Below are 55629 nucleotides of genomic sequence, written 5' to 3'. Positions count from 1 at the left end.
GAGCGATGCACGGGAGTCAGTCACTAAGGCTTGCTCCCGTCACCCTAGGCGCCGAAGACCGCCTGGTATGCGCTCTGCCCTGCTCCGACCAGCATGGTCAGACCAGGGGTAGCGGTACCGATTGCTGTGAGGGTCGCGTTCAGCCGGTCGAATGCGGCCTGTACGCGCCCCGGTTCAGGCGCTTCGGTGGCGGCTGCTTCTTCCAGCACCTCTGCGTCCAGGACCAGTTGGCTTTGCTCGTCTGCGGAGACCCCCAGGCTTGGCGCGAACTGCCGTACCTGCTGGGCGAACTCGGCGAGTTTGGATGCGTCCAGGCCGAAGGTGTTGTTCTGGACGACATGCTGCTGGGAGCCAGCAACGAAGCCGTGTGAACCAGTGATGTTGTAGGTGTCGCCGCCGGTTGGCTGGCGGCTCAAGAAGTCGTTCACGGTTCCTCCAGCGAGTACGCAGCGGGTGCCTTGGGCTGTGATCAGGACTGCCACTCCGGCATCGGTGACCACTCGTTCCACGAGAGCGTGCTCGCGCAGGTAGTCGAGCGCGCTGAGAACCTCAGCCTCGGTCAGGGGATCGCCGGCGAAGCTGCACAGCGGATCTTCCAGGAACGCCAGCGCCGGAACAGCGGCTTGTCTTCCGCCCACGCGCAGGACCCAGCGCAACAACACATCGCAGGCGTTCCCGAAGCGTTCGACTGTGTCGGTGCGCAAGGCGATCAGCCGACGCGCTTCCAGTAGCCCGTCGTCGGTGGGGTAGACCTCGGAGAGTCCGCCAGCGAGGCTACGCGCGATCCTGACGAGTCCAAGTTTTTCCAACTGCAACGCCATGTTGTCGCTGTCGTCTTCTGGCAGTCCCTCGTTCTGCGCGAAGATCTTCACGTCTACGTAGGGGCCTGGATTCTGCTGGACGGACTCATACAGCCACAGCAGCAAGCGGGACAACTGCGGGTCGCCTTCGAGGCCACTGGCACTCGCGAGGGTGAGCACCCCCATGGACGGAGGCTCAACCTCGACGGGGATGCGTACGGGGTGCTTGCGGTTCGCCCGCTCGAACTCCTTGACGATCTCTTTCTGCATCTTCTCGATCGCGCGCTTGTCGATCTTGAACCCGGCCAATCCGGTCTCCTATGGGGCGGTGGTGGTTCAAGGCTAGACGCCGCCACTGACAACGGGCCTGTGCCTCGGGGCGGACTGCTCGTCTCCTGGGTGCGGTCGGATCGGCCGACGGCGTGGGAGCCAGATCCCGAAGTCGGCTCCCAAATGGCTCCCAGATTGGCCCCCGGACGCACATCAGGCCCGGCACTGATCTCTCAGTACCGGGCCTGACCTGGTATTTCTCTGTCGGGGTGGCGGGATTTGAACCCACGACCTCTTCGTCCCGAACGAAGCGCGCTGCCAAGCTGCGCCACACCCCGTCTTGCGGGGACCACTCTAGCCGACCCGGCCGTGTGGGGGAAATCAGGTATCGCGGGGGGTCAGGGTCAGGAGGGTTGCCTCGGGGGGGCAGGCGAAGCGGACGGGGGTGTAGCGGTTCGTGCCGCAGCCCGCGGAGACGTGGAGGTAGGCGCGGTGGCCCTCGGACTCGTGGGTCGAGAGGCCCTTCACGCGGGCCGGGTTGAGGTCGCAGTTGGTGACGAGGGCCCCGTAGAAGGGTATGCAGAGCTGGCCGCCGTGGGTGTGGCCGGCGAGGATCAGGGGGTAGCCGTCGGCGGCGAAGGCGTCGAGGACGCGCAGGTACGGGGCGTGGACGACGGCGAGGGAGACGTCGGCCTCCGGGTCGGGGCCGCCGGCGACCTCGTCGTAGCGGTCGCGCTTGATGTGGGGGTCGTCCAGGCCGGTGAGGGCAAGGTCGAGGCCGGCGGCGGTGAGGCGGCCGCGGGTGTTGGTCAGGTTGAGCCAGCCCGCGGCGTCGAAGGCGTCGCGCAGTTCCCACCAGGGGTTGCGGGGGACGTCGCGCGCGGGGCTGTTGCCGTTGAGGCCGTGGCGGCCGGAGGCGCGCTCGGCGAGGTAGCGGGCGGGGTTGCGCAGGGCCGGGGCGTAGTAGTCGTTGGAGCCGAAGACGTACGCGCCGGGGAACTCCAGCAGCGGGCCGAGGGCGTCGAGCGCCTCGGGGACGCCGGCGGGGTCGGAGAGGTTGTCGCCGGTGTTGATCACGAGGTCGGGGCGCAGCCCCGCGAGCGCGCGCAGCCAGCGCTGTTTCTTGCGCTGGCCGGAGACCATGTGGATGTCCGAGACCTGGAGGACGCGCAGCGGCCTGGCGCCTGGCGGCAGGACGGGGACGCTGATCCGGCGGAGGCGGAAGGAGCGGACCTCGAAGCCCGCCGCGTAGCCGACCGCCGCGGCGCCGAGACCGGCCACGGTGAGACCTGCGGTGAGGGGGATGCGGTATCGCGCGCGCATGGGGCAATGGTGTCACGGCTGTCACAATGGTGGGCATGACCTCCCTCAAGTCCCGACTCCAGGACGACCTGACCGCCGCGATCAAGCAGCGGGACGAGCTGCGTTCCGCCACCCTCAGGATGACGCTGACCGCGATCACCAACGAGGAGGTCGCCGGGAAGCAGGCGCGGCAGCTCTCGGACGACGAGGTGCAGAAGGTCATCGCGCGCGAGGCGAAGAAGCGGCGCGAGGCGGCGGAGGCGTTCGCCCAGGGGGACCGGCAGGCGCAGGCGGAACGGGAGCGGGCCGAGGGCGAGGTGCTGGCCGGTTACCTGCCGGCGCAGCTCGGCGACGAGGAGCTGGGCGCGCTCGTCGCGGACGCCGTGGCGGAGGCGCGTGCCGGTGGCGCCGAGGGGCCGCGGGCGATGGGCGCGGTGATGAAGATCGTGAACCCGAAGGTCGCCGGGCGGGCCGAGGGCGGCCGGGTCGCCGCGGCCGTCAAGCGGGCGCTGGCCGGCTGAGGGCGGGCGGGAGAACGGCGGAAGGCCCGCCCGGCGCGTCGTGCGCCGGGCGGGCCTTCCTCATGCCGGGCCGCGGTCAGTCGCGGTTGGGCGGGAACTCGATGTCGGGCAGGTCGCCGAAGTCGAAGCCGCCGTCGTTGTCGTCACGGCCGCCGCCACCGGGGCGGTTGTCGTTGTTGCCGCCGTTGCCGCCGTTGCCGCCGCCGGGGCGGTTGTCGCGGTCGCGGTCCCGGTCCCGGTCGTCGTCATCGTCGCCGTCGGTGTCGCCGCGCGGTACGTTGACGTCGGTGAACGTGCCCGGCGTCGTCCCTTCGAGCGCGCCCTGCATCGCCTGCCGCCAGATCGGGCCGGCGACCCCGGCGCCGCTGGCGCGCTCGAAGAACGTGCCGCCGATGCTCACGTTCTCCATCGGGAACAGTTCGCCGTCGCCGCCGACGCGGACGGCGGTGGACAGTTCGGGGGTGTAGCCGACGAACCAGACGTTCTTGCGCTCGTCGGTCGTACCGGTCTTGCCCGCGTTGTCGCGGTCCTGGAGGCCGACCCTGGCGCCGGTGCCGTCCTCCACGACGCCCGCCAGCATCTGGGTCACGGTGTCGGCGGTGTGCGCGGACATGACCTGGTCGCACTCGCTCGCGGGAACGGGCATCTCCTCGCCGTCCGCGTCGACCACCGAGGTGATGGCGATCGGGGTGCAGTACGTGCCGTGGTTGGCGAAGGTCGCGTAGGCGTTGGCCATGGCCAGGGGGGGGATCGTCTGAGAGCCGAGGGTGAAGGAGGGGACGACCTCAAGCGGCTCGCCGTCGCCCCGCTCGACGCCCATCTCACGTGCGAGCGTGACCGTCTCGCACAGGCCGGCGTCGCGTTCGAGCTGGACGAAGTACGTGTTGATGGACTCGCCGAGGGCGCTCGTCATGTCCCAGGTGCCGACCTCGTCCTCGCGCTCGTTGCCGACCTCCCAGGGGTCCGTCCTGGAGTCGCCGAGGCGGTTGTTGTCGCAGTCGGTGAAGTCCGCCATGTCCACCTCGATCTCCGCCTCGGTCTCGTAGGTCAGCGAGGGGCTGATGCCGGATTCCAGAGCCGCGGCGGCTGTGATCGGCTTGAGGGTCGAGCCCGGCTGGAAGCCGAAGTCCCCGCCGCCCATGGCATGGGAGACGTTGAGGTTGATCTGCGTCTCGTTCTGCTCGGCGTCGACGCCGTACGGGCGGCTCTGCGCCATCGAGAGGATGCGGCCGGTGCCCGGCTGGACCTGGACGACGGAGGCGACGGCCTCGTCGTCCGGGTTCGCGCCGTCGGCGGCGGCCTGGGCGGCGGCGGCCTGGGCCTGCGGGTCGAGGGTCGTCGTGATCGTCATGCCGCCGAGCAGCCAGCGGGCGCTGCGGTCCTCCTCGGTCTCGCCGAAGACCGGGTCGCTGAGGAAGACCTCGCGGACGTAGTCGCAGAAGAACCCGGCGTCGTTCACGGCCGTGATGCAGCCGACGCGGGGTTCGCTGACGTTGAGCCCCAGGTCGGACGCCTGCGCCTCCTCGGCCTCGGCCTGCGTGATGTCGCCGGACTCCACCATCTTGTCGAGGACGGTGTTGCGCCGCGCGAGGGCCGCGTCGGGGTTGCCGATCGGGTCGTACGCGGTCGGCGACTGGACGAGGCCCGCGAGCATCGCGGACTCGCGCAGGTCGAGGTCGGCCGCGTGCTTGGAGAAGTAGAGCTGGGAGGCGGCCTCGATGCCGTACGCCTGGCGGCCGAAGTACGTGATGTTGAGGTAGTTCTCCAGGATCTGGTCCTTGGACAGTTCCTGTTCCAGCTGTATCGCGTACTTCATCTCGCGGATCTTGCGGCCGAGGCCCTCGGGGCCGCTCTGCGACATGGCCTCGGCGACGGCCTCCTCGTTCTCGCCGGCGGCCTCGACGAAGACGTTCTTCACGTACTGCTGGGTGAGCGTGGAGGCGCCCTGCTCGACGCTGCCCGACTCGACGTTGCGGGTGAGTGCGCGGACGATGCCCTGAAGGTCGACGGCGCCGTGCTCGTAGAACCGCGCGTCCTCGATGGCGACGATGGCCTGCCGCACCGTCTCGGCCATCTCGTCCGTCTCGACGACCGTGCGGTTGCGGCTGAAGACGTCGGCGATCTTGTTGCCCTCGGCGTCCAGGATCGTCGTCTTCTGGCTGAGCGGTGGCCGCTCCATCATCTCCGGGATGTCGTCGAAGCCCTCCATGGTGCCGGCGGCGGCGAGTCCGATGACTCCCGCGGCCGGCAGCGCGAGACCTGCGAGCACCGCGCCGGACACGACGCTGACCCCGAGAAACTTGGCGATGTGCTGCGTCGCGCTCAGCCCGCCACCCGGACGCTTCCTACCCATGACGGCAAGCCTACGTTCTCAAAGCCCGGACAGGGGTCCATCTGTTCGCCTAGGCTGCTCACGGTTCAGACAAAATGACGGCCGTCAAGTTGAAGATCACCCGTTGGGGTGAGTTTGCTGAGACGCGGCACGTCGCGGATGCCGCCCCATCGACCGGCCCGCATTCCGTTCACTCGTACGAGTGATCCCGTATAGCGCATAGTCCGAATGGGCCATGGGAGATTAGGCCCCTTGGGGGTGTTGTGCTCCGGCTCCCGCCCGTAACGTCCTCAACCGGCGAGGCGAATATGCCAATCGCCGCCGTGGGGGAGCCTGGTTTCGGGGAAGGACGGCACCGGCACATGAGCTGGCTTACGGACTGGACCGCGCAGGCGGCCTGTCGCACGACCGATCCGGACGATCTGTTCGTACAGGGAGCGGCGCAGAATCACGCGAAGGCGGTCTGCACCGGTTGTCCGGTGAGGACGGAATGCCTGGCCGACGCGCTGGACAACCGCGTGGAGTTCGGCGTCTGGGGCGGGATGACGGAGCGGGAGCGGCGCGCGCTGCTGCGCAGGCGCCCGACCGTCACGTCGTGGCGCAGGCTGCTGGAGACGGCGCGGTCGGAGTACGAGCGGGGTGTGCGGCCGGTCGGCGGGGCGGCCGGGCCCGAATTCGACGGCCCCGGCCTGGAGGCGTACGCGAACGCGGGATAGCGGTCAGCCGCGCGGCCGTCGGCCCGCGAGCAGGCCGCCGATCCTGCGCAGGCCGGCCAGGTCGTGCACGTCGCCCGGCAGGGCGGCCACCTCCGCCACGGGCACCTCGGGGTGCACGGCGGTGAAGCGGGCCCGTACGCGCTGCTCGCGCGCCAACTGCCCGCTGCGCTCGGCGTGGACGCGCAGCAGACCGGCGGCGAGCGCGTCCGCCGGGTCGGCGGGGTCCGGGGTGGGAGTCGGGGGATCGTCCTCGGAGTGAGCATCCCCGGTGCGATGATCGTCCATGCCGGACGGCGCCATGTTCTCTGCAAGATTCTTTGCGCCGAGCGCTTCGGCCGCCGCCAGCGCACGCTCGGCGCTCAGTCCGGGGACGGCCGCGCCGTGCACGCGGTTGAGGACGAGACCGGCCAGCGGCATGCCGTCGGCGGCCAGCCGCTCCACGAAGTACGCCGCCTCCCGCAGCGCGTCGCGCTCCGGCGCGGCCACGACGAGGAACGCCGTGCCGGGCGCCTGGAGCAGCCGGTACGTGGCGTCCGCGCGCGCCCGGAAGCCGCCGAACATGGTGTCCATCGCCGCGACGAACGTCTGCACGTCCCGCAGCAGCCCGGCCCCCAGCACCTTGCCGAGCGTCCCGGTGACCATGCCGAGCCCGGCCGCGCCCAGGCTCATCACCTTCCGCCCCGCCCGGCCCCCCGCCTTGGCCGGCGCCATCAGCACGCGGATGAAGCGGCCGTCGAGGAACGAGCCCATCCGCTGCGGCGCGTCGAGGAAGTCGAGGGCGGAACGGCTCGGCGGCGTGTCCACGACGATGAGGTCCCAGCTGCCGCGTGCGGCGAGCTGCCCCAGCTTCTCCATCGCCATGTACTCCTGCGTCCCGGCGAACCCGGCGGACAGCGACTGGTAGAACGGGTTCGCGAGGATCGCCGCGGCACGGTCCCGGTCGGTGTGCGCCTCGACGATCTCGTCGAACGTCCGCTTCATGTCCAGCATCATGGCGAACAGTTCGCCGCCCGCCGCCGAAGCCGTGCCCGGCACGGGACGCGGCACGTTGTCCAGCTCCGTCAGGCCCATCGCCTGCGCGAGGCGGCGCGCCGGGTCGATGGTGAGGACGACGACGCGGCGCCCCCGTTCCGCCGCGCGCAGGGCGAGGGCGGCGGCGGTCGTGGTCTTCCCGACGCCGCCGGAGCCGCAGCAGACGACGATCCGGGTCGCGGGGTCGTCGAGCAGCGGGTCGACGGCGAGGGCGGGTACGGCGGCGTCGTCCACGGTCACCACTCCTGGTCGCGCAGCAGTCGGGCGAGCCGGTAGAGGCCCGCGATGTCGATGCCGTCCGCGAGCAGCGGCAGTTCGTGGACGGGGAGGCCGAGGGCGGCCAGTTCGGCGCGGCGGTCGGCCTCCAGGGCGAGCCGGTGGGCGTACGCGCGGCCCTGGGCGAGCAGGGGGGCGGCCGTACGCGCGGGTTCTGGCAGTCCCGCGCGTGCGAGGGCGGCGGTGAGCGCGGCGAGGCGGGCGGGCTCGTCGCCGTCTGCCGGGCCGGGCACCCCGGCCACCACGGGCGGCCGGACCATGTTGACGACCGTCGCGCCCACCGGCAGCCCGGCCGACCGCAGCTCGGCGATGCCGTCCGCGGTCTCCTGGACCGGCATCTCCTCCAGCAGCGTGACGAGGTGCACGGCGGTCTCGGGCGAGCGCAGCACGCGCATGACGGCCTGCGCCTGGTGGTGGATCGGCCCGACCCGGGCCAGCCCCGCGACCTCGCTGTTGACCCCGAGGAAGCGGGTGATGCGGCCGGTGGGCGGCGCGTCCATGACGACGGCGTCGTACGTGAACCGGCCGTCGGGCCCGCGGCGTCTGACCGCCTCGCACGCCTTGCCGGTCAGCAGGACGTCGCGCAGCCCCGGCGCGATGGTGGTGGCGAAGTCGACGGCGCCGAGCCGCCGCAGTGCCCGGCCCGCGCCGCCGAGCCGGTAGAACATCTGGAGGTAGTCGAGCAGGGCGCGTTCCGGGTCGATGGCCAGGGCGTGGACCTCGCCGCCGCCGGGGCCGATGGCGATGCGGCGCTCCTCGTACGGGAGGGCCTGGGCCTCGAAGAGCTGGGCGATACCCTGCCGCCCCTCGACCTCGACGAGCAGCGTGCGGCGGCCCTTGTCGGCGAGGGCGAGCGCCAGGGCGGCGGCGACGGTGGTCTTGCCGGTGCCGCCCTTGCCGCTGATCACATGGAGCCTGCGCACCACGCCGTCCCTCCGACACGTCGCGTCCGGTCCCGCGGACGCCGTGGCCCGGGGCTCACAGCGGCGAGCCTACGGGGCACCGCCGGAGCGCGGGCGGGCGCACCCGGCCCGGCGGGGGCGGGGGTGGTCAGGGCCTAGAGTGAGGCCCATGACCAAGTGGGAATACGTGACCGTTCCGCTGCTGGTGCACACGACCAAGCAGATCCTGGACAACTGGGGCGAGGACGGCTGGGAGTTGGTGCAGGTCATCCCGGGGCCGAACCCGGAGCAGCTGGTGGCGTACTTCAAGCGCCCCAAGGGCGGGCAGGCATGAGCGTCGTCGAGGACCGGCTGGCGGCCGTCGGGCTCGCGGTGCCGCCCGTCGCGCCGCCCGCCGGGGTGTACGTGCCGGCCGTGCTGAGCGGCTCGTACGTGTACACGTCGGGGCAGGTGCCGCTGGTGGACGGGGCGCTGCCGTACGCCGGGAAGGTCGGCGCCGCTGTCACGGCCGAGCAGGCGTACGAGATGGCGCGGCTGTGCGCGCTGAACGCGCTGGCGGCCGTCAAGTCGGTCGTGGGCGATCTCGACCGGGTCGTGCGGGTCGTGAAGGTGCTCGGCTTCGTCGCGTCGGCGCCGGACTTCACGGGGCAGCCGCAGGTGGTGAACGGCGCGAGCGAGCTGCTCGGCGAGGTCTTCGGCGAGGCGGGGCGGCACGCGCGCAGCGCGGTCGGGGTGGCGTCGCTGCCGCTGGACGCGCCGGTGGAGGTCGAGATCGTGGTGGAGGTCAGGACGGACACCGCCGCCGAGGGGCCCGCGGCCTCCTGACGCCGCGGTCCTGACACCGTCCGAACGCGCGCCCCGAAGTCGCGCCGGACCCCGGTGCCGGGCTCAAGCTCCGTGCCACAATGGCGCGTTGGCCCGGTGGGGCCGGTGCGGCCCCGGGTGTGCGGAGGGTGGCGTGAGCAGAGGCGATCACCGGTGAGCGCGCCGTTCGCGTACGAGCGGCACCTCACCGACCGGCCCGAGCGGGCGGACGCGCTGGTGGACCTGTCCGACGTGGTGCGCGACGCCCGCCTCGGGCCCCCGGGGGCGCGGTCCCTCGACCGGCTGCGGCTTGTCGTCCAGGCGCTCGGCGACCGGCTGCGGGACCGGTGGGTGACGGTGCACGCCATCGCCGGGCAGGGGCTGCGGGCGGCCCGCACCGAGTACCCCGACCGGCTGGACATCGACCGGCTCGAACGGCTCGCCAAGTCGGGTCTCGTCACCGAACTCCCGGACGCGGACGGCCCGCTCCTCGACATCGCCGGGATGACGGGCCTGCCCGTCATCGGCCGCGGCGCCTACGCCGCCCACCGCGCCGGCCGCCCCTGGCTCCAGGGCAACACCACGCAGTTCCTCGCCCCGCGCCCCGCCCCCGGCCGCACCGCGCACCTGGTGGAGCGCGACCTGGGCGTCGTCCGGGGCCACGCGCGCCCGGCCGGCCCGCCGCGTACGCCGCTCCCGGACATCGTGGCCCGGCACTGGCGCTGTCCCGAGCGGACCTGCTCCCTCTACGACCGCAGGCGCGGCGAGGCCGTCCTGCTGCCCCGCCTCCACGACGGAGTACCGGAGTGCGAGTGGCACCACGTCCCGCTGGCCGACGACGGGCCGCGCGTCCCGGTCGCCCAGCTCAAGCTGCTCCACGGCCACGGGACCGTTCACCGCTTCCACCTCGAAGCGGGCACGCGCGCCCTCCTCGGCCGGGCGGCGGGCGCCGCCGGGGGAACGGGCCGCGTGCTCGCCGTCGACGGGCTGCTGCCCCCGGCGGAGGCGGCGCGGCTCGCCGACCGCCACCTGGAGATCCAGGTGGCGCCGGACGCCGTTCGGCTGCTCGATCTGAGCGGCGGACGTACGCGGTTGTGGCGCCCGGGTCCTGACGGTGGCGGTTGGTCGCGGCTGAGCGGGGAGCGGCCCACCGTCCTGCGGGTGACCGATGTCGTCGAACCCGCGCCCGGCGTCACGCTCGCGCGCGGCGGGCGGCGGCTGCCCGCCGAGATCGCCGAGGAGTGGCGGCAGGCCGCCGCGCGGGCCGACGGCCATGACGGTGAGTGAGGAGCGAGCCACGCATTGTTTCACGTGAAACGCTGCGTAATGACCCCCGTGGCCCCCGGCGGCCCGACGCCGCCCCCGCCCATCGGGTAGAACAGACGGATGACTGACGCCACGTCCGACGACTCCCGGCAGCAGCCCGATTGGGAGAAGCGGTTCCGCGCGCCGCGCGTGAGCCTCCCGCGCTGGGCCGAGGACGCCCCCGACCGTTCCCTCTTCGTCTCGAACGCCACCGGCACGTTCGAGCTGTACGCCTGGGACCGCGCCACCGGCGAGCGGCGCCAGGCCACCGACCGTCCCAACGGCACGGTGCACGGCGCGCTCAGCCCGGACGGCGCGTGGATCTGGTGGTTCAAGGACAGCGACGGCGACGAGTTCGGCAGCTGGGTGCGCCAGCCGTTCCACGGCGGCCCGGACGAGCCGGCCACGCCGGGTCTTGAGCCCGCCTGGTCCGCCGGGCTCGCGCTCGGCAGGGACGGCACGGTCGTCGTGGGGCGGATGACCGAGGAGGAGGGCACCACCGTGCACCTCCTGCCCGCCGACGGCGGCGCCCCCGTGGAGGTCTACCGGCACCGCCAGTCCGGCGGCGTGGGCGACCTCAGCCACGACGGGACGCTCCTCGCCATCGAGCACACCGAGCACGGCGACGCGATGCACTCGGCGATCCGCGTCGTACGCCCGGACGGCACCCCGGCCGCCGAGCTGGACGACACGGCGGGCGGCACGAAGGAACTCGGCCTGTCCGTCCTCGGCTTCGCACCGCTGGACGGCGACCCGCGGCTGCTCGTCGGCCACCAGCGGCGCGGCCGGTGGGAACCGATGATCTGGAACCCGCTGACCGGCGAGGAGACCGAGCTGCACCTCGGCCTGCCGGGCGACACCGACGCCGAGTGGTACCCGGACGGCAGCGGCCTGCTCGTCTCGCACAGCCACCACGCGCGCGACGAGCTGTGGCGCCACGACGGCGCCACCGGCCGCCCCGAGCGGATCGAGACCCCGCCCGGCACGATCCTGGGCGCCTCGCCGCGCCCCGACGGCGCCGTCGAGTACCTGTGGTCGTCGGCCGCCGAGCCGCCCGTCGTACGGTCCACGACCGGCCGCACGGTACTGGAGCCGCCGGGGCCGCGCGCGCCGCGCTCGGTGCCGGTGACGGACGCCTGGGTGGAGGGGCCCGGCGGGACGGTGCACGCGCTCGTGCAGCGCCCGGCGGAGGGCGAGGGCCCGTTCCCCACCGTCTTCGACATCCACGGCGGCCCGACCGCGCACGACAGCGACGAGTTCGCCGCCGGGCCCGCCGCCTGGGTGGACCACGGCTTCGCCGTCGTCCGCGTCAACTACCGCGGCTCGACCGGCTACGGCCGCGCCTGGACCGACGCGCTCAAGCACCGCGTCGGCCTGATCGAGCTGGAGGACGTCGCGGCGGTCCGCGACTGGGCGGTGGCCGAGGGGCTGGCCGACCCGGAGCGGCTCGTCCTCACCGGCGGCTCGTGGGGCGGCTACCTGACGCTCCTCGGCATCGGCGCCCAGCCGGACGCCTGGGCGGTCGGCGTGGCGGCCGTGCCGGTGGCGGACTACGTCGCCGCGTACGACGACGAGATGGAGGCGCTGAAGGCGCTGGACCGCACGCTCTTCGGCGGCGCCCCGGAGGAGGTGCCGGACCGGTGGACCGCGTCGTCACCGCTGACGTACGTGGACGACGTCCGCGCGCCCGTCTACATCTCGGCCGGGCTGAACGACCCGCGCTGCCCGATCCGGCAGATCGAGAACTACGTGGACCGCCTGAAGGCCAGGGGCGCGGCGCACGAGGTGTACCGCTACGACGCCGGGCACGGCTCGCTCGTCGTGGCGGAGCGGATCAAGCAGGTGGCGCAGGAGATCCGCTTCGCGCTGGCACATCTTCCCGAGGCCGCGACCGGGACATAGGAGGGGCCTGCTGCGGCGGCGCGATGCCCAGCTCGGCGTCCCGCCGCTGCTCCACCTCGCGCCGCACCAGGCGGAACCACATGAAGACCGTGAAGGCCGCGAAGACGAACCACTCGGCGGTGTAGCCCAGGTTCTGGAACGCGTCCATGTCGAGGCCGGTGCCGGACGGCGCCGTCACGGGCACCGCCCGCATCGGCTCCTCGGCGTCCCGCACGGTCAGCCAGCCGTCGGTGACGGGGTACGGGAGGATGTTGATCAGCGACGCCGCGCCGATCACCCCGAGCTGACCCGACGGCAGCCCGTCGGTGGGCCCCTCGACCTCGCTGGGTGACTCGGGGGCCTGCACGGCGCCGGTGACGGTGACCTCGCCCGCGGGCGGCTCCGGTACGCGCCCGGCGTCGGCGGTACCGGGCAGCCAGCCGCGTACGACGGGCAGCGCGGGCGAGCCGTCCGCCGGGCGCAGCATCGCCAGCGCGTAGAAGCCGGTCTCCCCCTCCAGGCCGCGGCCGGGGACGAGGAGCTGGTGCCCGGCGTCGAACGTGCCGGTGACCTCCGCCTGTTCGCCGACCGTCTCGGTGGTCAGCGGGAGCAGTTCCTCCAGCGGGCGCGGCTCGCCGGTCGCCTCGGCCTGCTCCTCCGCCTGCCGGTGGTTGTCCACCTGCTGCTCGAACCGTCCCAGCTGCCACATGCCCGCGATCAGGCAGACCGGGATCGCGAGGACGGCGAAGACGTTGATCGCCCACCAGCGCGGCGTGAGGAGGAACCGGTACACAGCCCCCACCGTACTGGGGCGGGCCGGGCTCAGACCGCCGGGGCCTCCAGAACACCCGTGCGGTAGACCGTCCCGGAACAGCTGCCCTCCAGGCGGATCTGCGCCGCCTCGGGCCCGCCGGCCGCCGGGGTGTAGCGCAGGAGCACCCCTTCGGACGACTCGGCGCCCCCACCGCCCGTGCCGCCCGGTGTGGGGTCGGTGCCGCCGGTGCCGCCGTCGACCGGGGGCTGGGAGCCGCCGGTCTCGCCCGTGCCGCCGCCGGTGGCCGGGGGCTCGCCGGTGCCGCCGGTGGACGGCGGGGTGGGCTCGGTGGTGCCGGTCTCGCCGCTGCCGCCGCCGGTGGCCGGTTCGCCCGTACCGCCGGTGGACGGGGGCTCGCCGGTGCCGCCGTCGGTGCCGTCCGGGTCAGTCCCCACCGGTTCGCCGCTGGGTGTGGAGCCGGGCTCGGAGCCGCCGCCCAGGTCGGTGCTCAGCCCGCCGTCGTCGGCCGGTTCGGCCGCGACCTCGCACGAACGGGCCGCGCCGGTGCTCGGCACCCACGCGAACCGCACCTCGTACGCCTCGCCGGGCGGCAGCACCAGTTCCTCCGGCGTCTCGTCCGGCGCGGGCAGGCCGGGCGCGCGGTCGCCCTCGGTGCGGTCGAGGACCTGGACCTGCGCGGTGGTGAAGCTGCCGCCGAGCGGCAGGGCGGAGAGTTCGCCGTTGCCGGTGACGCGGCAGGCGTCCGCCGAGACATTGACCAGGCGGATGGAGCCGTAGACGCGGCCCTGGCCGTCGGGCGTGCCCGTGACGGTCGTGACCTGGCCGAGCTGCCCGCGGTCGCACGTCGGCGAGGCGATGCCGAGGTCCCAGTCGCTGTCGCCGTCCGCCTCCTGACCGCCGCCGCCGTCCTCGGGGGAGTCGCCGTCCGAGCCGTCGGGGCGGGGTTCCGCGGAGGACCAGGAACGGCCGTCGGACGGGTAGGGGCCAGGCCCGCCGGGCTCGCCGCCCTGCTCGTGCGTGCCCTCGACGACCGCGCCCTGGTCGCTGCCGAGCGCGGCGCCCTGGCGGCCCGGCCCGCCGGAGCCGCCGGTGGCGGACAGGACGAGCGGCGTGCCGATGCCGAGGAGCGCGACGGACGCCGCAGCGCCGAACAGCAGTTGCCTGCGGCGGCGCCGCCGCGTCGTCACGGCCTGGCGGAGGTGGTCGAGCGTGCCGGCGGCCGGTTCGCGCGCGATGCCGTCCACGGCGTGCCGCAGCAGGCGGCGCAGGCTCTCCTCGCCGGCCTCCGCACCGGCGTCGTCCGGCGGCTCGGGGCCGTCGGGGAACCCCGCCACCGGGTCCGTCCGCAGCGGCTCGCGCGGTGGACGACCGGAGTCGCGGTCGGTCATCTGGCGTCCTCCATGGCGACGCGCAGCGCCGCGATGCCCCGGGAGCCGTACGCCTTGACCGAACCGGCGGAGATGCCCAGGGTCCTGGCGACCTCGGCCTCGGTCATGTCGGCGAAGTAGCGCAGCACGAGGACCTCGCGCTGGCGGCGCTGGAGGCCGCGCATGGCCTTGATGAGGTCGGCGCGTTCCAGCTTCTCGTAGGCACCCTCCTCGGCGCTCGCCATGTCGGGCAGCGGCTTCGAGAGGAGTTTGAGGCCGAGTATGCGGCGGCGCAGGGTGGAACGGGACAGGTTCACGACGGTCTGGCGCAGGTAGGCGAGCGTCTTCTCCGGGTCGCGGACGCGGCTGCGCGCGGAGTGGACGCGGATGAACGCCTCCTGCACGACGTCCTCGCACGACGCCGTGTCGTCCAGCAGCAGGGCGGCGAGACCGATCAGCGAGCGGTAGTGCGCCCGGTAGGTCTCGGTGAGGAAGTCGATGGTGGTGCCTTCAGCCATCGTGCCGTCCGCGGCCTCGCCCACGGCGTGGCGGCCCGCCGCGGGCCGGGCGGCGGGGGCTGCGGCCGGAGCCGGTGGACCGGGCGGCGACGGCACGGAGGCGGGCAGGGGGGCGATCACCGGCATGCCCCGAAGGCGCGGCGCTGCTGTACGCGGTAGGCGTCGCGGGGGCGTTGTCGTGATGTCGAGTACCTCTGCCACGCCTGTTGGACACGCTCTCCCCCGCAAAGGTTGTACGGCGCGGGCGGGATGACGGTCGGGGGGCCCAGCGTCCTCACTTCCACCACCTGCCCGTATGTCCTGTCCGATGGGCGTCCTGATGGCCCGGGAGGGCTCCTGAAGACGCTCCCCGCACCGCGGTTGGTTCCAGGCGGTGCGGGGAGAGGAAATCGTCCCCCGGGCCGTCGGCCCTGAGCAAGGCATCCGGCCCTACGACTTGGTCACGGGAGCTTCACATCCGGTAGGGGGCACTCGGCTCCCGGGGGCGGCGCGGCCGGGTGTCAGCGGCCGGTGCCGCCGTAGACGACGGCCTCGTCCGAGTCGCTGTCGAGGCCGAACGCGGTGTGGACCGCGCGGACGGCGGAGCTGACGTCGTCGGAGCGCGTGACGACCGAGATGCGGATCTCGGAGGTCGAGATCAGCTCGATGTTCACGCCCGCGTTGGACAGCGCCTCGAAGAACGTCGCGGTGACGCCGGGGTTGGTCTTCATCCCCGCGCCGACCAGCGAGATCTTGGCGATCTGGTCGTCGTAGCGCAGCGCGTCGAAGCCGATCAGCGGGCGGCGCTTCTCCAGCGCGTCGATCGCCTTGCGGCCCTCGTCCTTGGGCAGGGTGAACGAGATGTCCGTCAGGCCGGTCGCGGCCGCGGAGACGTTCTGGACGACCATGTCGATGTTGACCTCGGCGTCCGCGATGGTGCGGAAGATGGTCGCCGCGACACCCGGCTTGTCGGAGACCCCGACGACGGTGATCTTCGCCTCGGAGGTGTCGTGGGCGACGCCCGAGATGATTGCCTGCTCCACCGGCTGACCTCCGAGCGGTTGGTTGCTGACCCAGGTCCCCTTCAGGCCGGAGAACGACGACCTGACGTGGATCGGGATGGTGTAACGACGCGCGTACTCGACGCACCGGTGCAGCAGCACCTTGGAGCCTGAACTCGCCAGCTCCAGCATGTCCTCGAACGAGATCCACTCGATCTTCCGCGCCTTCGGGACGACGCGCGGGTCGGCCGTGAACACGCCGTCCACGTCCGTGTAGATCTCGCAGACCTCCGCGCCCAGCGCCGCGGCGAGCGCGACGGCCGTGGTGTCCGAGCCGCCGCGCCCGAGGGTCGTGATGTCCTTGCCGCTCTGCGACACGCCCTGGAAACCCGCGACGATGGCGATGTTGCCCTTGTCCACGGAGCTGCGGATGCGGCCCGGCGTCACGTCGATGATGCGCGCCTTGTTGTGGACGGAGTCGGTGATGACGCCGGCCTGGCTCCCGGTGAACGACTGCGCCTCGTGCCCGAGCGCGCCGATCGCCATCGCCAGCAGCGCCATGGAGATCCGCTCACCCGCGGTGAGCAGCATGTCCAGCTCGCGCCCCGACGCGACCGGGGACACCTGCCCCGCCAGGTCGATCAGCTCGTCCGTCGTGTCGCCCATCGCCGAGACGACGACGACGACCTGGTTGCCGTTCTTCTTGGCCTCGACGACCCGCTTGGCGACCCGTTTGATGCCCTCGGCGTCGGCTACGGAGGAGCCGCCGTACTTCTGCACGACAAGGCCCACGTGTGTCGCTCCTTGCTCTCTCAGTGCTCTCACTCCCCGTGACCGTGGGGCGGGCACGGACGGATGCGGATGAAGTGTAACGAGCGGGTGCCGCCGCCCGGCCGCCCGTCCAGCAGCGACCCCTGCCCGCCCGGACGCGCGGCCACACGGAAACGCGCGGGAAACGTAACGGACCTCACACGGCGGCGGACGCCCCTCCTCCTCACCCGGACCGGATGTGTGTCGCCCACGGCCGTCGTAATGTGCCGGTATGGGGCATTCATCCGGCGTCGAGGCGCTGGACCGCTTTCTGGTCGACGCGGTCCGCTCGACGGGTGGGCACAGCGGCGTGATCTACCTGCTCGCGCCCGGCGAGCCGGTGCTGCTGCTCGCGTCCGTCCTCGGGCTGCCCGCCGCACAGGCCGTCACCTGGTCCCGCATCAGCCTCGACACCCCCATGCTGCTGACCCAGGCCGTCCGCGACCAGCGCCTGCGCTGGCAGCACAGCCAGGAGAACCAGCAGGCGGGGCTCAGCCCCTCGATGCCCTACCCGTTCGCCATCGCGCAGACGCCGCTGATCAGCGACGACGGCACCTGCTGGGGCGCGCTCGGCGTCATCTGGTCCCCCTCCCACCCCGCCGCCCTGTCCCCGGCGGAACGGTCGTCGCTGGAGGACGCGGCACAGGGCGCCGCCACCCTGCTGCGCCGCGCCGCCGACGCCGGGCGCCCCATGACGGCCGGCAGGTACGCCCGCGAGGTGACGCCGCCCCGTACCCGCACGCCCAGCCACGAGGAGGCGCTCGCCGCGGCCGACTTCACCGAACGCCTCCCCGAGGGCTGCTGCGGCCTGCGGCTGGACGGCACCGTCGTCCACGCCAACAGCGCCGCGGCCCGCCTCCTCGGCACCGACCGGCCGGAGGAACTGCTCGGCGCGCCCCTGTGGGAACGCCTCGCCTGGCTCAACGACCCCGTCCACACCGACCGCTACCGCGCGTCCCTGATGAGCCGCGAGCCGAAGACGTTCCTCGTGCTGCGCCCGCCCGACCAGTCGCTCCGCTTCCGGCTCTTCCCCGGCGCGTCCGGCATCAGCGTCCGCATCTCCCCGAGCGACGAACAGGCCGCCGCGCCCGTACGCGGCGCGACGGCGACCCAGGACAGCGTCCTCCAGCGCGTCACCCAGCTCGCGTCCGCGCTCACGCAGGCCATCGGCGTGCAGGACGTCGTGCGGCTGGTCGCCGACCAGGTGCTGCCCGCGTTCGACGCGCAGGGGCTCGTCGTGTACGTGACGGAGGGCGGCCGGCTGCGCGTCGCCGGCTACCGGGGGTACACCGCCGAGGCCATCGACCACTTCGACGGCACGCCGCTGGAGTCGCCGCCCAACCCGGCGGCCCAGGTGGTGCACGACCGCCGCCCGCAGTTCGTGGAGTCCACCGGCGACATGCTCGCCCGCTACCCGGAGATCCCCGACGTCACCGGCAAGGCCGCCTGGGCGTTCCTGCCCCTGGTCACGACGGGCCACGCGGTCGGCTGCTTCGTCCTGTCCTACGAACGGCCGCACGCGTTCACCCGCGACGAACGGACCGTCCTCACCTCGCTCGCCAGCCTCATCTCCCAGGCCCTCGACCGCGCCCGCCTCTTCGACGCGAAACAGCAGCTCGCCCGCCAGCTCCAGGCCGGCCTCCTGCCCCACGAACTGCCCGCGCTGCCGGGACTCGACGTCGCCGCCCGTTACCTCCCGGCGACGCGCGGCATGGACATCGGCGGCGACTTCTACGACGTCATCCCGCTGGACAACGGGAACGTCGCCGTCGTCATCGGCGACGTGCAGGGCCACAACGTCACCGCCGCCGCCCTGATGGGACAGGTCCGCACCGCCGTGCACGCCAGCGCGGGCGAGCCGCCCGAAGAGGTGCTCGGGCGGACGAACCGGCTGCTCACCGACCTGGACCCGGGCCTGTTCACCAGCTGCCTCTACATCCAGCTCGACGTGACGCGCTGCCGCGCCGTCGTCGCCACCGCGGGCCACCCACCGCCGCTGCTGCGCCACCCGGACGGGCGGATCACCGTCCCCGACGTCCCGCCGGGACCGCTGCTCGGCATCGAGGCGGGCGCGCAGTACCCGGAGGTCGAGCTGCCGATGCCGCCCGGCTCGGTGCTGCTGCTGTACACGGACGGCCTCGTGGAACGCCCCGGCCTCGACCCCGACGACGCCACCGCCGCCCTCGCCCGCGACCTCGCGGCCGCCGCCGAACGGTCCGCCGGGCTCGGCGGCACGATGGACGACCTCGCCGACCGGCTGTTGCGCACCCGCCACACCGAGAACCGCGACGACGACATCGCCCTCCTCCTGCTCAGCCCGTCCGGCCCCGCCGCCGCTCGGGAACCGGCGGCGGCCCGCCGGCCGTAGGCGTGCCGCGCGGCGTGGACCTCGTCCATGTGCGCCTCCGCCCAGCCCTTCACCGCGCGCACCACCGGCACGGCGGGCGTGACCGTACGGGTGACCAGGCCGTCACGCTCCAGGCGCCGCAGCGTCTGCGTCAGCCTCTTCCGGCTGACGCTCGCGAGCCGCCGCGCCGGCTCGCTGTACCGGCAGGGGCCGTCGGCCGGCGCGACGGGCAGCAGGCTGACCCACTTGTCGGCGATGCGGTCGAGCAGCTGCGTCCGCACACCCCGACCGTGACCGTCAGGAGGCGCCGCCGGTGCCGCCGGCGGCCTTCAGCCCCAGCGGCGTGGCGATCTCCGCCTCCATCACGCGCCCGGCCTGCCGCTCCAGGTCGCCGTCCTCCGCGTCGCTGTCGGTGTCGAGACCGTCCAGCTCGGCCAGCGGGGTGTCGAGCCGTACGTGCGCCACCAGCGACTGGAGCGCGCGCAGGGCGCCGCTCGCGGTCGGCCCCCAGTTCGACAGGTACGAGAACTGCCACCACCACAGGCCCTCGCTGACCCGTCCCGCGTGGTAGTGGGCCATGCCGTGCCGCAGGTCGGAGATGATGTCGGCCAGGTCGTCCGAGATGCGGGACGCGACCGGCGTGCTGCGCGGCACGTACGGGTCGAAGACCTCCGAGTAGACGTCCACCGGCGCCAGCAGCGTGGCCAGCCGCTCGCGCAGCTCGTCCATGTCCGGCTCGGGACCCGTGTCCGCCTCGTACCGCTCGTCCGGGACGATGTCCTCGTGCGCGCCCAGGCGCCCGCCCGCCAGCAGCAGCTGGGAGACCTGGAGGAGCAGGTACGGCACCGCGCTGTCCGGGTCGTCGCCCTTCGCGACCTCCCCCACCGCGACGATGAAGCTCTCCACCTGGTCGGCGATCTGGACGGCGAAGCTGTCGGGCCCGGCGGCCCCTTCCGTCCCCTGCTGTCCCGGCCCGTCGTGCGTACCCGGCGTACTCGACATCACGCGGTGGCCTCCCCTGCGGTCCCTGCGTCCGCTCCGGCTGTCCTACACATCAAGCAGCCGCCTTCCCTCGAACGCGCGGCCCAAGGTCACCTCGTCGGCATACTCCAAGTCTCCCCCGACCGGCAGCCCGCTGGCCAGCCGGGTGACGCGCAGACCCAGCGACCCGACCATCCGCGCCAGGTAGGTGGCGGTGGCCTCGCCCTCCAGGTTCGGGTCGGTGGCGAGGATCAGCTCGGTGACCGCGCCGTCGGCGAGGCGGGCCAGGAGTTCCCTGATCCGCAGATCGCCGGGGCCGACGCCGTCGATCGGGCTGATCGCCCCGCCCAGCACGTGGTACTTGCCGCGGAACTCCCGGGTGCGCTCGATCGCCACGACGTCCTTGGGCTCCTCGACCACGCAGATCACCGCCTGGTCGCGGCGCGGGTCGAGGCAGACGCGGCAGCGTTCCTCCTGCGCGACGTTGCCGCACTCGGCGCAGAACCTGACCTTCGCCTTCACCTCGGTCAGCGCGCGGGCGAGGCGCGTCACGTCGGCCGGCTCCGACTGGAGGATGTGGAACGCGATCCGCTGGGCACTCTTCGGGCCGACGCCGGGCAGCCGGCCGAGCTCGTCGATGAGGTCCTGGACCACGCCTTCGTACACGGCTTGCCTCGTCTCTGTCCCGGGCTGCCCGGGGAATCCGGAAGGGTAGGGGTGGGGTCAGAAGGGCAGGCCGGGCAGGCCGCCACCGCCGCCGAGGCCCTGGGCGAGCGGGCCGAGCTTCTCCCTGGCGAGGTCCTGCGCCGCGCTGTTCGCGTCGCGCACGGCGGCGACGACGAGGTCGGCCAGCGTCTCCGTGTCCTCCGGGTCCACGGCGCGCGGGTCGATCACCAGGGCGGTCAGCTCGCCGGAGCCGGTCACCGTGGCCTTGACCAGGCCGCCGCCCGCGCTGCCCTCGACGGGCGTCTCGGCCAGCTCCTGCTGGGCCGCCGCGAGATCCTGCTGCATCTTCTGGGCCTGCTGCAACAACTGCTGCATATCGACCCCGCCACCACCACTGGGAAACACGGCCTCACTCCTGGCTCGTCGACGTCTCGTGCACCCCCGAGCCTACGGGCTGGGGGCGCCGCCGTGTCACTCGTGGTGGAACTCCTCGATGACCGTCGCCCCCAGCTCCCGTACGAACAGCTCCTGGCCGCTGAGCGCGGTGTCGGACAGGTCCGGGTCGTCGTCGGCCGCGATGTCGTCCTCGGCGGCGACGGGCGGCGGCGCGACCGGCCGGGGCGGTTCGGGCGCGGGCGGGGCGGGGCGGGGCGCGGGTTCCGGCGCCGACGGTGCCCGTGCGGGCGGCGGCGCCTGCTGAACGGGCGCGGCGGGACGCGGCGGGACGGGCGCGCCACCGCCACCGCCACCACCACCGGTCACGACCGCCTCGACGCGGCACTGCGCGCCGAGGAGGTCACCCATGACCTGCCGCAGGACATCCTCGCTGCCGCTGTTCGCGAAGCTGTCCCGCGCGCCCGCGGTGGTGAAGCCGAGCTGGAGCGTCGCCCCGTCGAAGCCGGTGACCCGCGCGTTCTGGCTGAGCAGGATCCAGCTGAACCGGCGCCGCTTCTTGACGGCCTCCAGGATCTCCGGCCACATCTGCTGCACGCGCGAGGGATCACCGCCGCCTCCGGGGGGCGCGGCGGCGGGCGGCGGCGGGGCGGCGGGCGCGGGTACCGGCTCGGCGGGCGCCGGAGGCGGCGCGGCGGCGCTCCGGGTGGGCCACGCGCCGGGCCGGGTGGCGGGCGCCTCCCGCACGGGCGGCGGAGGCGCGGGGGCCTGCACGACGGGAGGAGCGACCGGCGGCTGAGGTGCCACGGGCTGCGGGGGCGCCACCGGCTGCGGCTGCTGCTGAACGGGCGCGACCACCGGACCCGCCGCCGTTCCCCCGCCGCCGACACCCCGCTCCAGCCGGTCGAGACGCGCCTGGAGCGACCGTTCGTCCCCGTACGCGGCGGGCAGGAGCACGCGCGCGCAGATCAGTTCAAGGTGGAGGCGCGGGGACGTGGCGCCGCGCATCTCGGTGAGCCCGGTGTTGACCAGGTCGGCGGCCCGGCTCAGCTCGGCGGGGCCGAGCGCCGTGGCCTGCGCCTGCATCCGCTCCCGCACGTCCGCCGGGACGTCGACGAGCCCCTTGTCCGCCGCGTCCGGCACCGCGGCGAGGATCAGCAGGTCGCGCAGCCGCTCCAGCAGGTCGGCGGCGAACCGGCGCGGATCGTGTCCGCCCTCGATCACCCGGTCCACGACGTCGAAGACCGCCGCGCCGTCCCCCGCCCCGAAGGCCTCCACGACGGAGTCGAGCAGCGCCCCGTCGGTGTAGCCGAGCAGGGCGGTCGCCATCTCGTAGGTGACGCCCCCCTCGGCGGCGCCGGCGAGCAGCTGGTCCATCACGGACATCGAGTCACGCACCGACCCGGCGCCGGCCCGCACCACCAGCGGCAGCACGGCGTCGGCGACGGGGATCGCCTCGTGCGCGCACACCTCGGCCAGGTAGTCCTTCAGCGTGCCCGGCGGCACGAGCCGGAACGGGTAGTGGTGCGTCCGTGACCTGATCGTCCCGATGACCTTCTCGGGCTCGGTGGTGGCGAAGATGAACTTCAGGTGCTCCGGCGGCTCCTCGACCACCTTCAGCAGGGCGTTGAACCCCGCCGGGGTCACCATGTGCGCCTCGTCGATGATGTAGATCTTGTACCGGCTCGACGCGGGCCCGAAGAACGCCTTCTCCCGCAGGTCGCGCGCGTCGTCCACACCGCCGTGCGAGGCGGCGTCGATCTCGATCACGTCGATGGACCCGGGCCCGTTCCTCGCCAGGTCGCGGCACGACTGGCACGCGCCGCACGGCGTCGGCGTGGGACCCTGCTCACAGTTGAGGCAGCGCGCCAGGATGCGCGCACTGGTCGTCTTGCCGCACCCACGCGGACCGCTGAAGAGATACGCGTGATTGACCCTGTTGTTCCGCAGGGCCTGCTGCAACGGGACGGTCACGTGCTCCTGCCCGATGACCTCGGCGAAGGTCTCGGGTCGGTAGCGGCGGTACAGCGCGAGGGAGGACACGTCTCCGACGATATAGGCCCCCACTGACACACAAGGGCCCCTCACGCACCCGCCAGAGCCCACCTACCCTTGCTGCCTTCCGGCCCTGGGGGAGTTCAGCGAGATAGCGCCACGTGAGGGGCTGCCCCCCACCCTACCGGATCACCACCCCCCACGCCCCCTCCCCCAAGCGGTTCGCAACCACAGCCCGTCGTCTTGTATCGTTTGCGACGGAGGATTCGCCTAGAGGCCTAGGGCGCACGCTTGGAAAGCGTGTTGGGTTCACACCCTCACGAGTTCGAATCTCGTATCCTCCGCACCCGCCCACCAGGGCAGACGAAGGGTCCGACCGCACTGCGGTCGGGCCCTTCGTCGTTGCGTGGTCTCAGTTCTGGTCTCAGTTGGCGCGCCCGGACGGTCATGAATCTGCGCGACTGCGCCTGGGGTGTGAGTGAGTCCGAGGTTCAGTTGGTGACCGTCTCGCACCACATACGTCTGGGCGAAGGCACGCGAAGGCTGGACTCCGATGAGCCACCATCGGGGCACGAATCCGAGCAGGTACGAGAAGTCCTCTGGCGGGGGTGCCCACAGATAGCCTTGAGGTGAGGCTCGTCTGGTGAGCCAGGACGAGAGGAACCCATGGCTGCAGCCGCCCCCGAAGAGGTCGAGTACGGCGAGGTCTTCACCCGTCGATGGGTCGTCGAGACGATTCTTGACCTGGTCGGTTACACGGCCAACAAAGACCTCACCCAGATGCGGCTCGTCGAGCCGTCGATCGGGTCGGGAGCGTTTTTCGTCCCCGTACTGGAGCGCCTACTCGAGTCCGCAAAGGTCCATGGCACCGATCTGTCGGCGCTGGCTGACTGTCTGTACGGTCTCGATCTCCAGCACGAGCATGTTGCGACCTGCCGAAAGAAGGCGGCGGACATGCTCCAAGCCGCTGGGGCAAGTCCGGCTGAGGCCCGAGTCCTATCCGCAGGCTGGCTGCGTCACGGCGACTTCCTTCTCGACGAGGTACCGACGGATGTCGATTTCGTGATCGGCAACCCGCCGTACATCCGCACCGAGGATCTCGATGATGAGACCGAGGCTGCCTACCGCAAGACATGGAGAACGATGCGTGGACGGGCGGACATCTACGTCGGCTTCTACGAGCGTTCACTCTCCGTGCTCGCGAGCGGCGGAAAGATCGGGTTCATCTGCGCCGACCGTTGGATGCGGAACGCCTACGGGAAGCACCTGCGGGGTCTCGTGACCTCACGCTACGCGGTCGAGTCTGTGTGGCAGATGCACGACGTGGACGCATTCGAAGCAGAGGTCTCGGCCTATCCCGCGATCACGGTACTGGCCAACTCTGAGCAGCGCAGCGCCACGTTCATCGACACCACGGCCGTATTCGGAGCAGCCTCCGCGAGCGAAGCCCTGTCGTTCGTGCGGAGCGAGGTGGAGGAAGCGTCGGGCCAGGGGTGGGAAGGCGCGCGCCTGCCCAGCTGGTTCGAGACCGACGATTTCTGGCCCGCAGGATCCCCTCACACCATCAAGCTCCTGGAACACCTTCAGGAGACGTTCCCGACCCTCGAAGCTGACGGCGCGACGAAGGTCAGCATCGGTGTCGCGACCGGAGCCGACAAGGCTTACATCATCAGCCCGGACGCCGGCATCGACGTCGAGCAAGATCGCCTGACGCCCATCGTCATGGCCGACGACATCCGTGCAGGTCGCCTCACTACGCCGTCGAAGATGCTGCTGAACCCGTGGGACGACGAGGGCAGGCTCGTGGATCCCGCAAACTACCCGAAGTTTGCTGCCGCGCTCGCGTCACACCCGAACGTCAAGAAACGGTTCGTGGCGAGGAAGAACCCGAACACCTGGCACCGCACCATCGACAAGGTCTACCCCGGCCTCGCCGAACGGCCGAAGCTGCTTCTTCAGGACATGAAAGCCAAGATCACACCGGTACTGGAGCCCGGCGGTTACTACCCGCACCACAACCTGTACTACATCGTCTCGTCGTCGTGGGACATGGAAGTGCTCGGCGGGCTGCTGTTGTCACGGATCGCCGAGGCTTTCGTGAGCGCCTATGGCGTGAAAATGCGTGGCGGCACACTCCGATTCCAGGCGCAGTACCTGCGGAAGATCGCCGTTCCACGCCCCGAAGACATCCCCCAGGACATCGCCTCAAGGCTTCGTGAGGCGTTCCGCGCCAGCGATAGGACAGCCGCGACGCTTGCGGCCGAAGAAGCGTACGGGCTGCCTGCCGGCAGCATCTGAGCATCCAATTAGAAGAAGAGGGCCATGAGCGACCTGACACCTGTCGAGATCTGGCGCGCCGCTGTTCTCGGCTACTGGACCGGCCTGGACCTGCAAGCCGCGAAGCAGGGGCAGGTGACCGGAGTCAGGGACACGGGTAACCGTGCAGCCGTCACGGGTGGGAAGCAGATGGACGCGATGCAGGAAGCCGTGGCGAAACTTTGGCGTGCCCATCCGGACATCACCCTTGAGGTGCGCACGGAGGGTCACAATAATCTGCCGGCGTACTTTCGCCCGGCGAAGAACTGGGATCTCCTGGTGCTCTACCGCAGCTCTCTGATCGCAGCGATGGAGTTCAAGTCTCAGCGAGGTCCCTCGTTCGGCAACAACTTCAACAACCGAACCGAGGAAGCCCTCGGGCTCGCGGCCGACTCCCAGACGGCCGTGGAGCGGGGCCTGTTCGGCAAATTGAAGCCGTGGTTCGGCTTCATCATGCTCGTGGAGCGCGCGCCCGGATCGTTGAGCGCGGTCAAGGTGCCCGGCAACATGCCGTTCAAGGCTGACCCGATTTTCGAGGGGGCCTCGTACGTGGACCGGTACAAGATCTTCTTCGAGCGCATGGTCAAGGAAGGCAACTACGACGCTGTTGCTCTACTCACTGCCGAGGCGGGCAACGAAGACTTCGTCGAGCCATCGGTGAGCCTGTCGTTGGCCAATCTTGAGGCAGCCATCCGTGCACGCATCGAGTACATCAAGACGCTGCCGGACGATGTGTTCGACGAATTGACACACTGAATCGATCCGTTTGAGGGCATCAGTGATCACGTGATTACAGGGCCAGTACCGGGTGGGGAAGCAGGCACGGGAGGAGACAGCAGGGCGCGGCGCGGGCGCGGGAGAGGGCGTCGGGCGCGGCCCCGGGGGGCGAAGGTGCGCTTCCACCGCGGCCATGTATCGCTCGCGGACATCCGCCAGCGCCCGCAGGTCGACGACCGACGTCGGGATCACCATCGCCGTGTCGTCTGCCACTGGGGCCGAGCGCCACGCATCCTTCATGCTCTACCCGGCCACCATCCGTGTACGGGCGACGAGTTCGTCATACGCGGCGCCCACCTCCGGAGCCAGCACGCGATCGGCCGCCACCTCCAAGTCCGGGCCTCAACAGAACTTGATCAAGGTCGGCGAGTCACTGACAAGCGGCACTGCGTTCATCGGGGTGGCACCCACCAAACGAGATCTCGTCGACATCTACATCGACTGCGCAAGCGGGAGCCGGCTCGGCGACGGCAGCCATGTGATCTCGGAGCTGCTCCCGCCCGACCAGGCGCGCGAGCTCCTCACCACGATCATCAAAACGACCCCCTGGCTCCAGGAAGCCCTTGCACTCTCAGTGGTAGACGGGTGGCTCGCGGGCGACTTTCCGAAGTAGGTCCCTCGGCCGCCATGGGCTGCCCCAGCCAGTCGCCTAGTTTGGGTCTCATTCACCCCCGTCCGGCCGGGTTCACCCACCGTCCAGTGGTTCGTTCCGCCGCAGGTCAGGACGGGTGTGAACCCCGACGGACGACGTTCGGGAGAATGGGAAAGCGTGTTGGGTTCACACCCTCACGAGTTCGAATCTCGTATCCTCCGCACCCGCCTGAACAGGCGAAACGAAGAACCCGGACCGCTTCGGCGGCCGGGTTCTTCGGTATGTCCTGGCCTCAGTTCCAGTCCCGCTCATCTCGGGCATTCGCGACATCTCGTGCGGCGTGCCAGGGTCGCCCGCACTCCATCCCCGTCGACAAGCGCCCTCTGCGGGTGAACTCCCCACCGGATGGCGACGGTGGACCCGTCGAATGCGCGATTCTTGGCTCCGCTGGGGGCCGCCCCGGTCCCCAGCCGTGTTCCCGGTTTCGCGAGGTGTTCCGCATGACGTCCCGATCCACGCTGACGGCCTGGTTGGCCGGTCTCGACGCGCCACGGCTGTCGCGCGTACTCGGGATACGTAAGGACACCCTGGCGCCACCGGAGCCACGTTCCATGGAGGAGTCGGCGGAACGTCTCCTGCGGCCAGGCTCGGTGGCGCTCGTCCTGCCACAGCTACCGCTGCCCTGCCTCCAAGTGGCCGAGGCCCTGGCCGCCTTGGGAACTCCCCTGTCGCGCGGCGCCCTGGCGAGGGCACTGGGAGCGACGGCACCCGCCGCCTCTCGGGAACTGGACGTCGTTCTGGAGGCTCTGGCCGATCACGCGCTGGTCTGGCCGGACGGGGACGGGAACCTCCACATGGTCGCCCCCTTGCGGCAGTCGTGGGACGCGCCCCTCGGGCTGGACGCACCGCTGGAGGAGCTGCTGGAAGGCGTGACCTCCGAGGAACTGCGCGGCATGCTCGTAGCGCTGGGCATCGAGCCGCCCGGCACCAGGCGGCAACGCACGGCCGCCGTCCTGGAACACCATGGCGATCCGCAGCGCGTCGCCGCAGTGATCGCGAAGGCGCCTCCGGCCGCCCGGCAGCTGCTGGAGCGACGGGCGAAGTCCGCACCACAGGACACTGAATTCGTCATGTTCGGGGCTGCCATGGCCAATGTCCCGCCGGGCGAGCGATGGGCCCTGGACAGGGGGTTCCTGATCCGCGGCCGCCACGGATACGGGCCGGGCCGCATGCCCGCCGAAGTGGCACTCGCGCTGCGCGGGCCGGACTGGAGTGCGCCGTTCGATCCCGTACCGCCCGTGGCGGAGCTGGTGCCCGTCACAGAGGTGGAGGTGGAACGAGAGGCGACCGCGGCTGCCACGGCCTTCGCGATCCACGCCGCCTCGGTCCTGTCGGCCTGCTCGGCGGCCCCACCGGTCCGGCTGAAGTCCGGCGGGATCGGCGCGCGTGAACTGGGGCGGATCGGCAAGGCCGCGCAGGCCGACGACGCGGTGGTGCGCATCACCCTGGAGGTCGCCTACTCGATCGGTTTGCTGTGCACCGACGGCGACCGCATCGTACCCACCGCGGTGTACGACACCTGGGCGGCGCAGGAACCCGCAGCGCAGTTCGCCGACCTGCTTCACGCATGGTGGAACCTCCAGCTCACTCCTTCGCAGTCCCGCGACGAGGACAACAAGGCGCTTGCCGCCGTGGCCGGGGCCCCTCGCTGCGGTGCTTGCCTCCAGGCCCGGCGCGGGCTGCTCGCAGCGGCGGCAGCGCTTCCGGAAAGCCAGGGTGTGCGGGTCGGCACCGATCTGGGTCCGCTCGTGGCCTGGCAACGTCCGCTCGCCCATCCGTCGTTCCACGACGAGACGCCCTTCGCCGCAGCCGTCCGCGAGGCCGAGCTGACGGGCGTCATCGCCCGAGGCGCTCTCTCCCGGCTCGGTGCGGCCCTGACGACCGGCGACCGGGAGAAACTGGCCGTCGCATGTCGGCGGCTGTTGCCGGAGGCCACGAGAACGGCCCGGTTCGGCGGCGACCTCACCGCCGTCGTCACCGGCACGCCCTCCGTGCGCCTGGCCGAGCTCCTGGATTCGACCGCCGACCGGGAGACCAGCGGTATGGCCTCGGTATGGCGGTTCAGCGGCGACAGCGTCCGCCGCGCCCTGGACACCGGTCGCACTCCGGACGAGATCTCGGCCGAGCTGACCGCCGTCGCCGACGGGCCCCTGCCGCAGCCCTTGTCCTATCTCGTCACCGACGCCGCCCGCCGTCACGGTCGCATGCGCATCGCCCCCGCCGCCTGCGTCGTCCACAGCGACGAACCCGCGCTCCTGGCCGAGCTCGCCGCCCACCGGGCGCTCGGCGTACTCGGGCTGCGACAGCTCGCCCCGACGGTGCTCGTCAGCGGCAGCTCGCCCGACAAGACCCTCGCCGCGCTCCGAGGCCAGGGCTATGCGCCCGTCGCCGAGGCCCCGGACGGAACCGTACGCATCGAGAAGGTGCCGCCTCGGCGGGCCGCCGAGGTTCCGGCCCCCCGGAAGGCCACCGCGGAGGCCGGCACCGGGCGCTCAGCACACCGAACGGCGGAGGCGCCCGCAGTCGACCCGTCCGCGGTGGCGGCCCGGTTGCTGGTCACCCCACCGACCGTTCCGGAGCCCGATCCATTCGGCACCGGGGTTCCCTTCGGCACGGACACCGAAGAGATCGTCGCCGGATACGCAAAGCATCTGCCGTACACCGACGTCCGCCAGCTGGCACACGCCATCGACAGGGGCACGGCCATCACCGTCGAGTACGTCGCCGCCTCGGGCAGCCGCACCGTGCGCACCCTCGGCCGCCTCGAACTCGACCCGCCCTACCTGGAAGCGTGGTGCCGCCTTCGAAACGCCGATCGTGTCTTCACCCTCTCCCGCATCCAAGGCGTCATGCCGGCGTGGGCAGACGACCTGGCGTAACGCCCACGCCGCGGCGCGGCGGCCGCACTCCCCGACAAAAGCCGGGACACCTGTCACCCATCGAGATATAGCTGATGGCACGAGTGATATCAGGAGGTGTGCCCCATGAGTCGAACCGTGATCGACCTCGACGACGAGCTGCTGGCCGATGTCGCCCGAGCGCTCGGCACCAGAACCAAGAAGGAGACGGTCAACACCGCGCTGCGCGAGGTACTGGAGAACCGGCGGAGGGCGCTCGTACTCGCTCGACTGCGCGCGGCCTCCGCCGACGGCGCCTTCGACCTGGAGCTCTTCCAGAAGAAGGGTGACTACCGCCGGTGAACGCCGCGCAGTTCCTGATCGACACCAGCGCCCTGGCACGCCTCATGCGCACCGACGCCGAGCAGTTCGGCTGGGACCAGGCAGCCGCCGCCGGACTCATCGCGACGTGCCCGAGCACGGAGCTCGAATTCTGCTACAGCGCCCGCTCCGCGGCAGACCGCGCTCAAGGCATCGAGGACATGCGTGTGCTGTTCGGATGGGTGCCGGTCGATGACCGCGCCTACGACCGCGCCTGACAGGTGCAGGAAGCGCTCACCAAGCGAGGACAACACCGCAGTGCCGGAGCCGTGGATCTGGTCGTGGCCGCTACGGCGGAACTGCAAGGGCTGACGCTCCTGCACTGCGACGGCGATTTCGAATGCATCGCGACGGTCACCGGCCAGGCCCTTCAGTGGTACGGACCGGACACCGGCAAGTAAGGCAGAAGGACGCCGGACTCCCGCTGTTCGCAGTCTCACTTCTGGTCTCATTCACACCTGTCCTCCTCCGTCCGGACGGGGCTACTCCGAGCGATCCGCCGCAGGTCAGGATGCCCCCGGCCTTCGCCGGACCCCCGTACGCACATGTGGTGAGCGTGTGGGGTCCACACCCTCACGAGTGCGCATCTCGTGTCCTCCGCCGGTGCTTCACCGGGCACGATGCCGAAGGGTGGCCCCGCCGGTCGTGGTGGGGCCCTTCGATGTCGAGCGTCGCGTCGTCCGGAGCGCCGGCGGGTCCGGCGGCGCGGTCAGGCCTTCCGTCGCGTCGCGCGCAGTACGACGTCGCTGACGTGGTGGGTGCTGGCCGCGCCGGCGGGTCGTGGCCGGGTTTCGTGGGTCTCGACCTGCCAGGTGTCGGGGTCGGCGGTGAGCGCGGCGGCGATCTCGTCAACGCCGACGAACGCCTCCGGGTCGTACATCCGGGTCTGGGCCGCCACGTCCACCGGGTCACGCAGGGGGGTGAGGTCGTGGTGCACGACCAGCAGCGTGCCGCCGGGTGCGACGGCGGCGAGCAGGCTCCGAAGGCCGCGCTGGTCGGGGGTGCGCTTGAACGAGCCGTATTGCAGGGAGACCAGGTCGAAGGTCTCGGTGCCGAAGGGCGCAGGGTCGTTGGCGTCGCCGCGTACGAGGGTGACGGCGAGTCCGCGGTGTTCGGCCTCGGCGCGGACCCGGGCGAGCGCGTTGCCGGAGATGTCGGTGGCGGTCACCTGCCAGCCGTGCTCGGCCAGCCAGAGGGCGTCGGCGCCCTCGCCGGTGCCGACGTCGAGCGCCCGGCCCGGAGGCAGGGCGGTGGCCTCGTGGACGAGCGTGCCGTTGGGGTTGCCGCTCCACGCCCGGTCGGGGCCCGCGTAGCGGTGGTCCCAGTCGGCCTCCTCGCCCGAGCGCCGGACGGCGTCGCGCAGATCCTCCTCGGCGAGGCTGAAGGCGATCATCGCGCCGACCTGGCTGCCCTGGGCGGCCGACGGCAGCACCTGGAGGCTCGGGTCGGTGACGTTGCCGGCCGCGTAGATTCCCGGCACGGCGGTCTCACCGCGCGCGTCCACCGCGAGGACGTCACCGCCACCGGTCGGGTGCGGGGAGGTGGTGAGCCCGACGCCGGCCAGCGCGTCGGCGCGCGCCCGGAACCGCGAGCCGACCACGACGGCGTCGGCCTCCAGGACACGGCCGTCGCCGAGTTCGACCCCGGACACCTCGCCGTCGGGACCGGTGCGGACCCGGCTGACCTCGCCGCGTTCGACGGTGACGCCGGAGGCGGCGAGGGCTGCGACGGCTCCCTCGTCCACCCCGGCCGGGTCGTGCAGCACGACGGTCAGCCGGTCGGCCAGGTGCCGGAACAGCGGGGTGGGGTGCAGGCCCAGGGGGCTGGTGACGATCTGCACCAGGCGCCGGTCGCGCACCTCGAAGCCGTGGCAGAACGGGCAGTGGATCACACCGCGTCCCCATCCCGCGGCGAGGCCGTCGATCGGGGGAAGTTCGTCGGACAGGCCGGTCGCGGCGAGGACGCGGCGGGCCACCAGCGTGTGCCCGCCGGTGAGGTCGAGCCGGAACCGGCCGTCGTCACGACGGCTCACCCCCACGACCCGGCCGGGGAGGACCTCCGCACCGTACGCGCGCACCTCCGCACGCCCGATTCCCGTCAGCTCGCCGGGTGCGGCTCCCTCGTGTCCGAGGTAGCCGTGCATGTGCGCGGCCGGGGCGTTGCGCGGGGTGCCGTCGTCCACCACGACGACACCGCGCCGCTGGCGGGCGAGTTGCAGGGCGGCGGCGAGACCGGCGGCCGAGCCGCCGATGACGGCGACGTCGCAGTGGCGCTCCATGGTGGGGTGTCCGGGGTGGCCGGCCTGCTCGGCGGGCTCGGACGGGACCGGGTGCGGACGGTGGGTGAGGTGCTCGTTCATGCGTCCGACGGTACAGCGCCTGGCGGTATCAGCAAGGAGGCTTGCGCGATCCGCAAGAAGTGGCAGGATGGACGCATGCACGGAGTCGCTGACATCGAAGCTCTCGCACGATCACGCCTGCGCAGCATGCGCACCACCCTGGGGTACTCCCTCGACGAGCTGGCCGCGCGCACCCACCTCAGCCCCTCGACCATCAGCCGCGTCGAGACAGGCAAGCGCACCCTCAGTCTCGATGTGCTCGTACCGCTGGCCAACGCCCTCCAGCTGAGTCTCGACGCGCTCTTCGAGGTGCCCACCGACGACGACGTCGTCATCCGTCCGGTCGCGCACAGCGACGGCACCCGGACGACCTGGCCGCTGAGCCGCCCGGACGGGCGCACGGTGGCAGTGAAGATCCGTCTGGAGCCGACCGAGGCGTCGTCCGGCCAGCGGATGCACCCGGGCCACGACTGGTTCCTCGTGCTGGAGGGGCGCGTGCGGTTGTGGCTGGGCGAGCGACAGATCGATGTCGCCACCGGGGAGGCGGCGGAGTTCGCGACGATGGTTCCGCACGCGTTCACGGCCCTGGACGGCCCGGCCGAGCTGATCATGGTCTTCGACCGTGAGGGACAGCGCGCCCACGTGCACCAGTGAACCCGACGCACGGCACGACACGGCGCGGGCGGCGGCGTACGGCGGGCGGGTGATGTGCGTACAGCGCCTGTTCGCTGATCGACGGCGCGCCCCAGGCGTGGGACCTGCCTGCCGTCACGTCGCGGGGTCCGGGCGCGGCCGTCTCCACGGCGCGGGGCGGGGCGGGGTGTGTCCGCGGCCTAGACTGCGGCGGTCGTGGTGTGGGTGAGGTGAGGGTGGCGGGCGTGGGTGAGCTTGAGCGGGAGTTGCGGCGGCTTGATGGTGCTGCTTATGGGCGGTATCGCGGGCTGGTCGGGGAGTGGGAGTTGCCCGGTGGGTTCGCGCTGCGTGTCGTGCGGGCGCAGGCTGATCCGTATGCGCCGCCCGCGCGGGTCGCCGTGCGGGTGAGGGGGGAACGGGCCGGGTTCCCGCGTGAGTTGTGGGATTCCCCTGTGCGGCGGCGCGCGTTGGCCGGGTGGCTTGTGCGGCGTGCGGCGCGGGAGGCGGCGCGGGAGGCGGCGTTCCATGTGGACGCGGGTGGGCAGGAGGTGCTGGCGCGCAGTTCGTGCACGGTCGGCGACGACGGGTCCGTCACGTTGCGGCTCGGCGTCGCGCTGCCCGGCCCGCGGCGGCGGATCGACGGGCGCGCGGCGTGGGAGCTGCTGGGTGAGGGGCTGCCGTGGATCGCGGAGCACGCGCTGTGCCATGACGGGGAACGGGCGGCGGAGGCGGCCGGGTTCGTCGCGGCGGTGGAGGACTCGGCGGCGCTGCGCGAGCGGTTGCCGGAGCTGGGGCTCGTCGCGTTCGTCGCCGACGGGGCGTTGCTGCCGCGCCGTTCGGGGGCGGACGACCGGCCCGCGCGGGGCGGGGGGCTGGTGCCGTTCCTGGCGCCGGAGGAGCTGCGCGTGACCGTGGACCTGCCGCACGCGGGCGCCGTCACCGGGATGGGTGTCCCGGCCGGGGTGACGCTGGTCGTCGGCGGCGGGTTCCACGGCAAGTCGACGCTGCTGCGCGCGCTGGAGACCGGGGTGTGGGACCACGTGCCGGGGGACGGGCGCGAGCGCGTCGTCGCCCACCGCGACACGGTCAAGATCCGCGCCGAGGACGGCCGGAGCGTGTGCCGCGTGGACGTGCGCGCCTTCGTCGACCACCTGCCGGGCGGCGCCGGCACCGCCGACTTCTCCACCCCCGACGCCTCCGGTTCCACCTCCCAGGCCGCGTCCCTGTGCGAGGCCGTGGAGACGGGCGCGCGGGTGCTGCTGATCGACGAGGACACGGCCGCGAGCAACCTCATGATCCGCGACGCGCGGATGCAGGCGCTGGTGGCGAAGGAGCGGGAGCCGCTGACGCCGCTGGTGGACTCGGTGCGGTCGCTGCACCGCGACCACGGGATCTCGACGGTGCTGGTGATGGGCGGTTCCGGGGACTACCTCGACGTGGCCGACCGTGTGGTGATGATGGACGACTACCGGCCGTACGACGTGACGGCGCGGGCGCGGGAGGTGGCGGCCGTGCCCACCGGGCGGCGGGCGGAGGCGTTGTCGTTCCCCGGTGTGGCGGCGCGCCGTCCCGAGCCGGCGTCGCTCGACGCGTCCGCGCGCGGGCGTACGCGCGTGCGCGCCCGGGGTACGGACCACCTGGTCCTCGGCGAGAACGAGGTGGACCTGCGCGCCGTCGAGCAGCTGGCGGACGGGCCGCATGTCGTCGGCGTCGGGCTGGCGGTCGAACTGCTGGTGCGGCGCGGCCACTTGGACGGGCAGCGCACCCTCGCCGACGCCCTCGACCTGCTCGACAGCGACCTGGCGGGCCCCGGCGGCGTCGCGGCGCTGCTCGGCGTGCACGACGACGACTTCGCCGTCCCGCGCCGCCACGAGGTCGCGGCGGCCCTCAACCGCGTACGCGCGCTGCGGGTGCGCCGCTGACACGGACGGCCAAAACGGGCTGCCGGAACGCCGGGGTTCGGCCATGGTGCGGCGCGCACTCGCGGCGGCGGGGGCGTACCGGCGAGCATGGAACGGCATCCGGGGGAGTCGGCGCGGGGAGGACACGTGGCCAAGCAGCTCAAGTGCGGTTCGACCAGGACGAAGTCCGGGAAGCCCTGCGGCAACCCGGCGATGATCGGATATTCGCGCTGCCAGGTGCACCGGGGCGAGTGGCGGCTGCCCCAGAAGAAGAAGCCCAAGAAGCGCTGACTGCCGGTGACCGCGCACGCGCCGGCGCCCCGCTCAGCGGCGTGGCCCGCGCGCCGGGTCCGCCTCCGCGCGCGGGCGCGGGACGGGCGGTGCGGCCGAACGCCGTCCCGCGCGTGCGCGGTACAGCAGCGCGGCGCCCGACACGGCCAGCGGCCACAGCAGGTACACGCCGGACATCGCCACCATCGCCACCATCAGGAGTACCGCCCCCGACGCCGCGACCGCCGCGCGGTGGCCCGCCGTACGGCGTGGCAGCAGGCGCAGCGCCGCGGCGACGCCGACCGCGTACACCGTCACGAACGAGCCCGTCGTCAGCAGGACGAGCCGGTCCGTGCCGACCCCCGTCACCAGCACCGTCGTCAGCGCGACGGTGCCGAGCCCGGCCACCAGGCCGAGGCCGCGGCGCGGGATCTCCCCGGCCGCGCTGCCGCGCGCCAGCCAGGGCGGCAGGGCGCCGTCGCGGCCGAGGGCGGCGGCGAGGTTGGCGGCACCGGCGTAGTACGCGTTCATCGTGCCGGTGGTGAGGAGGACGGCCGCGGCGGCGGCAGGGAAGCGGGCGTCGGTGCCCATCGCACGGGCCATCAGCTCGCCGAGCGGCGCCTCCGTCTCCCCGGCGGCCGGGCCCAGGACCGCGACCACGGCGAACGCCACCAGCAGGTACAGCGCCCCGACGACCACCACCGCCGCCCCCGCCGCCCGCGGCAGGTCGCGTTCCGGCCGCCGGAACTCCCCCGCCAGGTGCGTGATCGCCTCCCAGCCCGCGAAGCTCCACACCAGCAGCGCCGCCGCCGGGCCGACGGCCGTCCAGCCGTGCGGGGCGAACGGTTCGAGGTGCGCGGCCCGCGCGTCCGGCAGCGACAGGGCGACGGCGCTCAGCAGCAGGACGGCGAGGACGGCGGCCAGGACGGTCTGGAGGCGGCCGGTCACCTTGAGGCCCGCCGCGTTGGCGGCCGTCACGCCCGTCATCAGGACGAGCGCGGTGACGGCCGTCGTCGCCGTCCCGCCGCCGAGCGCCGCCGCGACGTACGCGCCCCCGAACAGCGCCGCCGCTGCGGCGCCCGGCGGCACCGCGAGCAGGAAGCACCAGCCGACGACGGCGAACGCCCGTTCCCCGAACGCGTGCCGCGCGTACGTCGCGACGCCGCCCGCGTCCGGGTGCCGCGCCCCGAGCGCGGCGAACGTCGCGGCGAGCGGCGCCGACAGCACGACGAGCCCGAGCCACGCGAGCAGCGACGCCGGGCCCGCGGCCTCGGCGGCCAGCGAGGGGAGGGCGATGACGCCGGTGCCGAGGACGGCGCCGATGTAGAGGGCGGTGCCCTGGAGGGCGGAGAGGTGGCCGTGGGCGGGTGTGGTCATGGGCGCCAGCCTCGTGGGGGCGGCGGGCGGGCGACAGCGGCGGTTTCGCCGTACTCCGCTAAATTACCGCCATGGACCGCCATGTCGTCGCGCTGGCCGTGACCGAGGGTGCCCCGATCTTCGAACTGGCCGTGCCTTGCGAGGTGTTCGGCATCCAGCGCCCGGACCTCGCGGACCCGTGGTACGAGTTGCGGATGTGCGGCGACGGCGCGGCGTCCGTACCCGTCGCGGCGGGGCTGCGCGCCGACACGCCGCTGCCGTGGGCGGCGCTCGCCGACGCGGACACGGTCCTCGTCCCGGCGTGCTCGCGTCCCGTGCAGCTCGACCCGCCCCCGGCGCTGCTGGCGGCGCTGCGCGCGGCGCACGAACGCGGCCGCCGCATCGTCTCGCTGTGCGCGGGCGCCTACCTGCTGGCCGCCGCCGGCGTCCTCGACGGCCGCGACGCGACCACCCACTGGGTGAACGCCCCCGACTTCGCCGTCCGCTTCCCCGCCGTGAACGTACACGCCGCCGCCCTGTGGACGCGCGCGGGCCGCGTCTACACCTCGGCGGGCACGGGCGCCGCCATCGACCTGTGCCTGCACCTCGTCCGCGAGGACCACGGCGCGGCGGTGGCGAACGAGGTGGCGCGGCGCATGGTCGTCCCGCCGCACCGCGAGGGCGGGCAGGCACAGTACGCGCGCCCCGCCGCCGCGCCCGCGCCGGCGGACGAGCTGGCGCCCGTACTCCACTGGACCCTGGAACACCTCCACGAGCCCCTGACCGTCCGCGCCATGGCCCGCGTCGCCCACCTCAGCGAACGGACCTTCGCCCGCCGCTTCCGCGACCGCCTCGGCACGACACCGCTCCAATGGCTGCTCCAGCAGCGCGTGCGCCACGCGCAGGAACTGCTGGAGACGACGGACGCCCCGATCGAGGCCATCGCCCACTACAGCGGCTTCGGCACCTCGGCGAACCTGCGCCACCACTTCACCCGCACGACAACCATCTCCCCCCACACCTACCGCCAGGTCTTCCGCGACAGGACCCGTGCCACGCGCTAGGGGCTCGGGCGGCGTGACCGCTCACCGACCGGACCAGTCGTCCTCCGCGTCTCCCTGGTCGAAACGGCGGCCGATGATCAGCAAGCGGTCTCTGAGGAGCTTGGAGATCTCCTCCCGCTCCTCTTCCGAGAGCTTCCCCAGCAATCCGGCCATCTCGTCCTGCCAGTCCGTCTCTTCCCGGACCAGATGGCCGTTGCTCACACGCCAGTCGAGGACGTTCCGGATTTCGTCCGGCTTCCGCAGGAGCCAGAGGGCGGCGAGTGCCACGGGCCCCGACCGTATGGCTTCGGTGTAGAAGCTGTACTGCTCGCGGTGGTCCGCCGACCAATCGGCTGGATAGCCCGCGCCGCCAGGCTGTGCGAGCAGCAACTCGCTGTCGACATCGCGGGGATGGACGTGGGCGACGCGGTAGGTCAGGCCGCAGTCGGGTAGCTCGATCGGCGAGGAGAGGTGATAGGCGACATCGTCGGGTCCCAGGGCTCGACGGGAGGTGGTGTACGCGTTCTCCAGGCTCCGCAGGCGGGCGCCCAGGTTCCGGGAGATGACGGGCCACCCGTACGCGGTGCCGGTGCGGACGAGTTGCGCCGGATCGTGAACCCACCAGGTCACCCGGACGTCCGCCGCCTCGGCGGGCCCGTAATTGCCCGGCAGGCGGATCGCCCGGGTGGCGTGCTGCTCCGCGATGAGGACATGGAAGGCGCTGTCGTAGCCCGCGGCGGGCCGGCGGGGAACCGGCCGTTCCGTGCCCGTATCCGCGGGCAGGGCCGTCTTCCGCCGGGCGCGCGGCCAGCGGACGCTGTACCGTCCGTCACGGTCGAGCAGCACGAGCGCGCGGTCGGAGCGGCCCGACAGGCGGTGCCCGATGATTTCCAGCCATGGTGTATGGGCGCTGGCCGCGAAGACAGGCTGCGGGTTGTCGGTGTTCACACGGTCCTCCCGGACGTCTCGGTGGTGCGCTGCCCGGACCCGCCGTCACGCCAGGCGGCGAGGGTCGGTGCGGCGATGTGCTTGCCGAAGAGCTGCCGTTCCTCGTTCTGCCGGATGCGCACAAAGAGCCGCAGAGTCCCGTGCGTCATCTCGCGTGCGAGGGCCGACAACAGCAGTTCGGCGGCGGGACGCGCGGTCAACCGCCAGGTGGCGGTGCGGCACAGTCCGATCACCGCTTCGCTCGCCCTCTCGAAGTGGTCGTCGTCGTCGAGCATCCGGTGCACGAGACCGGTGACCTCGTCGCGGAAACCGTCCGTCCGCAGGAGGTCCCGTTCGAACCAGTCCATCCGGAGGCGCAGCAGGTGGCCGAAGACGTCGAGGGCCGCCGCAGCGCGGGGGCCCCGGTGCGCGAGCCAGGTGAGGAGCGTGGCGACGACCATCCCCTGATTGCCCGCGTCGAAGAGCGACACGAGTGCGCCCCGCACGCCGAAGGCGACGGTGGCGCCATGCGCCTTGTCCTCGTCGCGGGGCAGGTGTGCGAGGAGGGTGAGCGCCTGGTCGGGGCGGGACAGCCCGAAGTCGGTCGCGCAGGCGAGGGAGACGGTGGAGCGCAGCCGCCAGTCGGAGGCCAAGCTCCAGCCCACGAGCCGGTACCTGACCGCACCGGTGAGTGCCGGGTCCTGGGCGGCCAGGCCGAGGGCGTAGGCGGCGATCGACCGGGGGGTCCACCGGTCGGATGCGGCAAGTTCCCGCAGGTGCTCCAGCGCCTGCCGCCCGCCGCCCCAGCTGGCAGCCAGCCCCATGATCCGCCCGGCGGGGGCGGTCAGCTCGGTGCGCGGCCCCACCTCGGCCAGCCACTTCGTCAACAGGGACGGCAGCGGCCCGTACTCGTGCCAGACATGGCGGAGCACGGCCTCGCCCCGCCGGTGGCGGCGGAACACGACAGGCTCGGCGGTGTAGCCGTAGCGGCTGGTGCTGCGGAACTCGGACGGGCGGCGGTCGGCGCCGACGGCCCGGAGCTGTTCGGTGAGGGAGCGGCGGAAGACGAACTCCTGGTTCGGCCGATTCGCCTCGTCCGCCCGTTCGCCGTGCAGGACGGCGTGCAGCTTGCCGTCCGCGAGTTGCAGCAGCCTCTCCGACTCGTCCATGACGACGCGGTGGTCGAGCCCTTCGAAGACCGCTGCCGAGAGGAGGAACGAGAGCGCGTCCGGATCGCTCTTCAGCCGGTCGAGGAGGGCGGGTACCTCTTCCCGCGCAAGGAAGCTGAGCCGTTCCCGGAGTGAGTCGGGGTCCGTGGTCCCTTCGACGATCGCGGTCACCAACTCGACGATGTGCGCTGCCAGGATGCCAGGGACGAGGAGTTCGTCCAGCAGGCTCGCGTCCAGTGTGGACAGAAGCCGGTCGCGCGCGGCCCGGTCCGGGACCGCCTCGCACAGATGGGCCTCGAAGATCCGGCGGGGTGGAGGCGCCACGTGATCCACAAGGGTGACGCGCAGCGCACGTCTGAGGTGGCGGCGGGCCTCAGGGGAGTCGTTCAGCACGACGACCATGCGGGCGTCGGCGTCCTCCAGTTTCTGGCGCAGCCGATCGACATCGCCGCGCCGCAAGTGCTCGACCGCTACCGGCTCGTCCATGAGGTAGCCGCGTGTGCCCTTGTGCGACGGCGTCCAGGTCGACAGGTTGCGGTCGCTGTCCACCGAGCGGAGTGCCAGACTTTCGCTGTGCCTCTCCAGGAGGTTGAGCGCAGTCGTGCGGCGGCCCGTGTCCGGCTCGCCGACCAGGAACAGCAGACCCGTGTCCAGTTCGGCCAGGGCTTCGGCGAAGCAGTCGGGCTGGACGTAGCCCGCCTTGGCGTCGAAGATTTCGCCCGGCGTGACAGGGCCTTCGCGGGAGTCCACGCGGGGGCGCGACACACCGTCCGGGTTCGTGCGGGGACTTTCCTCGTTGTCGAGGCGCTGGTCGCCCCAGACCGGACCCGTGTTGACAACGCTGTTGGTGGCCAGGACGAAGGGCGGCCCGGCACCGGTGAAGCCGCCGTCCGAGAGGAGGGCCGCCATTTCGGGTGGCAGGGAAGTGAAGGCCAGGGGATCGTCCGGGCCGTGCGCGTCGTCCTCTGCGTCTTTGCCGTCGCTGGAGGCGTCCGGACCGGACTCGTCGTGCGGTTGCTGTTCGCGGGGTGCGTCGTCGGCGTTCCTGTCGTCTTTCATCGGTCGCCGCGCTCCCGGTCGCCTGAGTGGTCGTTCCACGTCTGGCCGCCGTGAACCTGGCCGTTGTTCTGGAAACCCCGGTCCACGCGGTAGACGGTCGAGGTGCGGGCAGGGCGATCGGCCGCGGATGTCGGAGCGGGAGCAGTCGGTGTGGCGGGCGCGCTCTCCAGTTCGTCGATCACCCGGTCGCCCAGGATGCGGCGGTCATACAGGTTGCCGGACGGGGCCGGGACGTGCAGCCAGGCGCGTTGTGCGAAGACCTTTCCCGGGACGGTCGCCGGCACCTCGACGAAGTGGTCCGGGTGCCTGCCCGTGTAACCGCCGGCGACCGCATCCTCGAAGCAGCGGTCCGACAGGATCGCGGCGACCTGGGTGACGTTCTCGCTGGATGCGGCCAGCATCATCTTGACCGGCCGGGAGTCGAGCAGCCGATGGGTGTCGTTGCGCGGCGTTCCGTTCCCGTCGGACTCGGCTCCGTCGTCGGGCAGCGGCCCGATGTGGAGGCTGACCCGCAGGCGGAGCCGGATGGTCCCGGCGGAATGGACGTTGAACTCGGTCAGCGTCTCCTGGAGCGCACCGAGCCAGGGATGGATGAGGAACGGAATGGCCGCGGGGTCGCATCCGAAGACGTAGCCGTCGCCGGTGGAGGCGGGGAAACGCCGGTCCTCCCAGACGTCGGCGAGCTTCGCGCGGTTCAGGGAGTGCTGGAGAAGACCGGGGATGACACGGCTGATCTCCGGGTGCTGGATGGACCGGTGGCCGGTGAAGTCCTTCGCGTCCACGGCGACGATGCCCCGATAGGGGGGAAGTCGGTGGCTCTTCACGTGGGGCGCCTTGCCGATGAGCCGCTGAAGCTTTTGGGACATCTGACTTCTCCTGTGTCGGCGGAGTCACGAGTGATGGTGGTGTGCTCGCCATTCGAGCGTGACAAGGGAGTCGCAGGAGTTCCGCACTGCGAGTGCGCTGGACAGGTGACGCCCGCCACAGGAGAAGCACGCGAAGTAAGCGGATCAATCGCGGAACAACGCGGCCGCTCTGCGCAGGGCGGGGAGATTGTTGATCACAATGTGCCGCCGTCCGGTGGCTACCACCTCGAAGGATTCCAGCTCGGTGAGACGGGCAGTGACGGTGTTTCGCGACGTGCGCAGGTATTGGGCCAGCTCGTCCCGTGTCAGGGCCAGCCGGAGGGGGCGTGGCGGCCGGGACCTCGCGTCGTGCGACATGTCGGCGAGGCTGACAAGGGTGTCGGCCAGACGCGCCAGCGGGTTGCCCGCGCCCCGTGCGCGGTCGGACTCGCGCAGACGGCCGAAGGCATAGCGCACCAGAGCTGGAAAGACGTCGTGCTCGGCGGCGAAGCGCAGGAATGCGTCGGCGCCTATGACGGCGACGGTGCATCTCGTGAGCGTCTCGACACTCGCGCCGCGTGCGCCACCGTCAAGGACGGCGACCTCGCCGAGCAGTTCACCCGGCCCCCGGAAAGCCAGCAAGGTGGATTCACCCCGGCGACCAGTGGTAACCACCTTGGCGACCCCACCGAGAAGGGCCAGCAGGTGTGTTCCTTTCTCCCCTTGGCGGAGCAGAAGGGTCCCAGGCGGGTGAGTGCGCTCATAGGCGGTTGCCGTCAGCGCGTGCCAGGTGCGGTCTCCGACATGATGACGCAGGGTGAGGAGTGCGCTCGCATCGTTTTCCACCATGATCGGCACTCTAGGGAGAGTGCCCCCCGGTCCCGCCGGACAACGATTGTCTTGAGCCGGTTTTCCTCCTTGCTGTTCCCGGTCAGCCAGCGAGAAATGGGTTTTCGGTCCTTACTTCGGTGATGCCGAATGGAGAACGCACCACTTGCCGTCTTCCCGGTCGGCCGCTGTTTGCACCGGTCGGGCGGGCGGTTCGACCGCTGCCAGGCGAGCTGAGTGGGTAGCTTGGGCTGGTTCGTGGCGATTTTTGGAGGTCTGGGCGACGTGCGGTGGGTGTTCGGGGATCAGTTGGGGGAGTGGTTTCTGGAGGGAGTGGGGGGTGATGAGCCGGTTTTGATGGTGGAGGCGCGGGGGGTTCTGGGGAGGCGGCGGTTTCATCGTGCGAAGGCGCATCTTGTGCTGTCGGCGATGCGGCACCGTGCGGCCGAGTTGGGGGAGCGCGTGCGGTATGTGCGGGCCGACACGTATCGGCAGGGGGTGCGGAAGGGTGCGGGGAAGGATGCCCTGACGGTGTGCCAGCCGACGTCGCGTAAGGCGCTGGCGTTTGTCGAGGGGCTTGAGCAGGTGGAGGTGCTGCCTGCGCGGGGGTGGCTCATGTCGCGTGAGCGGTTCGGGGAGTGGGCCGGTGAGCACAGTGTCGGGGGTGCGCGGCTTGAGGACTTCTATCGGTGGGTGCGGCGTGAGCACGGGCTGCTGATGGATGGTGACGACCCAGCGGGCGGCACGTGGAATCTCGACCAGGAGAACCGGCAGCCACCGCCCCGTGACCAGGAAACGCTGGAGGAGGGGAAGGTCTGGGCGCCGGAGGAGGACGAGATTGATGCCGAGGTGCGGCACGATCTCGACCGGTGGGAGAGCAAGGGGCTTGTCGCGTTCACCGGGCGGGACGGGCCGCGGCGCTTCCCTGCCACGCGTGATGAGGCGCGGGCGGCGCTGCGGCACTTCGTGCGGCACCGGCTGGCGGACTTCGGGCCGTACGAGGACGCGATGATGGCGGCGGACGGCGTGCTGAGCCACAGCCGTCTGTCGGCCGCGCTGAACCTCGGGCTGCTGCATCCGGCCGAGTGCGTCGCCGAGGTCGAACGGGCCTGGCGCGACGGGCACGTGCCGCTGAGCAGCGCGGAGGGTTACGTGCGGCAGGTCGCCGGGTGGCGTGAGTACGTGTGGCAGTTGTACTGGCACTTCGGCGAGGACTACCGGCGCGGCAACGCGCTGGGGCACACGGAGCCGCTGCCCCGGTGGTTCGAGGAGCTGGACGCCGACGCGGTGACGGCGCGCTGCCTGTCCACGGTGCTGGCGCAGGTGCGGGACACGGGGTGGACGCACCACATCCCGCGCCTGATGGTGCTGGGCAGCAGGGCGTTGCAGGACGGGTGGGACCCGGCGGCGCTGACGGAGTGGTTCCACCGGTCGTTCGTGGACGGCTACGACTGGGTGATGCTGCCGAACGTCCTGGGCATGTCGCAGTACGCGGACGACGGGCAGATGGCGACGAAGCCGTACACGTCGGCCGGCGCGTACATCAACCGTATGAGCGACTTCTGCGGCGGCTGCGCGTACAAGCCGGGTGATCACGCGGGTGACCGGGCGTGTCCCTACACCGTCGGGTATTGGGCGTTCCTCGACCGGCACCGTGATCATTTCGCCCACCACTACCGCATGGCGCGGACCGTGAAGAACCTGGACCGTCTCTCCGACCTCGACGCGCTGCGCGAGCAGGCCGCCGGGCGCGGCGCGTCGCCGCCCTGAGCCGGTGCGCGGAGGATACTGGCGCCCATGAACGTTCGCCTGCTGCGCGCCGTCGGCGCCGCGACCGCCGCGTACGGGGTGGCGGTCGCGGCGCGCCCCGGTCTGCTGGGTGTCCCCTCAGGGCTGGGCAACGGGGAGCCGGTACGCGTCGCCCTGCGCCCGGTGGGTCTGCGCGACGCCGCCAGCGGTGCGGCGCTACTGCTGGCCCCGCGCGGCCCGGCGCTCGTGACTGCCGCCGCCGTACGTATCGCCTCGGACATGGGGGACGCCGCACTGCTCGGCCGCACCCTCCCCAGCCGCTCCAAGCGCCGGAAGGCCGTCGCCGTATCGGTGGGCTGGGGCGCGCTCTCTGTGGCCGGTCTCCTGTGGCCCGAACGCAGGGACCCCGGCGCGTGACCGACACCCCCTCCATACCCGGCGGCGAACCCCCCTGCATGACACCCGAGCTGCTGCACGCCCCCACTCCCCCGCAGATCCTGCTCGCCGCCGGTACCCCGCTGGACGACGAGGCGTTCGCCGCCGCCGTCCGTGGCCTCCCCACCGCGCCCGCCGCCCTCCGCGACGGTGAAGACCTGGGCCGCTGGGTCACCCGCCACCGCGCCGCGCTCGACGCCTGGCGGACGATGTGGCGTGACATCCTGCGTGCCCACCCCCAGCGGCACCGCACCGTCCTCGCCCTCACCGACGGGACGCCCGCCCGCCCCGTCGTCCGCGACCTGCTCCTCGGCGACCTCCCCTGGGGCGTCGCGCCGGAGCTGCTGGCCGAGCTGGCCGCCGAGGACCTCGCCCGCTTCGACGGCGCCCTGCTCGCCGCCCGCGTCTGCCGCCTGCTCTGCGCCGGGCGGACGCCGGGGGACGTACGGGCCGAGGTCGCCGGGGAGCTGGACGCGCTGCCGCCGGACGCCCGTTCCGCCGCCGAGGCCTGGCTCGGCACGCTCGGCGCGGCCCCCGAGCGCGGCGTCAACGCGGCGGCGGACTGGGCCGTACGCGCCGCCACCGGCCGGTGGCGGGCCCTGCTCGACCCGGCCGCGACGGCGGGCGACCGCCCGTGGCGGGCGGCACCGGCGGACGTACGGGCGCTGGCGGAACGGTTCGCCGCCGTCGCGGCCCGCGCCCTGGACACGTGGCAGCCCCCGCCGGGACGCGGCGGGAAACCACGGCCCGACTGGCTGCGCGCCCACCCGCCGCTCCCGCCCGGCACCTGACCACGGCGTATGGACCGGTCGGCCCGGCGCGCTTTGGCCCTGTCCGCCGGGCCATGGCCGCGCCAGGCTGGGAGGACCTTGATCCTCGGAGGTTCCCCCTTGAGTACCGCGTTCCTGCTGACCACCCTCGCCATGGTGGTCACCCCCGGCACCGGAGTGGTGTACACCCTGGCCGCCGGACTGTCCCACGGCCGCTGGGCGAGCGTCGCTGCCGCGCTCGGCTGCACCCTCGGCATCGTGCCGCACCTGCTGGCGACGGTAACCGGCCTCGCCGCGCTGCTGCACACCAGCGCCGTCGCCTACGACGCGGTGAAGTACCTCGGTGTCGGCTATCTGCTGTACATGGCGTGGGCGACGCTGCGCGACAAGGAGTCGCTGTCGGCCGAGGGGGCGGCGGCCGCGCCGCGGTCGGCGGCCCGCGTGATCGTCTCGGCGGTGCTGATCAACCTCCTCAACCCGAAGCTCACGCTCTTCTTCGTCGCGTTCCTCCCCCAGTTCGTGCCCGCGGGGGAGTCCGGCTCCGTCGGCGCGCTGCTGCGGCTCGGCGCCGTCTTCATGGCGCTGACGTTCGTCGTCTTCGCCGCGTACGGGATGGGCGCCGCCGCCGTGCGGCACCGCGTGCTGGCCAGGCCGCGGGTGCTGACCGGGATCCGCCGCGGGTTCGCCGCGTCGTTCGTGGGCCTGAGCGCGTGGCTGGCGGTGGCGTGATGCGCTTCCGGCACGCGGACGCGATCCGCTCCGACCACCCCGAACTGACCGCCGGCGCGCTGTGGGCCACCGCCGTGGACGCCGCCGACGACGTCGGCCCGCGCGTCGCCGCGTACACGGCACGCGCCACGGCCCGGCTGGCCGCCGCGACCGAGGGCGAGTTCCCCGAAGTGCTGGCCTGGCGGCGGGCGTTCTCCCGGATGGGGCTCAAGCCGACGCAGTACCGCTGCGCCTCCGAGTCGCTGCTGCGGCGGCTGCGGAAGACGGGGGAGCTGCCGCGCATCCACCCGGTGGTCGATCTGTGCAACGCGGTCTCGGTCGCCTACGCGGTGCCGGTGGCCGTCCTCGACGTGGACCGCATCACCTGGCCGCTGCTTGAGGTGCGCCACGCGCGGGGCGACGAGCGGTACACGACCTTCGGCGGCGACACCGAGCACCCGCAGCCGGGCGAGGTGACCTTCGCCGACTCCGGCGGCCGGGCGCACGCCCGCCGCTGGACCAACCGGCAGAGCGGCCACTCGGCGGTCGGGGCGCACACCCGCCGCGTCCTGGTGGTGACGGAGGCCATGCACGACGGCGGGGCGGACGTCGTGCCCGAGCTGCTGAAGACGCTGGCCGGGGAGCTGTCCGCGCACTGGCCGACCAGCCCCACAGCGGCCGTACTCACCGCGGCCGACCCGGAGTTCGCCTTCGACGCGTGAGTGCCGGGCACCGGGCGCGGGGGCGAAAGGAGTTGGAGCCCGCCTCCTCGTCCGGTTAGCCTGAGCCGCATGTGCCCTTGTCAGATCTACGGCTGAACGGACCGGCGCGGCCCCGCCGCCGCCCCACCCCCGCGCCCGAACGCCCCCGTCCCACGGGGTGCCGGTGCGCGCGGTCCGTCCTGCACGCACACGATCCGACAAGCGAGTCACCATGCCACGCACCACCACCGCACGCCGCCGCGCCCACATCGCGATGGGCGGCGTCCCGGCCGTCAGCCACACCCTCCCCAGCCTCGAAGTCATCCGTGAACTGGTCGCGCGCGGCCACCGGGTGACGTACGCGAACGACCCCCGCGTCGCCGACCTGATCGCCCCCACCGGCGCCGACCTGGTCACCTACACCTCCACCCTCCCCGTCGACGACCACGACTGGCCGAACGACCCGATCGCCGCCATGGACGTCTTCCTGGACGACGGCATCCAGGCGCTCCCGCAGCTCCGCGCGTTCTACGACCGCGATCCGGCCGACCTCTACCTCTACGACATCGGCCTCCTGGCCACCCGCGCCCTCGCCGAGTCCCAGGGCCGCCCCGACCTCCAGCTGTCGCCGACCTACGTCGCGTGGGACGGCTACGAGGAGGAGGTCGGCGCGCACCTGTGGAGCCTGCCGGGGGCGGACGCGTTCCACGCCAAATACGCGCGCTGGCTCGCCGGGAGCGGCGCGGTCACGACGGACGTGGACGCGTTCATGGGCCGCCCCGCGCGGGGCCTCGCGCTGATCCCGCGCGCCATGCAGCCGAACGCGGAGCGCGTGGACGAGGCGCGGACCACGTTCGTCGGCCCCTGCTTCGGGCCGCGCGCCGACCAGGGCGGGTGGACGCGCCCGGCCGGGGACGCGAAGGTGCTGCTCGTCTCGCTCGGGACGGCGTTCACGCGGCGGCCGGAGTTCTACCGGCAGTGCGTGGCGGCGTTCGGCGGGCTGCCCGGCTGGCACGTCGTGCTCCAGATCGGCAGGCACACCGACCCGGCAGAACTCGGCGGCCTGCCGTCGAACGTCGAGGTGCACCCCTGGGTGCCGCAGCTCGCGATCCTGGAGCAGGCCGACGCGTTCGTCACGCACGCCGGGATGGGCGGCAGCAGCGAGGGACTGTACGCGGGGGTGCCGATGATCGCGGTGCCGCAGGCCGTCGACCAGTTCACCAACGCCGACCGGCTCGTCGAACTCGGCGTGGCCCGCCGCCTCGACACCGCCGACGCCACGGCCGGCGCGCTGCGCGGGGCGCTCCTCGCGCTGACCGGTGACCCCGAAGTGGCGCGCCGCTCCGCCGGGTTGCGCGCGGCGGCGCGGGCCGAGGGCGGCACGGCGCGGGCGGCCGACCTGATCGAGGCGATGCTCCCCGGCGGCCAGGGCCCGGCGCGCGGCTGACCGAAACCGGACGCCGCGGGCCGGTGCGGCCTTGCCGCCGCGCGGGCCGCTCAGGACCATGAGCGGCATGCGTGGTGGACTGACCGACCGGCTCGTGGCGCGCCCCCTGCGGAACGAGGGCGGCGGGGCCTCGCGCCGCGCCACCGCCCGGCTGTGCCGCAGCGTCCGCCGCCCCCGGCCGCCCGCCGCCCGGCTCGCGGCGGGCGTACGGCTGCTGGTGCGGGCGCGCGACGATCGGCTCACGCGGCCGCTGCGCGCCGCGCTGGAGGCGGCGTGCGCCGATCCGGCGGTGCTGACGTTCGTGCTCGGGCGGCTGGCGCAGGCGGTCGAGGGGCCGTGGCACGACGACAGGGACGGTGCGCTGACGCCGGACCTGCTCGCGTTCCTCGCCGGACCGGCGCCCGGCGGGGGCTTACGGCTCACCGCGTACGCCGGGGCGCGCGGGCGGGGGCTGCTGGCGTGGTTCGTGGCGGCGGTGTGCGGCGCGGACGACGAGGAGGTGCGCGCGGCGGGCGTACGGCTGCTGGGCGGCTGCGGGCATCCGGCGCTGCTGCGGCTGCTTGAGGGCGAGTTCGTCCGCCACGCGGACGCGGAGCTGCGGGGCGCGTCGCCGTACGGCTCGACCGGGCCGCTGTGGGACACGGAAGGGCGCCCGTCGCCGCTGACCCGCGCGTGCCTGGCCAACCCCGGGCTGCCGCTCGAACCGGTGGACGGCGGCGGGTTCAGCGTGCACTCGACGCGTTCGGGCGTGCTGCTGGCCGTGCTGAAGGGGCGGCTCGACCTGGTGCCCGACTACGTGCGGGCGCGGGGCGCGTCCGGCACGGTGGGCGCGCTGCTCGGCGGGACGCGGCTGGCGGCGCCGGTCGCGTTCACGGGCGGCTGCCGCGTGGCGCTGCGGGCGCTGCCCGCCGGGGCGGGGCGGGAGGAGCTGTGCCGCGTCGCGGCGACCGGGCGGGACCCGGCGGCGCTGGCGGCGGTGCGCGAGGCGGGGGTGTGCTGGGGCGGGAGCCGGGCGGCGTTCCTCTATCTCACGGAGCAGTGGGCGGGTTACGACGCGGCCGATCCGGACGGCGGTCTGCTGCGCGCGTTCTGCGCCGGGGAGGCGCGGGGCGGGGGCGGGGCGTACCGGGCGCGCGTACGGGAGCTGGCGCGGCTGACCGGGCGCGCGGACCCATGGCCCGCGCCGGTACCACCGGTGCCACCCCAACGCCGCCGCCACCCCGCCCCCCAGGCGGAACGCCCGGAGGGGCTGCTCGGCGGGCGCTGACGCGGGACGGCCGGCGGTGTACGCGACGACAGGCGAGCCGGGCCGTCAGGCCGTGGCCGGATGTGCCGGGGTGAGGGTGTGGACGTGCAGCAGCGCGTCGAACCACTCGCGCAGCGACGCCCCGTCCGCGATCAGCGGCGCCGCCGGGTCCGGGCCGACGATCCGTACGCGCGCGGGCCCCGCGAGCCACGCCCGTACCGCCTCCGGCAGGCCGTCCGCCGCCCGCAGGCCGAGCAGGTACGCGTCCGCCCCCACCGCGCCGAGGACCGCCTCCGCCAGCCCGTCGCCCGGCGGGCCGAGCACCTCCGGCACCCGCCCGTGGTGGTACGTCAGGCCCACCGACACGTACGCCTCCCCCAGCCGCTCCCGCAGCAGGCTGCCGGCGGTGCGGCGCCCATCCATCGGCGCGGCGGCCGTGTGCGCGTAGCCGCCCCAGTGCACGATCCGGTCGCCCGTCTCCCCATGCCACCGTGTCACGTCGTCGGCCATCCCCCGTTCGACGCCCTCCGTCCACTCCCCCACGCGCACGAACCGCACCGGGTCGTCCGGATGCCGCGCGTTGTACCCGCGCAGCCACCGCAGCACGCCGACGATCTCAGCCGTCCGCCAGAACGGCCGCGCCCCCGCGACCAGTTCCCCCGGCTCGCCCCCGCCGCCCGCCACGTACGCCGCCAGCCCCGTACGCACCGGGTCGTCGCCCTCAAGCAGCAGCGCGCGGAAACCCTCCTCCTCCACCAGCAGCCGCAGCGCCCGGTGGGCGGCCACGGACGGCTCGCGCGCCGCGCGGACCGCCGTGCCGAGCGCCACCACCGACGCGCCCCGCGCGAGACGCCCCAGCGGGCGGAGGTCGTCCGCCGGGGCGTCGGGGTGCGTCACGTCCACAGGGCGCGCCGCGCTGTCCAGCCAGTCCTGCACGGTTGTCGTCATGGGAGGCTCCTCGCCACTCGCGGTACGCCGAGCGTTCTCCTTCAACCGCTCTTGAGGTCAAGGCACGACGACGCCCGGCCGTCCCCCGTACGGCCGGGCATCGTTCGGTCCGGCGCGCGTGCACCGGTGTCACGCGGCGACGGCGCGCGCCGGGCGGGCCATCCGCGCGCCGGCGCGCAGCACCGGCCGCCCCAGGGCGAAGCCCGCCGCGATCAGCACCGCGCCGAGGGCCGCCGCCATGTTCGCCGTGTCCTGCGAGTGGACGGGGATGAACGCGTACCACTGCGTGCCGTCCGCGTCGTGGATCGGCTCCCACACCCCGGCGGCCAGCACGAAGCCGAAGACGCCGTGGACGATCATGGCGAAAGGCAGGAGCAGCGTGGCGGCGACGGCGGTCATGTCGACGGCCAGCCACCGCAGGTGCCGCACGGGGAGCCACGAGCCGCCGGACGCCGGCGGGGCGACGGCGGCCCGCCCCGACCGCTCGGCGAGTCCGGCGCGCCAGGCGGCGTACCGGTCGAGGAGCCGTACGAGGCGCGGCGTCGTCCACAGCCCGATGCCGACGGGGGTCAGCGCGACCGACGTCACGGTCAGGCTGAACAGCACGGGCGAGGCCACCACCGCCACCACGCCGGTGCCGAACCCACGGAACGGGGCGAGCAGCGTGTCCCGTGCGGTCGTCGTGTCGGGCGTCGTGTCGGGCGTCATGTCAGGCCGTCCTCTCGGTCCGCCGTGCCGGGCGACCACCGCCCGTCCGGCATGTGTCCCACTCTCCCCGCGCCGGGCCCGGGGGACAGCGGTCCTGGGCGGCGTTCCGGGGGTGTACCCACCACCACCCCGGGGGTCGCCCTCCGTCCCGGCGGGCGGGTGCCCAGACGGCTGGGGGCGGGCGGCGCCGATTCCTAGCGTTGCCGGCATGACATCAACGCACCGCACACGGCCGGGTATCGCCGTACGCCTCGGTGGCTGGAGCACCTGCCACCGGAAGACCGCCATCATCGGGTGGCTGCTGTTCGTCGTGGTCGCCGTCGTCGCCGGGTCCGCCGCGGGGACGCGGAACCTGACGGGCGCCGAGTTCGGCACCGGCGACTCCGGCCGCGCGGCGCGCATCCTGGAGGACGCGGGGATCGAGGAGCCCGCGGGCGAGATGGTCATGCTGCGGGCCGACGGCGCCGACGGCTGGCGCGCGGCGGCCGGTGAGCTGGCGGACGCGCTGGAGGCGACGGGCGAGACGGCCGCGGTACAGGAGCCGGTCGCGTCGGAGGACGGGCGCGAGGGGCTGCTGACGTACCAGATCGCGGGCGACCCTGAGACGGTCACGGACCGCGCGGGCCCGCTGCTCGACGCGGTGGCGGAGGCGCGCGACGCGCACCCGGAGCTGGAGTTCCACTCCTTCGGCGAGGCGACGGCGGGGACGCATCTGGAGGAGATGCTGTCGAACGACCTGCGCACCGCCGAGTTCACGGCCGTGCCGCTCGCGCTGGGCATCCTGCTGGTCGTCTTCGGCGCGCTGGTCGCGGCGCTGCTGCCGGTCTTCCTCGCGCTCACGGCGTGCGTCGGCACGTTCGGGCTGCTCGCGCTGGCGAGCCAGCGGGTGCCGATCGACGACAGCACCAGCTCGGTGATGTTCCTCGTCGGCCTCGCGGTGGGCGTCGACTACTGCCTCTTCTACCTGCGCCGGGAGCGCGACGAGCGCGCGGCGGGGCGTGACGCGGGGACGGCGCTGCGGATCGCGGCGGCCACGAGCGGGCGGGCCGTGCTGGTGTCGGGCGTCACGGTGCTGCTGGCGATGTCGGGGATGTTCCTGTCGGGGCTGAGCCTGTTCCACGGATTCGCGGTCGCGACGATCCTGGTCGTGGTGATGGCGATGCTCGGGTCGGTCACGGTGCTGCCCGCGACGCTGTCGTGGCTCGGGGACCGGGTGAACCGCGGGCGGCTGCCGTTCTTCGGCCGCGGGCGGCGCGGGGGCGGGCTGTCCGGGCGGGTGATGCGGCCGGTGCTGGCGCGGCCCGGCCTGTTCGCGGTGGCGGCGGGCGCGGTGCTGCTGGCGCTGTGCGCGCCCGCCCTCGGGATGCGGACCGAACAGCTGGGTCTGGAGAAGCAGTTCGGCTCCGACTCCGAGCTGACCATCGCCTACCGCGAGATCACCGGCGTCTTCCCTGGCGGCCCCGAGCCGGCCGAGGTCGTGGTGCGCGCCGACGACGTGACGTCGCCCGCCTTCGAGGACGCGGTGGCCGCGTTCGAGCGGGAGGTCGCGGACGCCGGGGAGTTCGGCGAGCGCGTGACGGTGGACACGTACGCGGACGCGGGCGTCGTACGGATCGCGGTGCCGCTGGCGGGGAACGGGACGGACGACGCCTCGCACGCCGCGCTCGACACGCTGCGGGACATCGTGCCCGGGACGCTCGGCACGCAGGGCGAGGCGCTGGTCTCCGGCGACCTGGCCGAATCGCTCGACTTCACCGACCAGTTGGGGCAGGACATGCTGCCCGTCCTGCTGTTCATCACGACGGTGACGTTCCTGCTGATGCTGGTGTGCTTCCGCTCGCTGCCCGTCGCGCTGGTCTCGGTGCTGCTCAACCTGCTGTCCGTCGGCGCCGCGTACGGCACGATGACGGCCGTCTTCCAGCACGGCTGGGGCGCCGAGGCGCTCGGCACCGAGAAGGCCGGCGCGATCGAGGCGTGGATGCCGCTGTTCGTCCTGGTCATCCTCTTCGGGCTGTCCATGGACTACCACGTGTTCGTCGTGTCCCGCATCCGCGAGGCGCACGGGCGCGGGCTGTCGGCGCGCGAGGCGGTGCGGGACGGCATACGGGCGACGGCGGGTCCTGTCACGGGCGCGGCGGCCATCATGGTGGCGGTGTTCTCGGTGTTCGCGCTGCTGCGGATGCAGGACATGCAGCAGATGGGCGTCGGGCTCGCGGTGGCCGTGCTGGTGGACGCGACGCTCGTGCGGATGGTGCTGCTGCCCGCGCTGCTGGCGCTGCTGGGCGAGCGCGCCTGGTACCTGCCGCGGGGGCTGCGGTGGCTGCCCCGGGTCGACCACGGGGAGGGCGCGGGCGCGGCGGAGGCGGACGTCCCGCGGGTCCAGCGCGTTCCGGAGCCGTCGCACCGCTGAACGGCGGCTCAGGGGACGGGCTCGGGCGCGCGGTAACGGGCGCTGTCCCGGTGCCAGTCCCACGCCCCCCGCACCGCGCCCGTGACGCGCGTCCCGAGCAGCCGCCCCTGGCGGCCCGCGCGGGACAGCGCGTCACGGGCGCGCAGGAGGTCCACGACCCGGGCGGTCGTCATGCGCTCCACCTCGGCGAGCGCCTCGGGCCAGCTCCCGCCGTCCCTGGCGCGGACGAGGACGGCGAGGTTGCCCGTCTCCCCGGCGGCGATGTCGCGCGGCAGGGAGTGCACGTCGTTCGTCCACGCCATGACGTCGCTGGCCGCCGCGACCGCCGTACGGGCCGCGCCGCAGCCGACGAGCGCGGCGGGGAACGTCTGCCGCTCCACGTACTCCACCAGGTCGAAGACGGGGTACGCGCCGAACGACCTGCGGCGCCACCCCACGTACTCCGCGACGCCTGGCACGGGGACCGCCCCGAGCCGCACGCCCGCCTGCCACCGGTAGCCCGCGACGCACTCCCGCAGGTGGCGCGCGAAACGATTCCGCCACTCCTGGGGCGCGTCCCCGGCCGTGACGGGCCACAGCTCGCGCACCAGGGTCTCGTGGAACGGGCGCGGCACCCCGCGCGGGAGCCGCGCGGCGGTGTCGAACCAGTCGTCGAGCGTCAGCAGCCACACGTACCAGCGCGCCAGTACGGCCATCTCGGCGTAGCCGGCCGTGCGGTAGTAGCTGGTGGCCAGCGTGACGACCCGGGAGGCCGCCAGCCTGTCCGCCCCGCCGTCCGGCACCAGGCCGCGCGCGGCGGCCCACGCGTACGCCTGGTCCTCCAGTTCGTCCGAGCGCGGGTGGAGCGGCTGCGGGCGGATGGGCATCAACAAAATCGATTCGCCTTTCGTGATGTGATGACTTGTCAGAAGCTGACGGGCAGGGATTCGAGCCGCCGCGTGCGGTGCGACGGGCGCCACCTCAGCTCGGCGGGCGGCACGGCCGTCTCCAGCTTGGGCGCGCGCCGCAGCAGCGTGGACAGGGCGATTCCGGCCTGCACGCGGGCCAGCGGGATGCCCAGGCACAGGTGGATGCCCCGGCCGAACGACAGGTGGCCCTGGCCGCCCTGGTCGAGGTCGAGCCGGTCGCCCTGGGGGAAGCGGCGCTCGTCGCGGTTGGCGGAGGCGAGGGAGAGGATCACCGAGTCCCCGGCCGCGATCGGGACGCCCCCCAGCTCCATGTCCTCGGTGGCGAAGCGCCGGATGGCCAGGGGCAGGGGGCCGTCGAAGCGCAGCAGCTCCTCGACAGCGGCGGGCAGCAACTGGGGCTCGGCGAGCAGCCGTTCCCAGTGCATGCGGGGGTTGAGGAGGGCGAGGACGCCGTTGCCGATGAAGCTGGCCGTCGTCTCGTGCCCGGCGGCCAGGACGATGAACGTCACACTGATCAGCTCGTCCTCGGTCAGTCTGCCCTCCTCGTCCCGCGCCTCGATCAGCGCTGTCAGCAGGTCGTCGCCCGGCCGTCGCCGCTTCGCGGCGATGACGCGCCGCAGCTGCTCGACGGCCTGTGCTATCGCCGCGCGTGCCGCGCCCGGACAGCCGGGGATCAGCAGGGAGTTGGTCCACTCCGCGACCTCGGCGGATTCCTCGCGGGGGAGGCCGAGCATGTCGCTGATCACGCGCAGGGGGAGCGGCAGGGCGAGGTCCGCCATCAGATCGGCGCGGCCTGTGGGGGCGACGGCGTCGAACAGCTCCTCCGCGTGGGCCCGCACGGCGGGGCGCAGGGACTCGGCGGAGCGGCGGGTGAAGGCGTGGGAGACCAGGCGGCGCAGCCGGGTGTGGTCGGACCCGTCGAGATGCAGCAGATCGTTGCGCAGCGCGGGCGGGAGGGGGAGTCCGCGGTAGCCGCAGCCGTTGCTGCGGTCCGCGTTGGTCGAGAGCCGGGGGTCCTGCAACGCGGCGCGTACGTCCGCGTAATGCGTCACCAGCCAGGCCGGCGCACCGTCCGGTCCTGTGACGTGGTGCACGGAGCCGCCGGCCCGCAGCCGGGCGTACGGCCCGTACGGATCTGCGAAAAATGTCTCATCCATGTGCACGCTACGTAGCGTACAGGCGTACTTACATTCCGCGACAGGGTGACTGAGGAAACCTTTCCTTAGCCCTCCCGCATGTGTTATAAGGCCCGGCGCCCCGCTCGCCCGGAGTGCGGGGCGTGCGGTGGTGCGCC

Annotated in this window: 47 protein-coding genes, 2 tRNA genes, 1 other RNA gene and 2 pseudogenes; 26 read left to right on the top strand and 26 right to left on the bottom strand. The window is 72.9% G+C overall.

What is annotated here, in order from left to right:
• Positions 1-44 precede the first annotated feature (44 nt).
• The 3 genes from ACL02R_RS23840 to ACL02R_RS23830 all read right to left on the bottom strand — a co-directional run bounded on the left by ACL02R_RS23840 (position 45) and on the right by ACL02R_RS23830 (position 2393).
• Complete coding sequence (locus ACL02R_RS23840; RefSeq protein ID WP_412799018.1) at positions 45-1109, bottom strand: hypothetical protein; 1065 nt, start codon at positions 1107-1109, stop codon at positions 45-47.
• Positions 1110-1334: 225 nt separating this feature from the next.
• Positions 1335-1408, bottom strand: a tRNA-Pro gene (locus ACL02R_RS23835).
• A 43-nt stretch (positions 1409-1451) separates the two neighbouring features.
• Positions 1452-2393, bottom strand: coding sequence for a metallophosphoesterase (locus ACL02R_RS23830; protein ID WP_412799017.1), 942 nt, complete (start codon positions 2391-2393; stop codon positions 1452-1454).
• A gap of 35 nt (positions 2394-2428) precedes the next feature.
• Here ACL02R_RS23830 and ACL02R_RS23825 point away from each other — a divergent pair, with 35 nt between their 5' ends.
• A complete protein-coding gene (locus tag ACL02R_RS23825; protein ID WP_412799016.1) occupies positions 2429-2893 on the top strand; it encodes a GatB/YqeY domain-containing protein in 465 nt (154 codons plus the stop codon).
• A gap of 76 nt (positions 2894-2969) precedes the next feature.
• Here ACL02R_RS23825 and ACL02R_RS23820 read toward each other — a convergent pair whose 3' ends face one another.
• Positions 2970-5246 carry a transglycosylase domain-containing protein gene (locus ACL02R_RS23820; protein WP_412799015.1) on the bottom strand — a complete coding sequence of 759 codons (2277 nt, stop codon included), beginning with the start codon at positions 5244-5246 and terminating at the stop codon, positions 2970-2972.
• Between the two features lie 341 nt (positions 5247-5587).
• Here ACL02R_RS23820 and ACL02R_RS23815 point away from each other — a divergent pair, with 341 nt between their 5' ends.
• Positions 5588-5941, top strand: coding sequence for a WhiB family transcriptional regulator (locus ACL02R_RS23815; RefSeq protein ID WP_412799014.1), 354 nt, complete (start codon positions 5588-5590; stop codon positions 5939-5941).
• Positions 5942-5944: 3 nt separating this feature from the next.
• On the opposite strand, the gene ACL02R_RS23810 is transcribed toward ACL02R_RS23815, so the two are convergent.
• Together ACL02R_RS23810 and ACL02R_RS23805 are read right to left on the bottom strand one after the other, a co-directional pair.
• Complete coding sequence (locus tag ACL02R_RS23810) at positions 5945-7213, bottom strand: ArsA family ATPase (protein ID WP_412799013.1); 1269 nt, start codon at positions 7211-7213, stop codon at positions 5945-5947.
• Positions 7210-8172, bottom strand: coding sequence for an ArsA family ATPase (locus tag ACL02R_RS23805; RefSeq protein WP_412799020.1), 963 nt, complete (start codon positions 8170-8172; stop codon positions 7210-7212). Before ACL02R_RS23805 ends, ACL02R_RS23810 begins: the two co-directional genes overlap by 4 nt.
• Before the next feature lie 148 nt (positions 8173-8320).
• Between ACL02R_RS23805 and ACL02R_RS23800 the strand changes: the two genes are divergently transcribed.
• From ACL02R_RS23800 to ACL02R_RS23785, 4 genes are all read left to right on the top strand, one after another.
• On the top strand, positions 8321-8485 hold the full coding sequence (locus ACL02R_RS23800; protein ID WP_129841541.1) for a DUF4177 domain-containing protein: 165 nt from the start codon (positions 8321-8323) through the stop codon (positions 8483-8485).
• Positions 8482-8976, top strand: coding sequence for a RidA family protein (locus ACL02R_RS23795; RefSeq protein WP_412799012.1), 495 nt, complete (start codon positions 8482-8484; stop codon positions 8974-8976). Before ACL02R_RS23800 ends, ACL02R_RS23795 begins: the two co-directional genes overlap by 4 nt.
• A gap of 153 nt (positions 8977-9129) precedes the next feature.
• Positions 9130-10242, top strand: a complete 1113-nt coding sequence (locus ACL02R_RS23790) for an FHA domain-containing protein (protein WP_412799011.1) — start codon at positions 9130-9132, stop codon at positions 10240-10242.
• 99 nt (positions 10243-10341) lie between these two features.
• Positions 10342-12162 (top strand): S9 family peptidase, encoded by a 1821-nt coding sequence (locus ACL02R_RS23785; RefSeq protein WP_412799010.1) that lies wholly within the window; start codon positions 10342-10344, stop codon positions 12160-12162.
• On the opposite strand, the gene ACL02R_RS23780 is transcribed toward ACL02R_RS23785, so the two are convergent.
• The 4 genes from ACL02R_RS23780 to ACL02R_RS23765 form a co-directional block, all read right to left on the bottom strand.
• Entirely contained in the window at positions 12095-12934 is an 840-nt protein-coding gene (locus tag ACL02R_RS23780; RefSeq protein WP_412799009.1) for an SURF1 family protein, read from the bottom strand. The genes ACL02R_RS23785 and ACL02R_RS23780 overlap by 68 nt on opposite strands.
• A gap of 29 nt (positions 12935-12963) precedes the next feature.
• Positions 12964-14304, bottom strand: a complete 1341-nt coding sequence (locus ACL02R_RS23775) for a hypothetical protein (RefSeq protein WP_412799008.1) — start codon at positions 14302-14304, stop codon at positions 12964-12966.
• Positions 14301-15002: a SigE family RNA polymerase sigma factor gene (locus tag ACL02R_RS23770; protein WP_412799007.1), complete on the bottom strand. Its 702-nt coding sequence runs from the start codon at positions 15000-15002 to the stop codon at positions 14301-14303. Before ACL02R_RS23770 ends, ACL02R_RS23775 begins: the two co-directional genes overlap by 4 nt.
• Positions 15003-15301: 299 nt before the next feature.
• The gene (locus ACL02R_RS23765) at positions 15302-16573 is read right to left on the bottom strand and encodes an aspartate kinase (protein ID WP_412799006.1); all 1272 of its coding nucleotides are present in this window, start codon (positions 16571-16573) and stop codon (positions 15302-15304) included.
• A gap of 250 nt (positions 16574-16823) precedes the next feature.
• On the opposite strand from ACL02R_RS23765, the gene ACL02R_RS23760 reads away from it, so the two are divergent.
• Entirely contained in the window at positions 16824-18959 is a 2136-nt protein-coding gene (locus tag ACL02R_RS23760) for a SpoIIE family protein phosphatase (RefSeq protein WP_412799005.1), read from the top strand.
• Here ACL02R_RS23760 and ACL02R_RS23755 read toward each other — a convergent pair.
• The 6 genes and pseudogenes from ACL02R_RS23755 to ffs form a co-directional block, all read right to left on the bottom strand.
• Positions 18950-19210 (bottom strand): annotated as a pseudogene (locus ACL02R_RS23755) (winged helix-turn-helix transcriptional regulator); the annotation flags it as partial. The gene ACL02R_RS23760 and the pseudogene ACL02R_RS23755 overlap by 10 nt on opposite strands.
• Positions 19211-19235: 25 nt before the next feature.
• Positions 19236-19940 carry a DUF5063 domain-containing protein gene (locus ACL02R_RS23750; RefSeq protein WP_412799004.1) on the bottom strand — a complete coding sequence of 235 codons (705 nt, stop codon included), beginning with the start codon at positions 19938-19940 and terminating at the stop codon, positions 19236-19238.
• Between the two features lie 45 nt (positions 19941-19985).
• A complete protein-coding gene (gene recR, locus ACL02R_RS23745) occupies positions 19986-20585 on the bottom strand; it encodes a recombination mediator RecR (RefSeq protein WP_362965087.1) in 600 nt (199 codons plus the stop codon).
• 57 nt (positions 20586-20642) lie between these two features.
• Positions 20643-20960, bottom strand: coding sequence for a YbaB/EbfC family nucleoid-associated protein (locus ACL02R_RS23740; RefSeq protein WP_398842526.1), 318 nt, complete (start codon positions 20958-20960; stop codon positions 20643-20645).
• Positions 20961-21056: 96 nt separating this feature from the next.
• Positions 21057-23021: a DNA polymerase III subunit gamma and tau gene (locus tag ACL02R_RS23735; RefSeq protein ID WP_412799003.1), complete on the bottom strand. Its 1965-nt coding sequence runs from the start codon at positions 23019-23021 to the stop codon at positions 21057-21059.
• A 29-nt stretch (positions 23022-23050) separates the two neighbouring features.
• An RNA gene (gene ffs / locus ACL02R_RS23730) (signal recognition particle sRNA small type) lies at positions 23051-23147 on the bottom strand.
• Positions 23148-23232: 85 nt separating this feature from the next.
• On the opposite strand from ffs, the gene ACL02R_RS23725 reads away from it, so the two are divergent.
• The 7 genes and pseudogenes from ACL02R_RS23725 to ACL02R_RS23695 all read left to right on the top strand — a co-directional run bounded on the left by ACL02R_RS23725 (position 23233) and on the right by ACL02R_RS23695 (position 30337).
• Positions 23233-23317: transfer RNA gene (locus tag ACL02R_RS23725), tRNA-Ser, on the top strand.
• A gap of 322 nt (positions 23318-23639) precedes the next feature.
• Positions 23640-25271 (top strand): Eco57I restriction-modification methylase domain-containing protein, encoded by a 1632-nt coding sequence (locus ACL02R_RS23720; protein WP_412799002.1) that lies wholly within the window; start codon positions 23640-23642, stop codon positions 25269-25271.
• Positions 25272-25295: 24 nt separating this feature from the next.
• Positions 25296-26045, top strand: a complete 750-nt coding sequence (locus ACL02R_RS23715) for a PaeR7I family type II restriction endonuclease (protein WP_412799001.1) — start codon at positions 25296-25298, stop codon at positions 26043-26045.
• 259 nt (positions 26046-26304) lie between these two features.
• A complete protein-coding gene (locus ACL02R_RS23710; RefSeq protein ID WP_412799000.1) occupies positions 26305-26679 on the top strand; it encodes a hypothetical protein in 375 nt (124 codons plus the stop codon).
• 479 nt (positions 26680-27158) lie between these two features.
• Complete coding sequence (locus tag ACL02R_RS23705; RefSeq protein WP_412798999.1) at positions 27159-29597, top strand: helicase-associated domain-containing protein; 2439 nt, start codon at positions 27159-27161, stop codon at positions 29595-29597.
• Between the two features lie 105 nt (positions 29598-29702).
• Complete coding sequence (locus tag ACL02R_RS23700) at positions 29703-29918, top strand: type II toxin-antitoxin system VapB family antitoxin (protein WP_412798998.1); 216 nt, start codon at positions 29703-29705, stop codon at positions 29916-29918.
• Positions 29915-30337 (top strand): annotated as a pseudogene (locus ACL02R_RS23695) (PIN domain nuclease). The gene ACL02R_RS23700 and the pseudogene ACL02R_RS23695 overlap by 4 nt, the downstream one beginning before the upstream one ends.
• A gap of 308 nt (positions 30338-30645) precedes the next feature.
• Here the strand turns inward: ACL02R_RS23695 and ACL02R_RS23690 are convergent.
• Positions 30646-32295 (bottom strand): FAD-dependent oxidoreductase, encoded by a 1650-nt coding sequence (locus ACL02R_RS23690; protein WP_412798997.1) that lies wholly within the window; start codon positions 32293-32295, stop codon positions 30646-30648.
• 75 nt (positions 32296-32370) lie between these two features.
• Between ACL02R_RS23690 and ACL02R_RS23685 the strand changes: the two genes are divergently transcribed.
• From ACL02R_RS23685 to ACL02R_RS23675, 3 genes are all read left to right on the top strand, one after another.
• Positions 32371-32928 carry a helix-turn-helix domain-containing protein gene (locus tag ACL02R_RS23685; RefSeq protein WP_412798996.1) on the top strand — a complete coding sequence of 186 codons (558 nt, stop codon included), beginning with the start codon at positions 32371-32373 and terminating at the stop codon, positions 32926-32928.
• A gap of 200 nt (positions 32929-33128) precedes the next feature.
• Complete coding sequence (locus ACL02R_RS23680) at positions 33129-34829, top strand: P-loop domain-containing protein (RefSeq protein WP_412798995.1); 1701 nt, start codon at positions 33129-33131, stop codon at positions 34827-34829.
• A 126-nt stretch (positions 34830-34955) separates the two neighbouring features.
• On the top strand, positions 34956-35099 hold the full coding sequence (locus ACL02R_RS23675) for a hypothetical protein (protein ID WP_412798994.1): 144 nt from the start codon (positions 34956-34958) through the stop codon (positions 35097-35099).
• A 33-nt stretch (positions 35100-35132) separates the two neighbouring features.
• On the opposite strand, the gene ACL02R_RS23670 is transcribed toward ACL02R_RS23675, so the two are convergent.
• Positions 35133-36455 (bottom strand): APC family permease, encoded by a 1323-nt coding sequence (locus ACL02R_RS23670; protein WP_412798993.1) that lies wholly within the window; start codon positions 36453-36455, stop codon positions 35133-35135.
• A gap of 71 nt (positions 36456-36526) precedes the next feature.
• Here ACL02R_RS23670 and ACL02R_RS23665 point away from each other — a divergent pair, with 71 nt between their 5' ends.
• Positions 36527-37498 carry a GlxA family transcriptional regulator gene (locus ACL02R_RS23665; protein ID WP_412798992.1) on the top strand — a complete coding sequence of 324 codons (972 nt, stop codon included), beginning with the start codon at positions 36527-36529 and terminating at the stop codon, positions 37496-37498.
• Between the two features lie 21 nt (positions 37499-37519).
• Here the strand turns inward: ACL02R_RS23665 and ACL02R_RS23660 are convergent, their stop codons facing one another.
• From ACL02R_RS23660 to ACL02R_RS23645, 4 genes are all read right to left on the bottom strand, one after another.
• A complete protein-coding gene (locus ACL02R_RS23660) occupies positions 37520-38425 on the bottom strand; it encodes a hypothetical protein (protein WP_412798991.1) in 906 nt (301 codons plus the stop codon).
• Positions 38422-40632, bottom strand: coding sequence for a hypothetical protein (locus tag ACL02R_RS23655; protein WP_412798990.1), 2211 nt, complete (start codon positions 40630-40632; stop codon positions 38422-38424). The genes ACL02R_RS23660 and ACL02R_RS23655 overlap by 4 nt, the downstream gene beginning before the upstream one ends.
• Positions 40629-41498 (bottom strand): hypothetical protein, encoded by an 870-nt coding sequence (locus tag ACL02R_RS23650; RefSeq protein WP_412798989.1) that lies wholly within the window; start codon positions 41496-41498, stop codon positions 40629-40631. The genes ACL02R_RS23655 and ACL02R_RS23650 overlap by 4 nt, the downstream gene beginning before the upstream one ends.
• Positions 41499-41642: 144 nt before the next feature.
• On the bottom strand, positions 41643-42326 hold the full coding sequence (locus ACL02R_RS23645) for a Crp/Fnr family transcriptional regulator (protein WP_412798988.1): 684 nt from the start codon (positions 42324-42326) through the stop codon (positions 41643-41645).
• Between the two features lie 255 nt (positions 42327-42581).
• Between ACL02R_RS23645 and ACL02R_RS23640 the strand changes: the two genes are divergently transcribed.
• The 7 genes from ACL02R_RS23640 (at position 42582) to ACL02R_RS23610 (ending at position 49382) form a co-directional block, all read left to right on the top strand.
• Positions 42582-44075 (top strand): cryptochrome/photolyase family protein, encoded by a 1494-nt coding sequence (locus ACL02R_RS23640; protein WP_412799019.1) that lies wholly within the window; start codon positions 42582-42584, stop codon positions 44073-44075.
• Between the two features lie 27 nt (positions 44076-44102).
• Positions 44103-44471: a hypothetical protein gene (locus ACL02R_RS23635; protein ID WP_412798987.1), complete on the top strand. Its 369-nt coding sequence runs from the start codon at positions 44103-44105 to the stop codon at positions 44469-44471.
• On the top strand, positions 44468-45280 hold the full coding sequence (locus ACL02R_RS23630; RefSeq protein WP_412798986.1) for a hypothetical protein: 813 nt from the start codon (positions 44468-44470) through the stop codon (positions 45278-45280). Before ACL02R_RS23635 ends, ACL02R_RS23630 begins: the two co-directional genes overlap by 4 nt.
• 99 nt (positions 45281-45379) lie before the next feature.
• Positions 45380-45988 (top strand): LysE family translocator, encoded by a 609-nt coding sequence (locus ACL02R_RS23625; RefSeq protein WP_412798985.1) that lies wholly within the window; start codon positions 45380-45382, stop codon positions 45986-45988.
• Positions 45988-46689 (top strand): B3/4 domain-containing protein, encoded by a 702-nt coding sequence (locus tag ACL02R_RS23620; RefSeq protein ID WP_412798984.1) that lies wholly within the window; start codon positions 45988-45990, stop codon positions 46687-46689. Before ACL02R_RS23625 ends, ACL02R_RS23620 begins: the two co-directional genes overlap by 1 nt.
• 211 nt (positions 46690-46900) lie before the next feature.
• Positions 46901-48115 carry a macrolide family glycosyltransferase gene (locus tag ACL02R_RS23615; RefSeq protein ID WP_412798983.1) on the top strand — a complete coding sequence of 405 codons (1215 nt, stop codon included), beginning with the start codon at positions 46901-46903 and terminating at the stop codon, positions 48113-48115.
• Between the two features lie 67 nt (positions 48116-48182).
• Complete coding sequence (locus tag ACL02R_RS23610; protein WP_412798982.1) at positions 48183-49382, top strand: hypothetical protein; 1200 nt, start codon at positions 48183-48185, stop codon at positions 49380-49382.
• 45 nt (positions 49383-49427) lie between these two features.
• Here ACL02R_RS23610 and ACL02R_RS23605 read toward each other — a convergent pair whose 3' ends face one another.
• On the bottom strand, positions 49428-50309 hold the full coding sequence (locus ACL02R_RS23605; protein WP_412798981.1) for an erythromycin esterase family protein: 882 nt from the start codon (positions 50307-50309) through the stop codon (positions 49428-49430).
• Positions 50310-50438: 129 nt separating this feature from the next.
• Positions 50439-51017, bottom strand: a complete 579-nt coding sequence (locus ACL02R_RS23600) for a hypothetical protein (RefSeq protein WP_412798980.1) — start codon at positions 51015-51017, stop codon at positions 50439-50441.
• A gap of 208 nt (positions 51018-51225) precedes the next feature.
• Between ACL02R_RS23600 and ACL02R_RS23595 the strand changes: the two genes are divergently transcribed.
• Positions 51226-53427, top strand: a complete 2202-nt coding sequence (locus tag ACL02R_RS23595; RefSeq protein ID WP_412798979.1) for an MMPL family transporter — start codon at positions 51226-51228, stop codon at positions 53425-53427.
• 8 nt (positions 53428-53435) lie between these two features.
• On the opposite strand, the gene ACL02R_RS23590 is transcribed toward ACL02R_RS23595, so the two are convergent.
• Together ACL02R_RS23590 and ACL02R_RS23585 are read right to left on the bottom strand one after the other, a co-directional pair.
• Positions 53436-54293, bottom strand: a complete 858-nt coding sequence (locus ACL02R_RS23590) for a terpene synthase family protein (protein WP_412798978.1) — start codon at positions 54291-54293, stop codon at positions 53436-53438.
• A 38-nt stretch (positions 54294-54331) separates the two neighbouring features.
• On the bottom strand, positions 54332-55492 hold the full coding sequence (locus ACL02R_RS23585) for a cytochrome P450 family protein (RefSeq protein ID WP_412798977.1): 1161 nt from the start codon (positions 55490-55492) through the stop codon (positions 54332-54334).
• Positions 55493-55629 lie beyond the last annotated feature (137 nt).

Origin of the sequence: Streptomyces sp. MS19 (assembly GCF_047200595.1) — a bacterium.
Taxonomy (GTDB): Bacteria; Actinomycetota; Actinomycetes; order Streptomycetales; family Streptomycetaceae; genus Streptomyces.
This window is presented reverse-complemented; position numbering and strand designations above follow the sequence as displayed.

What these genes read in the sequence shown, in the direction of transcription:
- ACL02R_RS23830 (WP_412799017.1), bottom strand. Translation starts at nt 2,393, where the DNA reads ATGCGCGCGCGATACCGCATCCCCCTCACCGCAGGTCTCACCGTGGCC.
- ACL02R_RS23825 (WP_412799016.1), top strand. Translation starts at nt 2,429, where the DNA reads ATGACCTCCCTCAAGTCCCGACTCCAGGACGACCTGACCGCCGCGATC.
- ACL02R_RS23820 (WP_412799015.1), bottom strand. Translation starts at nt 5,246, where the DNA reads ATGGGTAGGAAGCGTCCGGGTGGCGGGCTGAGCGCGACGCAGCACATC.
- ACL02R_RS23815 (WP_412799014.1), top strand. Translation starts at nt 5,588, where the DNA reads ATGAGCTGGCTTACGGACTGGACCGCGCAGGCGGCCTGTCGCACGACC.
- ACL02R_RS23800 (WP_129841541.1), top strand. Translation starts at nt 8,321, where the DNA reads ATGACCAAGTGGGAATACGTGACCGTTCCGCTGCTGGTGCACACGACC.
- ACL02R_RS23795 (WP_412799012.1), top strand. Translation starts at nt 8,482, where the DNA reads ATGAGCGTCGTCGAGGACCGGCTGGCGGCCGTCGGGCTCGCGGTGCCG.
- ACL02R_RS23785 (WP_412799010.1), top strand. Translation starts at nt 10,342, where the DNA reads ATGACTGACGCCACGTCCGACGACTCCCGGCAGCAGCCCGATTGGGAG.
- ACL02R_RS23775 (WP_412799008.1), bottom strand. Translation starts at nt 14,304, where the DNA reads ATGACCGACCGCGACTCCGGTCGTCCACCGCGCGAGCCGCTGCGGACG.
- ACL02R_RS23760 (WP_412799005.1), top strand. Translation starts at nt 16,824, where the DNA reads ATGGGGCATTCATCCGGCGTCGAGGCGCTGGACCGCTTTCTGGTCGAC.
- ACL02R_RS23750 (WP_412799004.1), bottom strand. Translation starts at nt 19,940, where the DNA reads ATGTCGAGTACGCCGGGTACGCACGACGGGCCGGGACAGCAGGGGACG.
- ACL02R_RS23740 (WP_398842526.1), bottom strand. Translation starts at nt 20,960, where the DNA reads ATGCAGCAGTTGTTGCAGCAGGCCCAGAAGATGCAGCAGGATCTCGCG.
- ACL02R_RS23720 (WP_412799002.1), top strand. Translation starts at nt 23,640, where the DNA reads ATGGCTGCAGCCGCCCCCGAAGAGGTCGAGTACGGCGAGGTCTTCACC.
- ACL02R_RS23715 (WP_412799001.1), top strand. Translation starts at nt 25,296, where the DNA reads ATGAGCGACCTGACACCTGTCGAGATCTGGCGCGCCGCTGTTCTCGGC.
- ACL02R_RS23710 (WP_412799000.1), top strand. Translation starts at nt 26,305, where the DNA reads ATGCTCTACCCGGCCACCATCCGTGTACGGGCGACGAGTTCGTCATAC.
- ACL02R_RS23705 (WP_412798999.1), top strand. Translation starts at nt 27,159, where the DNA reads ATGACGTCCCGATCCACGCTGACGGCCTGGTTGGCCGGTCTCGACGCG.
- ACL02R_RS23700 (WP_412798998.1), top strand. Translation starts at nt 29,703, where the DNA reads ATGAGTCGAACCGTGATCGACCTCGACGACGAGCTGCTGGCCGATGTC.
- ACL02R_RS23690 (WP_412798997.1), bottom strand. Translation starts at nt 32,295, where the DNA reads ATGAACGAGCACCTCACCCACCGTCCGCACCCGGTCCCGTCCGAGCCC.
- ACL02R_RS23685 (WP_412798996.1), top strand. Translation starts at nt 32,371, where the DNA reads ATGCACGGAGTCGCTGACATCGAAGCTCTCGCACGATCACGCCTGCGC.
- ACL02R_RS23670 (WP_412798993.1), bottom strand. Translation starts at nt 36,455, where the DNA reads ATGACCACACCCGCCCACGGCCACCTCTCCGCCCTCCAGGGCACCGCC.
- ACL02R_RS23665 (WP_412798992.1), top strand. Translation starts at nt 36,527, where the DNA reads ATGGACCGCCATGTCGTCGCGCTGGCCGTGACCGAGGGTGCCCCGATC.
- ACL02R_RS23655 (WP_412798990.1), bottom strand. Translation starts at nt 40,632, where the DNA reads ATGAAAGACGACAGGAACGCCGACGACGCACCCCGCGAACAGCAACCG.
- ACL02R_RS23650 (WP_412798989.1), bottom strand. Translation starts at nt 41,498, where the DNA reads ATGTCCCAAAAGCTTCAGCGGCTCATCGGCAAGGCGCCCCACGTGAAG.
- ACL02R_RS23645 (WP_412798988.1), bottom strand. Translation starts at nt 42,326, where the DNA reads ATGGTGGAAAACGATGCGAGCGCACTCCTCACCCTGCGTCATCATGTC.
- ACL02R_RS23635 (WP_412798987.1), top strand. Translation starts at nt 44,103, where the DNA reads ATGAACGTTCGCCTGCTGCGCGCCGTCGGCGCCGCGACCGCCGCGTAC.
- ACL02R_RS23620 (WP_412798984.1), top strand. Translation starts at nt 45,988, where the DNA reads ATGCGCTTCCGGCACGCGGACGCGATCCGCTCCGACCACCCCGAACTG.
- ACL02R_RS23615 (WP_412798983.1), top strand. Translation starts at nt 46,901, where the DNA reads ATGCCACGCACCACCACCGCACGCCGCCGCGCCCACATCGCGATGGGC.
- ACL02R_RS23610 (WP_412798982.1), top strand. Translation starts at nt 48,183, where the DNA reads ATGCGTGGTGGACTGACCGACCGGCTCGTGGCGCGCCCCCTGCGGAAC.
- ACL02R_RS23605 (WP_412798981.1), bottom strand. Translation starts at nt 50,309, where the DNA reads ATGACGACAACCGTGCAGGACTGGCTGGACAGCGCGGCGCGCCCTGTG.
- ACL02R_RS23600 (WP_412798980.1), bottom strand. Translation starts at nt 51,017, where the DNA reads ATGACGCCCGACACGACGCCCGACACGACGACCGCACGGGACACGCTG.
- ACL02R_RS23595 (WP_412798979.1), top strand. Translation starts at nt 51,226, where the DNA reads ATGACATCAACGCACCGCACACGGCCGGGTATCGCCGTACGCCTCGGT.
- ACL02R_RS23590 (WP_412798978.1), bottom strand. Translation starts at nt 54,293, where the DNA reads ATGCCCATCCGCCCGCAGCCGCTCCACCCGCGCTCGGACGAACTGGAG.
- ACL02R_RS23585 (WP_412798977.1), bottom strand. Translation starts at nt 55,492, where the DNA reads ATGGATGAGACATTTTTCGCAGATCCGTACGGGCCGTACGCCCGGCTG.